57 protein-coding genes and 2 tRNA genes (1 of these 59 only partly in view) are annotated in these 56,931 nt (G+C 58.5%); 35 read left to right on the forward strand and 24 right to left on the reverse strand.

Annotated elements, in window-relative coordinates; all coding sequences use genetic code 11:
* The 4 genes from GSQ80_RS12955 to GSQ80_RS12970 all read left to right on the forward strand — a co-directional run.
* Window positions 1–238, forward strand: a 238-nt coding sequence (locus GSQ80_RS12955) for a hypothetical protein (protein ID WP_216850303.1), incomplete at its 5' end; no start/stop codon positions are given.
* A 107-nt stretch (window positions 239–345) separates the two neighbouring features.
* Entirely contained in the window at window positions 346–765 is a 420-nt protein-coding gene (gene iscU, locus GSQ80_RS12960; protein WP_158788022.1) for a Fe-S cluster assembly scaffold IscU, read from the forward strand.
* 249 nt (window positions 766–1,014) lie between these two features.
* Window positions 1,015–1,512, forward strand: a complete 498-nt coding sequence (locus GSQ80_RS12965) for an iron-sulfur cluster assembly accessory protein (protein WP_158788023.1) — start codon at window positions 1,015–1,017, stop codon at window positions 1,510–1,512.
* A gap of 243 nt (window positions 1,513–1,755) precedes the next feature.
* Window positions 1,756–2,214, forward strand: a complete 459-nt coding sequence (locus GSQ80_RS12970) for a hypothetical protein (protein WP_158788024.1) — start codon at window positions 1,756–1,758, stop codon at window positions 2,212–2,214.
* Between the two features lie 50 nt (window positions 2,215–2,264).
* Here GSQ80_RS12970 and GSQ80_RS12975 read toward each other — a convergent pair whose 3' ends face one another.
* The 4 genes from GSQ80_RS12975 to GSQ80_RS12990 all read right to left on the reverse strand — a co-directional run bounded on the left by GSQ80_RS12975 (window position 2,265) and on the right by GSQ80_RS12990 (window position 7,158).
* A complete protein-coding gene (locus GSQ80_RS12975; protein WP_158788025.1) occupies window positions 2,265–2,537 on the reverse strand; it encodes a DUF4242 domain-containing protein in 273 nt (90 codons plus the stop codon).
* 77 nt (window positions 2,538–2,614) lie between these two features.
* The gene (locus GSQ80_RS12980) at window positions 2,615–3,310 is read right to left on the reverse strand and encodes a DUF6624 domain-containing protein (protein ID WP_216850307.1); all 696 of its coding nucleotides are present in this window, start codon (window positions 3,308–3,310) and stop codon (window positions 2,615–2,617) included.
* A gap of 41 nt (window positions 3,311–3,351) precedes the next feature.
* Window positions 3,352–5,367, reverse strand: a complete 2,016-nt coding sequence (locus GSQ80_RS23765) for a S9 family peptidase (RefSeq protein ID WP_305794646.1) — start codon at window positions 5,365–5,367, stop codon at window positions 3,352–3,354.
* A gap of 171 nt (window positions 5,368–5,538) precedes the next feature.
* Entirely contained in the window at window positions 5,539–7,158 is a 1,620-nt protein-coding gene (locus GSQ80_RS12990; protein ID WP_158788028.1) for a DHA2 family efflux MFS transporter permease subunit, read from the reverse strand.
* Between the two features lie 122 nt (window positions 7,159–7,280).
* Between GSQ80_RS12990 and GSQ80_RS12995 the strand changes: the two genes are divergently transcribed.
* The 4 genes from GSQ80_RS12995 to bla all read left to right on the forward strand — a co-directional run bounded on the left by GSQ80_RS12995 (window position 7,281) and on the right by bla (window position 10,008).
* Window positions 7,281–7,871, forward strand: coding sequence for a TetR/AcrR family transcriptional regulator (locus GSQ80_RS12995; protein ID WP_158788029.1), 591 nt, complete (start codon window positions 7,281–7,283; stop codon window positions 7,869–7,871).
* Window positions 7,872–8,005: 134 nt separating this feature from the next.
* On the forward strand, window positions 8,006–8,623 hold the full coding sequence (hscB, locus tag GSQ80_RS13000; RefSeq protein ID WP_158788030.1) for a Fe-S protein assembly co-chaperone HscB: 618 nt from the start codon (window positions 8,006–8,008) through the stop codon (window positions 8,621–8,623).
* 18 nt (window positions 8,624–8,641) lie between these two features.
* A complete protein-coding gene (locus GSQ80_RS13005) occupies window positions 8,642–9,049 on the forward strand; it encodes a tautomerase family protein (protein ID WP_158788031.1) in 408 nt (135 codons plus the stop codon).
* A 77-nt stretch (window positions 9,050–9,126) separates the two neighbouring features.
* Entirely contained in the window at window positions 9,127–10,008 is an 882-nt protein-coding gene (gene bla, locus GSQ80_RS13010; RefSeq protein WP_158788032.1) for a subclass B3 metallo-beta-lactamase, read from the forward strand.
* Between the two features lie 213 nt (window positions 10,009–10,221).
* Here bla and GSQ80_RS13015 read toward each other — a convergent pair whose 3' ends face one another.
* Window positions 10,222–10,695, reverse strand: a complete 474-nt coding sequence (locus tag GSQ80_RS13015; protein WP_158788033.1) for a DinB family protein — start codon at window positions 10,693–10,695, stop codon at window positions 10,222–10,224.
* A gap of 125 nt (window positions 10,696–10,820) precedes the next feature.
* On the opposite strand from GSQ80_RS13015, the gene GSQ80_RS13020 reads away from it, so the two are divergent.
* Window positions 10,821–11,882: an aldo/keto reductase gene (locus GSQ80_RS13020; protein ID WP_158788034.1), complete on the forward strand. Its 1,062-nt coding sequence runs from the start codon at window positions 10,821–10,823 to the stop codon at window positions 11,880–11,882.
* Window positions 11,883–11,917: 35 nt separating this feature from the next.
* Here the strand turns inward: GSQ80_RS13020 and GSQ80_RS13025 are convergent, their stop codons facing one another.
* From GSQ80_RS13025 to GSQ80_RS13035, 3 genes are read right to left on the reverse strand one after another with little or no spacing between them, the layout of a single operon-like run.
* Entirely contained in the window at window positions 11,918–12,346 is a 429-nt protein-coding gene (locus GSQ80_RS13025) for a VOC family protein (protein ID WP_158788035.1), read from the reverse strand.
* A 56-nt stretch (window positions 12,347–12,402) separates the two neighbouring features.
* The gene (locus GSQ80_RS13030; RefSeq protein ID WP_158788036.1) at window positions 12,403–13,254 is read right to left on the reverse strand and encodes a helix-turn-helix domain-containing protein; all 852 of its coding nucleotides are present in this window, start codon (window positions 13,252–13,254) and stop codon (window positions 12,403–12,405) included.
* A 55-nt stretch (window positions 13,255–13,309) separates the two neighbouring features.
* Window positions 13,310–13,714, reverse strand: coding sequence for a VOC family protein (locus tag GSQ80_RS13035; protein WP_158788037.1), 405 nt, complete (start codon window positions 13,712–13,714; stop codon window positions 13,310–13,312).
* Between the two features lie 220 nt (window positions 13,715–13,934).
* Here GSQ80_RS13035 and GSQ80_RS13040 point away from each other — a divergent pair, with 220 nt between their 5' ends.
* The 5 genes from GSQ80_RS13040 to hscA all read left to right on the forward strand — a co-directional run bounded on the left by GSQ80_RS13040 (window position 13,935) and on the right by hscA (window position 18,814).
* Window positions 13,935–14,462 carry a hypothetical protein gene (locus tag GSQ80_RS13040; protein WP_158788038.1) on the forward strand — a complete coding sequence of 176 codons (528 nt, stop codon included), beginning with the start codon at window positions 13,935–13,937 and terminating at the stop codon, window positions 14,460–14,462.
* Window positions 14,463–14,531: 69 nt separating this feature from the next.
* Complete coding sequence (locus tag GSQ80_RS13045; RefSeq protein ID WP_158788039.1) at window positions 14,532–14,999, forward strand: SRPBCC family protein; 468 nt, start codon at window positions 14,532–14,534, stop codon at window positions 14,997–14,999.
* Window positions 14,980–15,342 carry a helix-turn-helix transcriptional regulator gene (locus GSQ80_RS13050; RefSeq protein ID WP_158788040.1) on the forward strand — a complete coding sequence of 121 codons (363 nt, stop codon included), beginning with the start codon at window positions 14,980–14,982 and terminating at the stop codon, window positions 15,340–15,342. The genes GSQ80_RS13045 and GSQ80_RS13050 overlap by 20 nt, the downstream gene beginning before the upstream one ends.
* A gap of 95 nt (window positions 15,343–15,437) precedes the next feature.
* Window positions 15,438–16,589: an acyltransferase gene (locus tag GSQ80_RS13055; protein ID WP_256369905.1), complete on the forward strand. Its 1,152-nt coding sequence runs from the start codon at window positions 15,438–15,440 to the stop codon at window positions 16,587–16,589.
* Window positions 16,590–16,777: 188 nt separating this feature from the next.
* The gene (hscA, locus tag GSQ80_RS13060) at window positions 16,778–18,814 is read left to right on the forward strand and encodes a Fe-S protein assembly chaperone HscA (RefSeq protein ID WP_158788042.1); all 2,037 of its coding nucleotides are present in this window, start codon (window positions 16,778–16,780) and stop codon (window positions 18,812–18,814) included.
* A 345-nt stretch (window positions 18,815–19,159) separates the two neighbouring features.
* Here the strand turns inward: hscA and GSQ80_RS13065 are convergent, their stop codons facing one another.
* The 3 genes from GSQ80_RS13065 to GSQ80_RS13075 all read right to left on the reverse strand — a co-directional run bounded on the left by GSQ80_RS13065 (window position 19,160) and on the right by GSQ80_RS13075 (window position 21,146).
* Window positions 19,160–19,567: a VOC family protein gene (locus GSQ80_RS13065; protein ID WP_158788043.1), complete on the reverse strand. Its 408-nt coding sequence runs from the start codon at window positions 19,565–19,567 to the stop codon at window positions 19,160–19,162.
* Between the two features lie 218 nt (window positions 19,568–19,785).
* Window positions 19,786–20,202 (reverse strand): cytochrome P460 family protein, encoded by a 417-nt coding sequence (locus GSQ80_RS13070; protein ID WP_216850309.1) that lies wholly within the window; start codon window positions 20,200–20,202, stop codon window positions 19,786–19,788.
* 23 nt (window positions 20,203–20,225) lie between these two features.
* Complete coding sequence (locus GSQ80_RS13075; protein WP_158788045.1) at window positions 20,226–21,146, reverse strand: cytochrome P460 family protein; 921 nt, start codon at window positions 21,144–21,146, stop codon at window positions 20,226–20,228.
* 126 nt (window positions 21,147–21,272) lie between these two features.
* Between GSQ80_RS13075 and GSQ80_RS13080 the strand changes: the two genes are divergently transcribed.
* A complete protein-coding gene (locus GSQ80_RS13080; protein WP_158788046.1) occupies window positions 21,273–23,120 on the forward strand; it encodes a DUF1570 domain-containing protein in 1,848 nt (615 codons plus the stop codon).
* A gap of 16 nt (window positions 23,121–23,136) precedes the next feature.
* Here GSQ80_RS13080 and GSQ80_RS13085 read toward each other — a convergent pair whose 3' ends face one another.
* A complete protein-coding gene (locus GSQ80_RS13085) occupies window positions 23,137–25,488 on the reverse strand; it encodes a PAS domain S-box protein (protein WP_158788047.1) in 2,352 nt (783 codons plus the stop codon).
* Between the two features lie 440 nt (window positions 25,489–25,928).
* Here GSQ80_RS13085 and GSQ80_RS13090 point away from each other — a divergent pair, with 440 nt between their 5' ends.
* Window positions 25,929–27,035, forward strand: a complete 1,107-nt coding sequence (locus GSQ80_RS13090; RefSeq protein ID WP_158788048.1) for a sensor histidine kinase — start codon at window positions 25,929–25,931, stop codon at window positions 27,033–27,035.
* Window positions 27,036–27,041: 6 nt separating this feature from the next.
* On the opposite strand, the gene GSQ80_RS13095 is transcribed toward GSQ80_RS13090, so the two are convergent.
* On the reverse strand, window positions 27,042–27,821 hold the full coding sequence (locus tag GSQ80_RS13095) for a hypothetical protein (RefSeq protein ID WP_158788049.1): 780 nt from the start codon (window positions 27,819–27,821) through the stop codon (window positions 27,042–27,044).
* 323 nt (window positions 27,822–28,144) lie between these two features.
* On the opposite strand from GSQ80_RS13095, the gene GSQ80_RS13100 reads away from it, so the two are divergent.
* From GSQ80_RS13100 to GSQ80_RS13110, 3 genes are all read left to right on the forward strand, one after another.
* The gene (locus tag GSQ80_RS13100; protein WP_158788050.1) at window positions 28,145–29,032 is read left to right on the forward strand and encodes a hypothetical protein; all 888 of its coding nucleotides are present in this window, start codon (window positions 28,145–28,147) and stop codon (window positions 29,030–29,032) included.
* 241 nt (window positions 29,033–29,273) lie between these two features.
* The gene (locus GSQ80_RS13105) at window positions 29,274–30,152 is read left to right on the forward strand and encodes a DUF4436 family protein (protein ID WP_158788051.1); all 879 of its coding nucleotides are present in this window, start codon (window positions 29,274–29,276) and stop codon (window positions 30,150–30,152) included.
* 75 nt (window positions 30,153–30,227) lie between these two features.
* Complete coding sequence (locus GSQ80_RS13110) at window positions 30,228–30,662, forward strand: 2Fe-2S iron-sulfur cluster-binding protein (RefSeq protein ID WP_158788052.1); 435 nt, start codon at window positions 30,228–30,230, stop codon at window positions 30,660–30,662.
* A gap of 504 nt (window positions 30,663–31,166) precedes the next feature.
* On the opposite strand, the gene GSQ80_RS13115 is transcribed toward GSQ80_RS13110, so the two are convergent.
* From GSQ80_RS13115 to GSQ80_RS13125, 3 genes are all read right to left on the reverse strand, one after another.
* Window positions 31,167–32,171 (reverse strand): PDZ domain-containing protein, encoded by a 1,005-nt coding sequence (locus GSQ80_RS13115; protein ID WP_158788053.1) that lies wholly within the window; start codon window positions 32,169–32,171, stop codon window positions 31,167–31,169.
* A gap of 21 nt (window positions 32,172–32,192) precedes the next feature.
* Window positions 32,193–33,158 carry an anti-sigma factor gene (locus tag GSQ80_RS13120; protein WP_158788054.1) on the reverse strand — a complete coding sequence of 322 codons (966 nt, stop codon included), beginning with the start codon at window positions 33,156–33,158 and terminating at the stop codon, window positions 32,193–32,195.
* Window positions 33,159–33,256: 98 nt separating this feature from the next.
* Window positions 33,257–34,021 carry an RNA polymerase sigma factor gene (locus tag GSQ80_RS13125; protein ID WP_158788055.1) on the reverse strand — a complete coding sequence of 255 codons (765 nt, stop codon included), beginning with the start codon at window positions 34,019–34,021 and terminating at the stop codon, window positions 33,257–33,259.
* A gap of 111 nt (window positions 34,022–34,132) precedes the next feature.
* On the opposite strand from GSQ80_RS13125, the gene GSQ80_RS13130 reads away from it, so the two are divergent.
* The 6 genes from GSQ80_RS13130 (at window position 34,133) to GSQ80_RS13155 (ending at window position 39,987) form a co-directional block, all read left to right on the forward strand.
* Window positions 34,133–34,813, forward strand: a complete 681-nt coding sequence (locus tag GSQ80_RS13130) for a ribonuclease HI family protein (protein WP_158788056.1) — start codon at window positions 34,133–34,135, stop codon at window positions 34,811–34,813.
* Window positions 34,814–34,902: 89 nt separating this feature from the next.
* Window positions 34,903–35,757: a hypothetical protein gene (locus GSQ80_RS13135; RefSeq protein WP_158788057.1), complete on the forward strand. Its 855-nt coding sequence runs from the start codon at window positions 34,903–34,905 to the stop codon at window positions 35,755–35,757.
* A gap of 55 nt (window positions 35,758–35,812) precedes the next feature.
* Complete coding sequence (locus GSQ80_RS13140) at window positions 35,813–37,360, forward strand: TolC family protein (RefSeq protein ID WP_158788058.1); 1,548 nt, start codon at window positions 35,813–35,815, stop codon at window positions 37,358–37,360.
* 88 nt (window positions 37,361–37,448) lie between these two features.
* Window positions 37,449–38,135: an ATP-binding protein gene (locus GSQ80_RS13145; protein WP_158788059.1), complete on the forward strand. Its 687-nt coding sequence runs from the start codon at window positions 37,449–37,451 to the stop codon at window positions 38,133–38,135.
* Between the two features lie 22 nt (window positions 38,136–38,157).
* Complete coding sequence (locus tag GSQ80_RS23770; protein ID WP_158788060.1) at window positions 38,158–39,723, forward strand: hypothetical protein; 1,566 nt, start codon at window positions 38,158–38,160, stop codon at window positions 39,721–39,723.
* A 174-nt stretch (window positions 39,724–39,897) separates the two neighbouring features.
* Window positions 39,898–39,987 (forward strand) — tRNA-Ser (locus GSQ80_RS13155).
* Window positions 39,988–40,670: 683 nt separating this feature from the next.
* On the opposite strand, the gene GSQ80_RS13160 is transcribed toward GSQ80_RS13155, so the two are convergent.
* Complete coding sequence (locus GSQ80_RS13160; protein ID WP_371315714.1) at window positions 40,671–40,877, reverse strand: DNA gyrase C-terminal beta-propeller domain-containing protein; 207 nt, start codon at window positions 40,875–40,877, stop codon at window positions 40,671–40,673.
* Between the two features lie 483 nt (window positions 40,878–41,360).
* Between GSQ80_RS13160 and GSQ80_RS13165 the strand changes: the two genes are divergently transcribed.
* Together GSQ80_RS13165 and GSQ80_RS13170 are read left to right on the forward strand one after the other, a co-directional pair.
* Complete coding sequence (locus GSQ80_RS13165; protein ID WP_158788061.1) at window positions 41,361–42,791, forward strand: DNA methyltransferase; 1,431 nt, start codon at window positions 41,361–41,363, stop codon at window positions 42,789–42,791.
* Complete coding sequence (locus tag GSQ80_RS13170; protein WP_158788062.1) at window positions 42,788–43,246, forward strand: DUF5681 domain-containing protein; 459 nt, start codon at window positions 42,788–42,790, stop codon at window positions 43,244–43,246. Before GSQ80_RS13165 ends, GSQ80_RS13170 begins: the two co-directional genes overlap by 4 nt.
* A 117-nt stretch (window positions 43,247–43,363) precedes the next feature.
* Here GSQ80_RS13170 and GSQ80_RS13175 read toward each other — a convergent pair whose 3' ends face one another.
* Entirely contained in the window at window positions 43,364–45,025 is a 1,662-nt protein-coding gene (locus GSQ80_RS13175; protein ID WP_158788063.1) for a recombinase family protein, read from the reverse strand.
* Window positions 45,022–45,429, reverse strand: a complete 408-nt coding sequence (locus tag GSQ80_RS13180; RefSeq protein ID WP_158788064.1) for a DUF2924 domain-containing protein — start codon at window positions 45,427–45,429, stop codon at window positions 45,022–45,024. Before GSQ80_RS13180 ends, GSQ80_RS13175 begins: the two co-directional genes overlap by 4 nt.
* A gap of 234 nt (window positions 45,430–45,663) precedes the next feature.
* On the opposite strand from GSQ80_RS13180, the gene GSQ80_RS13185 reads away from it, so the two are divergent.
* Entirely contained in the window at window positions 45,664–45,843 is a 180-nt protein-coding gene (locus GSQ80_RS13185; RefSeq protein ID WP_254059622.1) for a hypothetical protein, read from the forward strand.
* Between the two features lie 215 nt (window positions 45,844–46,058).
* Here the strand turns inward: GSQ80_RS13185 and GSQ80_RS13190 are convergent, their stop codons facing one another.
* Window positions 46,059–46,970 (reverse strand): hypothetical protein, encoded by a 912-nt coding sequence (locus GSQ80_RS13190; protein ID WP_158788065.1) that lies wholly within the window; start codon window positions 46,968–46,970, stop codon window positions 46,059–46,061.
* A gap of 1,153 nt (window positions 46,971–48,123) precedes the next feature.
* Between GSQ80_RS13190 and GSQ80_RS13195 the strand changes: the two genes are divergently transcribed.
* Window positions 48,124–48,957 carry a TIGR03435 family protein gene (locus GSQ80_RS13195; RefSeq protein ID WP_158788066.1) on the forward strand — a complete coding sequence of 278 codons (834 nt, stop codon included), beginning with the start codon at window positions 48,124–48,126 and terminating at the stop codon, window positions 48,955–48,957.
* A 160-nt stretch (window positions 48,958–49,117) separates the two neighbouring features.
* On the opposite strand, the gene GSQ80_RS13200 is transcribed toward GSQ80_RS13195, so the two are convergent.
* The 4 genes from GSQ80_RS13200 to GSQ80_RS13215 form a co-directional block, all read right to left on the reverse strand.
* Window positions 49,118–49,810: a potassium channel family protein gene (locus GSQ80_RS13200; RefSeq protein ID WP_158788067.1), complete on the reverse strand. Its 693-nt coding sequence runs from the start codon at window positions 49,808–49,810 to the stop codon at window positions 49,118–49,120.
* Window positions 49,811–50,341: 531 nt separating this feature from the next.
* Window positions 50,342–50,418 (reverse strand) — tRNA-Glu (locus GSQ80_RS13205).
* Between the two features lie 109 nt (window positions 50,419–50,527).
* Window positions 50,528–50,848, reverse strand: a complete 321-nt coding sequence (locus tag GSQ80_RS13210; protein WP_254059623.1) for a DUF507 family protein — start codon at window positions 50,846–50,848, stop codon at window positions 50,528–50,530.
* Window positions 50,845–51,123, reverse strand: coding sequence for a DUF507 family protein (locus tag GSQ80_RS13215; RefSeq protein ID WP_158788068.1), 279 nt, complete (start codon window positions 51,121–51,123; stop codon window positions 50,845–50,847). Before GSQ80_RS13215 ends, GSQ80_RS13210 begins: the two co-directional genes overlap by 4 nt.
* Before the next feature lie 48 nt (window positions 51,124–51,171).
* Here GSQ80_RS13215 and GSQ80_RS13220 point away from each other — a divergent pair, with 48 nt between their 5' ends.
* The 6 genes from GSQ80_RS13220 to GSQ80_RS13245 all read left to right on the forward strand — a co-directional run.
* Window positions 51,172–51,534, forward strand: a complete 363-nt coding sequence (locus tag GSQ80_RS13220; protein ID WP_158788069.1) for a hypothetical protein — start codon at window positions 51,172–51,174, stop codon at window positions 51,532–51,534.
* Window positions 51,535–51,574: 40 nt separating this feature from the next.
* Window positions 51,575–52,036: a hypothetical protein gene (locus tag GSQ80_RS13225; RefSeq protein WP_158788070.1), complete on the forward strand. Its 462-nt coding sequence runs from the start codon at window positions 51,575–51,577 to the stop codon at window positions 52,034–52,036.
* A gap of 58 nt (window positions 52,037–52,094) precedes the next feature.
* Window positions 52,095–53,924 carry a single-stranded-DNA-specific exonuclease RecJ gene (gene recJ / locus GSQ80_RS13230; RefSeq protein ID WP_158788071.1) on the forward strand — a complete coding sequence of 610 codons (1,830 nt, stop codon included), beginning with the start codon at window positions 52,095–52,097 and terminating at the stop codon, window positions 53,922–53,924.
* A gap of 157 nt (window positions 53,925–54,081) precedes the next feature.
* Window positions 54,082–55,257 (forward strand): efflux RND transporter periplasmic adaptor subunit, encoded by a 1,176-nt coding sequence (locus tag GSQ80_RS13235; RefSeq protein ID WP_158788072.1) that lies wholly within the window; start codon window positions 54,082–54,084, stop codon window positions 55,255–55,257.
* Between the two features lie 11 nt (window positions 55,258–55,268).
* Window positions 55,269–56,309, forward strand: coding sequence for a lipopolysaccharide assembly protein LapB (locus tag GSQ80_RS13240; RefSeq protein ID WP_254059624.1), 1,041 nt, complete (start codon window positions 55,269–55,271; stop codon window positions 56,307–56,309).
* A gap of 28 nt (window positions 56,310–56,337) precedes the next feature.
* Window positions 56,338–56,931: the beginning of a TolC family protein gene (locus GSQ80_RS13245; RefSeq protein WP_158788073.1), read on the forward strand. Its footprint extends 771 nt past the window's final position; 594 of the gene's 1,365 nt are visible here — the first part of the coding sequence; the start codon lies at window positions 56,338–56,340; its stop codon lies beyond the right edge, outside the window.

Raw genomic sequence — 56,931 nt, forward strand, 5'->3', positions numbered from 1 at the left:
CATCCTCGCCTACTACACCAACCTGGATCTCCCCTTCGCCACCAAAAAGGATCCCGAAGCCTGGGCCGAGCTCCAGAAGAACCTGATCACCCTCAACTCCATGCCCACCAGCACCGACCCCATCCCCTACCCCACCTACGGCGACGGTGACGACGATTTGCCCAAAACCCCTCCCACCAGCCCAGAAACGCCCCCACCCCCGCCCCCGGCACCGCAGGGATCATCCCCCACCCCATAATTTCTTCCCGCACCAAAACAGTCCGAGTTATCATCTAAATAGAACAGATTTGAGCGAGCGCCCCTGCATAGCACCCGCGCCGCCTCATCTGAGAGGGACCAAACACCATGGCATATAGCGAAAAAGTAGTCGATCACTATGAAAATCCCCGCAACGTCGGCACGCTCGATAAGAGCTCGTCCGAAGTAGGCACCGGCCTCGTCGGCGCACCCGAGTGCGGCGACGTCATGCGCCTCCAGATCCGCGTTAACCCCGAGACCCAGGTCATCGAAGACGCCAAGTTCAAGACCTTTGGCTGCGGCTCGGCCATCGCCTCCAGCTCCCTCGCCACCGAGTGGGTCAAGGGCAAGACCGTCGCCGAAGCCCTGACGATCTCCAACACCGACATCGTCAAAGAGCTCGCCCTGCCGCCAGTAAAAATTCACTGCTCCGTACTCGCCGAAGATGCCATCCGCGCCGCCATCGGCGACTGGAAGACCAAGAACGGCGTAGCCGAAGAAGCGACCGCAACCGTAGCCGCGCACTAAGTTTGCGTTTCTCCCAGGGTACCCATCCATGACAATCCATCGTCATGGATGGGATTTAGCAGGTACCCCGAGGCTTTAGTAGTACCCCGCTTTATTGGTACCCCGAGGCTTTTGTAGTACCCCGCTCTATTGGTACCCCGAGGCTTTAGTAGTACCCCGCTTTATTGGTACCCCGAGGCTTTAGCCTCGGGTTTCATGCCTCTGAACAAAATGGGCTTTAGCCCTGAGGTATGCTTTTTCGATTCGACTATGTCCACCGTCTCCATCTCGACCTCCACCTCGCAGTCCATGAGCGTACCCACGCCGGACGTTGCGAAGGATCCGTTCGCGGGCATGACCCTATTAACCGCCGACGGCCAGCAGCCCCGCGCCAAGGCGGCCATCGAGATCACCAAGAACGCCCTCAAGCGCATCCGCGTTGCCATGGCCAAGGAAGGCATCTCTCCCGACGCCGGCGGCCTCCGCGTAGGCATCCAGGGCGGCGGCTGCAGCGGCCTAAGCTACAACATCCGCTTCGACACCCAGCCCCGCGAACGCGACCGCACCTTCACCTTCGGCGAAGGCATCGAAACCCCCAACGACCCCAGCGGCGCCAAACCAGTCCGCCTCTTCGTCGACCCGAAGTCGTTCCTCTATCTAGCCGGCATGGTCCTAGACTTCGAAGAGACCCTCATGCGCCAGGGCTTCAACTTCATCAACCCCAACTCCACCAAAAGCTGCGGCTGCGGATCTTCTTTCTCAGCTTAATCGTCGCTTCCCCACGCCGTCGTCTGCTCTGCTGCTTCTTCTTCGACACGCTGCGCTGGAAGAGCCGCCCCCGCTTTTGAGATAGGCCCGGACTTTAGTCCGGGCATTTTTGCGTGCCACCCGAACGGGCTTTAGCCCCTGGGACTTCCTTCTGCTACAGAGGCTCTATACTCGCCGAGTGAACCCTTCTGGGCTCGCTTACGCAGACCCTCACCATCCGACGAAGATGAGATGCCCTTCTCTATGGTCCTTCTTTTGCGTCGATCTGCGCTCTTCACTGAAGACGAGCTAAACGCCGCCGGCCAGCGAGCCTGGAACGTGCCATTCAGCCATGCCGATAAGTCTATGTACTGCGTTATGCCAGCGACCCCAAACATAACCCTCATCAAGTCCGGAAATTATCTGTTCAACCTCATACAGGAAGATAGCTTCTACTTAGGACCAATCGAAGAAATCGCGCCGCAGCTACCGCGACCTGAACAGCAACTCGCATGGCGGCAACACACGTCGTGGGCAGCATGGGATCTGATGAATAAGGACGTGCCGAAGAAAGAGGCCTATGCGGTAATTGCTCGCTGGGTCATTGAACTCGTCCATGGAAATTGCGCAGGAGTCTACCTGCCCAAAGAGAGCCTTTTCTTCCCGAATAATGGGCCTGCGGAAGACAAACTCCGCAAGTACATAAAGAAGGGGCCAGCGTAGCGCCGCCCAGCCAAGCACATCTCGGTAGCCGCCTAAGCTTTCTCGCCGCCCTACCCCGCAGTAGCCGGACTAATCACCGTCCGCACTTCCTGCACCGACTCCGCCGGAAATCCACCCAGCCGCGCATGCTCCCGAATCATCTCCGCATTCGGAGCCGAGTAAACGCAATAAATCTTGTCATCTGTCACATACGAATGTTCCCACTGGATCGTCGGTCCAAGCGTCTTCAACACGCCGCAAGACGTCTGCGACACCGCCTTCAACTGTTCCGCCATCAAACTGCCTGCACCTGGAATCGTGCGTTCAATTACGAACTGGGGCATGGTCATCCTCCTGAAGAATAGGCCCGCCTTCTTGGAGCCAACATCCTACCAAACGCAACCTACACCCGCAGCAAAAATCACTTCGGAGTCACCACCGTGTCGCTCACCTTCAAGTGATACATCTGCTCCAGCATCCCCTCATACGCCTTAATCGGCATCAGGAACACCATCGCCCTCCGCGCATCCAACCCTTCCGGATCCTCCACCGCATCCATCGCCATCTTCCCATCCACAAACTTGAACTGCGTCCCATAGCGCTGCAGCTTGTGCTCGCTCACCAGCTCCTTGTCCACCAAGATTGCCAGTTCCGACCCATCAATCTTCCCCTCCTTCGCGAGCCTCTCCAGCCGCGGCACCAGCGAACGTTGCCACGCGTGGTCCGGCGAATGCACCAGCAAGTTCATCGCGTCATTCGACGCATCGATCCCCACCATAGCAATCGTCGGCCACCCATGCCGCGCAACAATCTCCTTCAGCTCGCGCGTCAACTGCCCATCCACCTCCGCGGTCTTCGCCGTATACGCCTGCTGCCCCGTCCCCGCCCCGCGAGCCTCCTGGTCACTCGCATACATCGCCACTAACTTCTCGCGCAGCGCCGCATCCGTCCCCGCTCCATTGCGTTTGATCAACTCCGCATGCCGCGCCGCCATATCATTCATCCAAGCTGCGTCCCCACCAGCGTTACCCGCCGCAGCCGCGGTCTCCTGCGCCACAACCCCACCCGTCATCCCCAAACACAACACGAGCGGCGCCCACACTCTCAGCATCTTCATGCCCTCAAGTGTAGACCCCGCTCGCTCGATCAACGCCACAACTACTCCGCTTCCTTCTTCTCCTCCGCCTTCTTCTCCACTGGCTTCGGCGTAATCCCTCTCACATACTTGTCATACCAACCAAACCAGGACTCATACCGCTGCTTGATAAAGCTAGGCCGCGTGAAGCCGTGAAACTGTCCCGGATACACGATCAACTCCGCCGGCGTTCCCACCGCGCGCAGTGCCTGGTACATCTGCTCGCCGCCCTCCACCGGAACATTGAAGTCTTTATCCCCGCCCATAAACAGCGTAGGCGTCTTGATCCGATCGGCATGCAAAAACGGATACGACAGCTTCACATACAAATCCAGATTCTTCCAGGGCGCGCCCAGCTCATCCTGATACTGCAAAATGTATTGGTCGATCCCATAGAACCCAAGCAAATTCCCCATGCCCGCGCCCGAACTCGCTGCCTTGAACCGCGTCGTGCTCGCAATCGTGTAATCCGTCAGGATGCCGCCGTAGCTCCATCCCCCCACGCCCATCTTGTCCTCATCAATCTTCCCTGTAGCCACCGCCGCATCCGTCAGCGCCATCAGGTCGATCACCTCTTTATCGCCCCAGTCCGCACTGATCGCCATGCTGTAGGCCTGGCCGCGCCCCGTGCTCCCGCGATAGTTCACCTGCAACACCGCATATCCATGCCCCGCAAACATCTGCCGCGAGACATCAAACCCATGCTGATCCTGCGCCGTCGGCCCGCCATGAATAAACAAAATCATCGGAGCCTTCGTCCCGGCAACGTACCCCACAGGCATCGTCAACAGCCCATGCACCTCGCTGCCGTCCTTGGTCTTTGCTTCGATATTTTCAGTAGGCGCAACCTCCACCGTCGCCAGCCACGCATCGTTATGCCCCGTCAGCTTGCGCAGCTTGTCACCCTCCAAAGCATAGATCTCCGCAGGCGCCGCATCGGTCGACCACAGCAGCGCCACATGTCCGCCTGCCTGATTGATTCCGCTCGCCGATCCACTCCCCGGGGTTAACCGTGCCACATTCCCGCCACCGTTCAGCGAAATCTCACCCACCCATTCGTCGCGATCCTGCGGCACCGCCGTCAACACCGCACGTCCGCCCGGCGCCAACACCGGAGCCCCCACCCACGCATCCAATTTCGGTGCGAGCAGTTTTGGCTCGCCACCCGCCGCCGGCACCATCGCCATCTGCCGCAGATCATAGATCGAATAATGTGGCGCCGTTCCCTGCCGATAAACAATCACCGTCGAATCCCGCGACCACACCAGCGGCCCCGAATCCGTTCCCGCAAACGTCGTCAGCTGCTTCGGCGCAGCTCCCGCCCTCGCCTCCACCACAAACACATCCGGATTCGCCGACCGGTCCGGATCAGGCTTCGACTGGTTGCTCGTAAACGCCACCTTCGTCCCATCCGGGCTCCACTCCCCGCCCTCCTCACCAAACGATCCAGCCCCATCCACCGGCCCGTTCGTCAATTTGCTCAACTTCTTCGTCGCTATATCGAAGAGATAAAGATGCGGCTGTTTATCTGTCAGGAAGCCTACGCGATCTTCCTTATAGTGATAGCGATCAATCACGATCGGCTTCGGTGTCGCCGGCTTCCCCTTATCTTCCAGCGGCTCGTCGCGCTCCTGCAGCGTCAGCAGCAAAGTCCTGGAGTCCGGAGACCACTTGTATCCCTCCAACTCTTGCTTCACATTCGTCAACTGCTGCGCCTCGCCTCCGCGCCGATCCAGCACCCACACCTGTTCACCCTTGGCCGCATTCGGACCTTCCGCCTCGCGCCCCGTCGTAAACGCCAGCCACCGCCCATCCGGACTCCACTGCGGCTCGCCCACACCATCTTTGCCGAACGTCAGCTGCACATCCTGCTTGCCATCCCAGCTCACCATCCAAAGCTGACTGCCGTTCTTGTCTTCTTTCGCGTCGATGCGGCTCACCGTGTACGCCACCCACTCACCGTCCGGCGACACCACCGGCGCACCTACCCGCACCATCTTCACCAGGTCATCCGGCGTGATCCCATGCTTCGCCGGCATCGTCTGCGCAGATCCGCAGACACTAAAGGAAAGCGCGCAGCCCATCACAGCCGCAGAACAAAAGGAGACTCGTAATCGCATAGGCGGGAGTGTAGCATTCCCGCGCCCCACCTCAAACCCAAATCCTCACTCGCCGACTGAGAACTGACAACTGAGAACTGACAACTTTTTTCAGTGCCCCTCCGGCACCTTCCCGCCAACCTTGAAGTTCTTCGTCAGCCACACCAGCGGAGCCGCCATCAACGTCACCACCCCAATGATGTGGAAGCAATCCATAAACGCCAGCAAGTGCGTCTGCGCTCCTAACTCGTTGTAATACCGCAGCGTCGCCGCCTTCATCGCGTCCGCAGCCGAATACCCATGCGCCTGCAAAAACGCCGCCGTCTGCCGAACCCCCTCCTGCAGCGGCAGATTCGACGCGGTCAGATGGTTCCCCACGCGCGCCTGGTGAAAGTCCTGCCGCCGCTCCGCCATCGTCGTAATAAACGCAATCCCGAAACTCCCACCCCAGTTGCGAAAGAAGTTCGTCAGCGACGAAGCCTTGTTGTTCTGATTCGGTTTCAGCTGCGAGTACGTCAGCACCGACAGCGGCACGAAGAAGAACGCATACCCCAACCCCTGCAGCGCCCGCGCCCACGCATAGTGCGCATAGTCCGTCTGCAGATTCATGTGGCTGTAATGCAGCATCGACAAGCCCACCACAATCACCGCGCCAAACAACAGGATTCGCGGATGCACAATCCCACGCTGCACCAGCTGCGCTCCGACCGGTGCCAACAGCGTAATCACAAACGCCCCCGGCCCCAGCACCAACCCAGCATCAATCGCGCGATACCCATACAGCTGCTGCAGCATCTGCGGAATCATCGTCGTGCTCGCAAACAATCCGAACCCGAAGATGAAATAGAAGATATTCGCCACAGCAAAATTCCGCGTCTTCAGCATCCGGAAATCAATCACCGGATCCGGATGATGCAACTCCCAGAACACCGCCGCCGACAAGCATCCCAACCCAATCACAAACAGCCAGCAGATCAGCGTTGACCCAAACCAATCATCAATCTGCCCGCGATCCAGCAACACCTCCAGCGCCCCCGAACCCACCGCAATCAACGCAATCCCCACGCTATCCACATTCAACTTGCCCGCAGCGTTCCGCACCGTCTTCCGCTCCTCCGCAAACGCCGGCGGATCATGCACAAAGCGATTCGTCAAAAACAGCGACACAATCCCAATCGGAATATTGATCAGAAACACCCACCGCCAGTTGTAGTTATCCGTGATCCATCCACCGAGCACCGGCCCAATCGCCGGCGCCGTCACAATCGCGACGGTATACAGCGCAAACGCGGAAGCCCTCTTCGCCGGCGGAAACGTGTCCACCAAAATCGCCTGCTCCACCGGCGCAAGTCCGCCGCCACCAATCCCCTGCATCACCCGCGCAATCAACATGATCCCCAGCGTCGGAGCCACGCCGCACAGAAACGATGTAGCCGTAAACAGCGCGACGCACGCCATATAGTAGTTCTTCCGTCCAAACACCCGGCTCAGCCATGCCGACATAGGCAGCACCACCGCATTCGCCACCAGGTAGGTCGTAAGGATCCACGTCACCTCGTCATACGAACGCCCCAGCCCACCCGCAATATAAGGCAGCGACACATTCGCAATCGACGTATCCAGCAGCTCCATAAACGTAGCAATCGTAACCGTCAGCGCCACCACCCACGGATTGATCCCGCGCGTAACCGTCTGAATTTGTGTGGGCATAGGTGCTGTCGCAGTCGCCATCGTCGTCCTTTCAGAAGCAGCAGGGATAAATGAGACCAAACGGTCTCTTTCATCATCAGATTCCCCAGAGATGCGACCGATGCGTCTTTTTTTCGATATGCTAGGTTTGCGAGGCAAATGAAATGCGAAAAGGCGAAGCAACACGGCAGCGCATCATCGCGGAAGCCGCCCCCATCTTCAATCAGCGAGGCTTCGACGGCTGTTCCATGCAGGACCTCATGACGGCCACAGGTCTCGAGAAAGGCGGCCTCTACCGCCACTTCGCCAACAAGGAAGACCTGGCCGCCGAAGCCTTCCGCTTTGCCCTCGCCCAAAATGTAAAAGTCCGCACCGAGCACCTCGACGAAATCCCCAACTCCATCAACAAGTTGAAAAAAGTCGTACAGCTCTTCGTCGATCTCCCCTCCGCCATCCCCGGCGGCTGCCCCCTCATGAACACCGCCATCGATGCCGACGACGGCAACCCCGCCCTCCGCGACCTCGCCCGTAAAGGCATTCAGGACTGGCGCACCCGCCTCATCCGCATCATCGATACCGGCATCAAGGCCGGCGAAATCCGCCGCTCCACCGAACCCCGCCGCATCGCCAACACCATCATCGCCACCCTCGAAGGCGCCCTCATGATCAGCCGCCTCGAAAACTCCCGCACCGCCCTCCGCGACGCCCAATCCTCCCTCGACGCCCTCCTTACCAGCCTCGAACGCCACGCCTGAATCGCGTTCTCAGTTCTAAGTTGTTAGTTCTCAGTGAGAAGCTTAGGTGGATCCGCGCACCCAATCCCCGCCGCAGGTACTCTAACAACTGACATCTGAGAACTAAGAACTAAGAACTAAGAACTGACAACCCTATGCCCGACTACTTCACCCTCTTCTCCCTTCCGCAGCATCTTCACGTCGATCTCGCCGCCCTCGAGAAGACCTTCTACGCCCAATCGCGCAAGCTACACCCGGACCGCTTCGCCGCCAAACCTGCAGCCGAACAACAAGCCGCGCTAGCAGCCAGCTCGCAACTCAACGACGCCTACCGCACCCTCCGCGACCCCATCCTCCGCACCGAATACCTCCTCTCCCTCCAGGGCATCCAGCTAGAAGAACAATCCCGCGCCGCCACCGACCTGGCGAAAGCCACCGGCACCGCGAAGAAGCAAGTGGCCCCACCCGACCTCCTCGAAGAAGCCTTCGAACTCAACATGGCCCTCGAAGAAATGCGCGAAGCTGTCGAATCACAAGCCGATCCGGACCCAAACGTCCTGACCGATCTCGAGACCGCCCGCACCAAATTCACCGCGATGCTGGCCGAAACCCAGCAGCAACTAGAGTCCCTCTGGACCCAATGGGACACCGCAGTCGACGCCGACAACGACGCCGCAAAGGAATCCGCCAAGCAGGCCATGGTCGCCCTCCTCAACCGCCGCAGCTACATCCGCAACCTCGTCCGCGACGTCAACACCGCCCTCGACCTCTAGCCCTCCAGGAACTCACCCATGCCGCTAGTCCGCATCTCCGTCTACAACTCCATGACCGCCGCCACCAAACGCCTCGTGGCCGACGCCGTCTACGATTCCATGCGCACCACCCTCGGCATCCCCGAAGGCGATCGCTTCATCATCCTCTCCGCCCACGCACCCAACGAGCTCTTCGTCGACCTCAACTTCATGGGCATGAACCGTACCAACAACTTCGTTCTCGTCCACGCAACCATCCGTCGCGGCCGCTCCACCGAAATCAAGCAAGCCTTCTACAAAGAGACCGCGCGCCTACTCCAGGAACGCGCCGCTATCGAACCCGACAACGTCATGATCGTCGTCTCCGAAAACGATCTCGCCGATTGGTCCTTCGGTCGCGGAGAGGCGCAGTACGTCCTCAATCCGCCACCAGCGAAGCCAGCATAGGCACCCCCATAACCTTTCGTATTCCCACCTGCGATCCACCGCCCTCCGCACCCCGGCAAATGCTATCTACTTCGAATATGCGTCCGCTCCGCCGAGCCCTCTTCGCCGTCGTCCTCGCGACCACCAGCCTCATCGCGACTGCCCAGTCCAATCCCAACTGGACCACGCCCCTTACCCCTTTCCGCATCGCGCCAAACCTCTACTACGTCGGCAGCCGCGACCTCGCCTCCTACCTAATCACCACGCCCGCCGGCGACATCCTCATCAACTCCAACCTAGTCTCTTCACCCCCACAAATCCGTCACAGCGTCGAGCAGCTAGGCTTCCACTTCTCCGACATCAAGATCCTTCTCATCAGCCACGCTCACTCCGACCACGCCGGCGGCAGCGCAGAAATCCTCAAGCAAACCCACGCAAAATACATGGTCATGGACGCCGATGTCTCCTCTATAGAAACCGGCGGCCGCACCGACTTCGCCCACTTCAAACCCTTCCCCGCAGCCCACGTCGACCGTACCCTCCACGACGGCAGTACCGTTCAACTCGGCGGTATAACCCTAACCGCGCACAAGACCGCCGGCCACACTCCCGGCTGCACCACCTGGACCACGCAAGTCGTCGAAGACCACAAGCCCCTCAACGTAGTCATAGTCTGCAGCGTCACCGCGCTCGACGAGTACCACTTAGTCTCCACACCCCACCACCCCGCGTCTTACCCCGGCATCTCGCAAGACTTTGCCCACACCTTCACCGAGCTCGAAGCCCTCCCCTGTGACATCTTCCTAAGCTCCCACGGCGAATACTTCGACCTACTCAACAAGGTAGCCCTCATGAAGACCGAAGGCCCCTCCGTCTGGATCGACCCCGACGGCTACAAGCGAGCCATCGCCCACAGCCGCGCAGCCTTCGAAGCCGACCTGGCCCGCCAGCAAGCCACCGCAACAAAACCTCCTCGGTAGAGCTCCAACCGCCCCGCATTTGCATTTGCTTTTCTGGCTGTCATCCCGCAGGGATCTGCTTCTTCTTTTGCTCTTGTTGTTGCTCCTTACATGCTCTTGCCTTTCTGGCTGTCATTCCGAGCGCAGCCGGGGTCCCCAACGGGCGTTCTTTGCCCGCTGGGGTGGGAGCGAGGAACCTGCTGTCTCCCATTCTTGCCATAGCTAGAAGCCGCTCTACTTCCTCTTCAACCCCGCCAAATGATGCAGATCATGCCCCGCCATAATCTCCACCAGCGTCCACAAAGTCTCATCGCCTCCACGCTCCGGATGCGTATACCCCTTCTTCTTATCAGCCTCAGTAATCGCTCCAACGAACGCAACATTCCAAGCTCGCAGCGCCTTGAACGTAGTCCACGCAAGCTCGAACGAATACGCGTCATACACCTTCGCCCACGCATCCTGCTCAAACGGCTGGATCGTCACATGATCTTCGCCGTACACCTGCCGCAGCCGCCACCCCCACGCAATCTCGCAGTCCGCCAGGTGCGCAACAATCTCCCGCACATTCCACTTTCCCGGAGCCGGCCGCGCCTCAATCTCTGCCGAACTTGACCCATCCAGAATCATCCCCAGCCGCACCGGCGTCTCTGCAATCACCTTCGCAGCATCGCGCCCTTCCAGCAACCCTACATACGGAACTCCACTCATCCTCACACCTCCGTCTTCCGCTATCATCATCTCCCGCGCCCCTGCTGTACAGCCCCATTCTGCTTCCTCTCTTCCACCGCGAGCATCCAATCCCACACCGCCGCACTCGGCATAAAGGATCCCACATGCAATACAAAACTCTCGGCGACACCGGCCTGCTCGTCTCCCAACTCTGCTTCGGCTGCATGACCTTCCACGGCGGCACGGGCATGTTCAAAGCCATCGGCACCGTCGACCAGCCCACCGCCGACTCCCTCGTCCAATCTTCCATCAACGCCGGCATCAACTTCTTCGATACCGCCGACGTCTACTCCGAAGGCGAGAGCGAAAAGACCCTCGGCCAGTCCCTCAAGAATCTCAACATCGCGCGCAAAGATGTCGTCATCGCCACCAAGGTCTACGGTCGCGTCGGCCCCGGCCGCAACGACATCGGCGCCTCCCGCGGCCACATCATGGACTCCATCGACGGCAGTCTCCGCCGCCTCCAGACCGACCACATCGACCTCTACCAGATCCACGGCAACGACTCGATCACACCCCTCGACGAAACCCTCCGAGCACTCGACGACCTCGTCACCTCCGGCAAAGTCCGCTACATCGGAATCTCCAACTGGCAGGCATGGAAGATCGCCAAGGCCCTCACCATCTCCCACTTCCGCAACCTCGCCCGCTTCGACACCCTGCAGGCCTACTACTCCATCGCCGGCCGCGATCTCGAACGGGAAATCGTCCCTCTCCTCGAAGCAGAAAAGACCGGCCTCCTCGTCTGGAGCCCGCTAGCCGGAGGCCTCCTCTCCGGAAAATTCTCCCGCGAAAATCAGAAGCCAGCCGACTCTCGCCGCTCCAACTTCGACTTCCCCCTCGTCGACAAGGAACGCACCTGGCGCATCCTCGACGTCATCGCCCCCATCGCCAAAGCCCACAACTGTTCCGCCGCGCGCATCTCGCTCGCGTGGCTTCTCGCCAAGCCCGTAGTCACCAGCATCATCATCGGAGCCAAGCGCCTCGACCAGCTCGAAGACAACATCGCCGCCACCGAACTCCAATTCACCCCCGACGAGCTCAAGCAGCTGGACGACGTCAGCGCCCTGCCCCCCGAGTACCCCGGCTGGATGCTTCAAACCCAGGGCTCCAACCGCCTCGACCCCAGCGTCCAACGCTTCGCCCCACCCACAGAAAAGAAGTAGCCCATCGCCGGCGGTCCCCTCCGACCGCCGGCGATCTACTCACTGCTCCAAGGGTTATAGCTGCCGACCCACCACACATGACCCTCGAGATCACGACACGCGAAGGCCTTCCCGCCATAGTCAGGCGCGGTCAGCTCCTGCACAATCTCCGCCCCTGCCTTCTTCGCCGCCGCATACACCGCATCGCAATCCTCTACGATCAGCGTCAGCCCCACCGTTTCGCGTCCGCCCGTCTCCGCAAGCGTCGTCATATGCTTCGCGAATTCGCCGGCATTCCCCTCCGACCCAAGCATCAGCATCCCCGCACCGTGCGTCAGTTGCGCATGGGCGACCGTGCCGTCGGGCCCCTCATATACCGCCTGCTTGTTGAAACCAAATACCCGCACCAGCCACTCAATGGCCGCATGAGCATCGCGATACCGCACACTCGGAATCATCGTCGAACCTGCAATCGTTGTTTTCATGAACCAACAATCCCACGAATCCATCCGCTCTGTCTTGGAAAAAACGGCGCCCGTCCTCACGCAACCGGAACATGATTGCTCCACGTCCTGTGCGCCGCAGAATAAGTAGTCGGGCTCACTCCCGAAAACGCATGAAAATCATTCGCGAAATGCGACTGATCATAATAGCCACAATCAATCGCCAACTCCGCCCACGGAATCTCGACACCATTGTGCAAACGCTGCACCACACGTTGAAACCGGCAAACCCGCGCATACAACTTCGGCGTCAGCCCCACCTGCCGGCTGAACACCTCCGTAAACCGTCGCGCGCTATACCCAATCTCGCGTGTCAACGACGCAATCCGTACCACCGAAGGGTCATGTTGAATCGTCGCCACCGCGAACCTCACGACAGCCTCTTGCGCCGTCTCCGTCCGGGTCCGAAGCCGCGCGCACAAAAATCGCTCCAGGCAATTGAACTTCGCCGCGACCTCCGGCTCCTCGAGCAACCTGTCGCGCAACCCACTGGCCTCTGTTCCGAATACATCCGCCAGCGGCGTCTCGCGGTCCCGAAACACATCCGCCGACTCGCCCATAAATTGCAGCAAGGCTCCCGGCCGAAACACCACCCCCATCACCTCATCCAGCTCTACCGTGTCGATCAGCACATACCGCGTCTGCATCCCCACCAGCACCGACGCGGCCAGTGGCGCACCCGCCTTCGGCAACACGTCACCCCGCTGCAGCGCCGCGGCCAGCGGACGCAAATCCGCAATCCGTTCATGCGCAAGGTTCACAATCATCTGCATCGACCCATTCGGCAGCACCCGCTCCATCCGGTGCGCCTGCACGCCCCCGCGCGCGTACCAGATCGAGCTCACATACTGTGCCAGCGCACCACCGGTTTTCCGCTGCAGATAAACCATAGCGTTACCCTGCAGCGATTCTAAGCACCTATTCGGTCGTCGTAAATCTACGCCCTCACGACACCCACGGATCGTACTCGCCCACCGACCACATATACCCTTCCGGATCCTTCACCGTGAACGCCTTCCCGCCGTACTCCATCTCCCTCAACTCCATCACCACCTCTGCCCCCTCAGCCTTCACCCGCTTCCACACCGGCTCGCAATCTTTCACCACCAAATACAGCGGCGACGTCACCTTTCCCCCAATCTCCTCCGGCATCGCATACGCGTGCGACAGCGGGCCCTTATTCGACGCTGATCCCAGCATTAACATCCCCGTCCCACCAAACGTCAGCTGCGCATGCGCCACCGTCTCGTCCGGGCCTTCATACACCGCCTGCCGTTTGCACCCCAGCACGCGCTCCAGCCACTCAATCGCCGCATGCGCATCCTTGTACCGCACGCTCGGAATCAGCATCGATCCACCTCCCCGACCATCATCGCGCCGCAGTTCAAGCCCTGTACAGTTAATTCCAATTGAATCCCCCAGTCCATTCAGTCGGACACGTCATGCTTGCCTGCTCCATGCTTGTCCTCTCTCCCGAAGACAGACCCGCAGCCTGACACCCTCTCGGCGTCCCGAAATTAAGTTCGCCGGTCATCGTCATCGGCGATTATCCTGTTCCCGGAGAAACATCATGGCCGACAACCAAACCAAGTCCGGAGCACTTCTGAGCTGGATCGGTGGAATCGCCGCAACCGTGATCGCCGGCGTCCTCGTCTACCACTTCACGATCCCGCCCACCCCAACGCCCCCGCCGCCTTCCACTCAAGTCGGCCTCAACGGATTCGTCGAAGACGATGTCACCCAGAAACCCGTCGTCGACGCCATCGTTACCGCCGACCTCGGCGCCCAACTAGCCTCCCAGCCCACCGACAGCCAGGGACGCTACGCCTTCATCATGAACAGCACGACACCGCCCGCACAAAGCATCAACATTGACGTCCTCGTCGCCGGCTACGAGCGCTACACCGCCACTGTCCCCATCGCCTCCGGTGACAACTTCGCCGGAATCCAGCTCCAACCCGTCCCCGCACCCGTCGCCCCAACCCCACCAGGGCAACCCGTCGCGCCCGTAAGACTCCCTCCCAAGCCGACACTCATCCTGCACATGCCCAGGAACTACAACATCCGCACCGATACCACCGCCCTCAGACCAAAGTAAAAATTCTCATGCAACCGCAAGGTTGCTCTTTTGCCCTGCTTGCACTAATATGCAACCAAGAGGTTTCCCATGGAATCCAACCGCGCCGAAAACGTTATCGAAAAATCCATCGAACTCAACGCCCCCGTCTCCCGCGTCTGGCAAGCCCTCACCGACCACCGCCAGTTTGGCGAATGGTTCCGCGTCCACCTCGACGCCCCCTTCCAGCCCGGCCAGCCCTCCACCGGCCACATCACCCATCCCGGCTATGAACACGTCCGCTGGGAAGCCGTCATCCAGAAGCTCGAGCCCGAGCACACCTTCTCCTTCACCTGGCATCCCTACGCCATTGACCCCGCCGTCGACTACTCCCACGAAACCCCCACCCTCGTCGAGTTCACCCTCTCCCCAACCAACACCGGCACCCTCCTCCGCGTCACCGAATCCGGCTTCGAAAACATCCCCGCCGCTCGCCGCCCCAAAGCCTTCCTCATGAACGATGGTGGCTGGGCCGCGCAGATGCACAACATCGAGGCCTATGTCGCCCAGCACCCTTAAGCCCCGCCCCCTCAACCACCGCACGCACAGCCACGCCCCGCTCTTCGCCGCCCTCGGCGATGAAACCCGTCTGTCCCTCCTCACCAAACTCAGCGCCGGCCAGCAACGCTCCATCACCGACCTCGCCCACAACTCCCCGCTCACCCGCCAGGCCATCACCAAGCACCTCCGCGTCCTCGAGCGCGCACACATCGTCCGCTGCACCCGCTCCGGCCGCGAGCGCCTCTACGAGCTCGACCCCCTCCCCGTCCAGTCCCTAAAAAACTACCTCGACGCCCTCTCCAACCAATGGGACGCCGCCCTCACCCGCCTCCGCACCTTCGTCGAATCCGAACACAGCTAACATCTTCTGACATCTTCAGCAGGCCGTGCTCTTATACTTGGTTTTGCACTGAGCGGCACCGATGAAGGGCAAACATGTTGTCAGCAGCGCCAGTAATGCGCCCATTGAAGGCCAGGAATACTTCGGCCAGAAACTCCCGGCTGGAATTCTATAGGCCAGAGTTGGACGCGATGCGGTTCTTTGCCTTCCTTCTCGTTTTTCTCCATCACACACTCAGCAGGCCGGCGACAAACCAAGTGGCTGAGCAAATCACACTCCGAAATACCTTCGCTACCAGTGCGAAATTTTCGGTATCTCTCTTCTTCTTGCTGAGCGGGTACCTGATTTCTACACTCCTTGCGATGGAGAAAGAGCTAACCGGAAAAGTCCATCTCTGGGATTTCTACAAACGCCGTATGGCGCGAATCTGGCCGCTTTACTATACGTTCATGGTGCTGGTGTTACTCATCGGTACCGCCGTGCATCGCATTCTGCCTTCTGCAGGCGCCGTCGTCGCCAGCACTTTCTTCAGCGGTAATTGGTTCCTTATCATTGCCGGAGCGAACCTCGTCGGCGGTCTCGGTATTCTCTGGAGCGTTAATGTTGAAGAACAGTTTTATCTGGTATGGCCACTCATTGCGAAGCAATGTGAGCGGCGCAGTCTAATTTGGGTCTCAACAGGTGTCATCCTCGCCGCGTATGTGATTCTGATCGTCCTTGGAGCGCTCGGCATTGTCTCTGATGTCGCATTGCGCTTCAACCCCTTCGTAGAAATGCAATTTTTTGCCGCCGGCGCTCTGCTGGCAATCTGGCTACCAAGAGACGGACTCAAAGTGCCAGCGAGCATCCGGATACTGCTTGGTTCCACCGGAATCTTGCTATGGATGGCGGGAACACATTTCTTCGGGAGTACGGCTCCCGCACCGCCGCCTCGCTGGTGGATGCCAGCGGCACTCTACAGCTGCGTTCTGGCCGGTTGTCTGGCAATATTTCTCAGCTTTTTTGGTATGCCTGGCCGCTTCATTCCAAAGCGTATTCTCTGGTTGGGCAAGATCTCCTACGGGCTCTATGTCTATCATGAGCTGGTGCTGACACTCATGCCGCGATGGCCAACTGCATGGGAGCATAGAGCGATCTTTGCAGGTGCGCGCCTGTGCCTCGAACTCTCGATCGTCATTCTTGTTGCTGGGCTCTCCTACGCTTGGCTTGAGATGCCCTTTCTCCGTTGGAAAGAACGAATTACCTTTGTTCGTAACCGAAGCGTGTAACAAGCGAAGCACACTGTAAGGCGCGGCCACACTCTGAGAAAACGGCATTTTCGGCAACTTCCCTTGTTCCGGACTCGAAGCTGAACCACTATTCAATTCCTCCCGAGGATCACAAATCGCGTCGAACTAAGCGACAATAGTTCTTGGCGCAATCTCCATGCCCCGCGCCCACGAAAGCAGAGGAAGCAGTGCCCGATCAGCCCCATCGCACCACAGCGCCCGTCGTCGGCATCGACCTCGGCACCACCAACTCCCTCATCGCCTTCATGCAGGGCGACACCCCCGCCGTCATCCCCGGCGAGGACGGCAGCGCCATCGTCCCCTCCGTCGTCGCGTTCGACCAGGACACCACGCAAGGCTTCGCAGTCGGCAACGCCGCGCGCAACGTACTCCTCACCAACTCCGCCAACGCCGTCTACTCGGTCAAGCGCCTCATGGGCCGCGACCTCGCCGACGTCGAGCCCGAGCTCAAGCTCTTCCCCTTCCATCTAGCCCCCGACCTCAAGCCCGGCGAAGTCCTCAAGCTCAACGTAGGCGGCCTCACCCTCACGCCCCCCGAGATCTCCGCCTACATCCTTCTGCAGCTAAAAAATAATGCGACCCGCTTCTTCGGCGCCGAAGTCACCAAGGCCGTCATCACCGTCCCTGCCTACTTCAACGACGCGCAGCGCCAGGCCACGAAAGACGCCGGCCGCATCGCCGGCCTCGACGTCCTCCGCCTCGTCAACGAACCCACCGCCGCCGCCCTAGCCTACGGCCTCGACAAGCAAAAGGACGGCATCATCGCCGTCTACGACTTCGGTGGCGGCACCTTCGACATCTCCATCCTCAAACTCCACGACGGCATCTTCGAAGTCATCGCCACCGGCGGCGACACGCATCTCGGCGGCGACGACATCGACCTCCTCCTCACCGCCGTAGCCCTCGACGACATCAAGGGCGACCTCGGCATCGACGTAACCCAAAATCCCGAAGTCATCCAACAACTCCGCAAAGCCGTCATCGACGCGAAGATCGCTCTCAGCGCAGCCGACTCCACCCGCCTCGCGCTAACCCTCCCCGATGGCAAGTTGTATGCGCGCGAAATCACCCGCGCCCAATACGAGCAACTCATCGCGCCCATCATCCAGCGCACCGCCGCCCCAGTCAAACAGGCGATGAAAGACGCCGGATTCACGGCGTCGGATATAGACGAAGTAGTGATGGTAGGCGGCAGCACGCGCATCCCCTCCGTCCGCGCCCTCGTCACGCAACTCTTCGACCTCGAAGCCCGCGGGCGCAAGCTCCACACCTCGCTTAACCCCGACGAAGTCGTAGCCCTCGGCGCCGCCGTTCAAGCGCAAATCCTCTCCGGCACAGAAAACGCCGCCACCAACGACCTACTCCTCCTCGACGTCACCCCGCTCTCCCTCGGCATCGAAGCCCTCGGCGGCGTCGTAGCCAAAATCATCCAGCGCAACTCCACAATCCCAGCCTCCGCCACCGAGCACTTCACCACCGGCGTCGACGGCCAAACCAACGTAGCCATCCACGTCCTGCAAGGCGAGCGTGAGCTAGCCAAGGACTGCCGCTCGTTGGCCCGCTTCGACCTCAAGGGAATTCCCCCAATGGTCGCGGGCCTTCCCCGCATCGAAGTCAAATTCCTCATCGACGCCAACGGCATCCTACATGTCAGCGCGCGCGAGCAGCGCAGCGGTCAGGAGGCGCAGGTTGAAGTCAAACCCACCTACGGCCTCACCGACGAGCAGGTAGAAACCATGATCCTCGAATCCTTCGACCACGCCGAATCCGACATCTCAGCGCGCCAGCTCATCGAAGCCCGCAACGAAGCCCAGACCATCCTTGACGCCCTCGCCAAAGGCGAAAAATCTGGCGCCTGGCAGCAGCTCTCCCTGGGCGAGCACGCCTCCATCGAATCCCACGCCACCGAGCTCCGCCGCATCATGCAAGGCGACGATTACAAAGCCATCCGCGAGGGCATCGAGTACCTCGACAAAGCCACCCGCCGCTTCGCCGAGCTAATGATGGACGCCGCCGTCACTGGTGCCCTGGGCGGCAAGACCATGGCAGCCGCCGGCGAATCCCTCGCAGCCAATCAGCAAGGCGCAACCCCAACCGCCCCCCACGCCTTCGCCAAAGCGCAAGTCGAACACTCCGCCCCCACCAACGATCTAGAGCGAGCCGAAGCCAACCCGGAAACCCCAGGCGAATCCACCGAGGATTAACCGCCGGGCGCAGCCCATCCTCCGGAGTAGCAGCGGGCTTTAGCCCGCGGTGATCGCCCAGCCACACATTTGCGCTTCACCCCCGCCCCAAACACCGTCATCCTGAGCGAAGGGCGAAGCCCGCAGTCGAAGGATCCCTGTATTGGCCGTTGCTGTTGCCTTTGCCTTTTGCTCTTGCTTTTGCACTTGCTGTTGCTCTTGCCTTTGCTTTTCTTTCTGTCATTCCCTCTGGGAATCTGCTTCTCTTGCTCTTGCCTTTCTGGCTGTCATTCCGACCCTGAGCGAAGCCGAAGGGGAGGAATCTGCTATCTCCCGTTCTTGCCATTAGCGAGAAGCCAGCATCTCCTAAAGCTCCACCGAAACCCCGCCCCATCTCTCCGGTTCCACGTCCGCAATCGTCTCCGTAAAATCCCAGACGTGCCCATAGAAATCCTCGGCGTTGTACTGCCGCTCGCCGTAGACATGCTCCACAGGTTCCGTCAGGATCTTCGCTCCCGCCCGTCGCGCACGCTCGCAATGCTCCCGCACATTCTCCACCCGCACCTGCACAACACACGACCGGTTAGGAGTCACATCCCCTTCCGCAATCGTGAAGCAGCCCTCGCCCGCCCACATCTGTACACGATGATTCGCGATCCGTAATCTCACCCTGAATCCAAATGCCGTTACCAGCCACTCCGCCGCAGCGCTCGGATCGGGATACATCAGAACGGGAATCACCGGACACGGAGGAACAGAGCGGTTAAATCGCATGCGCATCTCCCACAGAGGCCTCAGCCTACCAGCTCCGCCTTCATCTCTCAATCCAAAATTCCCGCAACGCCCTCACCCTAAGGCCCGACCGCCGTTCTTGCCGTCGCCGCTGCCTTTCTTTAACAATTTCTGGAAGAAATTGTCATTCCGAGCACAGCGAGGAACCTGCTGTCTCCCGTTCTTGTCGTTGCATTTCGCCAAAAAAGTTAGAAGCTGATTTAAGGCGCCACCGCCGCCTTCATCCCCAAGATCTCTCCCGCCGAACTCCCCGCCACCTCTTTCCAAGGCGTCCCCACAAACTCCCGATCCTTCCCCGACCCCACCTCCACAAACTCCACCGACACCACCGCCCCCGGAATCCGCGCACCAAACCAATGCGGATCCTCCCGCTGCCTCCACGTCACCAACCCCAACACCGCGCCCGCTGGATAAGCCGTCCCCGCCCTCGCCGCGCTCACCGCCGCATCATTCCCAAACAGCGTCCCGGTAGTCCCCGAACCGCGATCGACCACCGTAGTAATCGCCTTCCACTCCATCACCGGATAGGGCAGCCCCGCCCCAACGGCCGCCTCCACGTTATACAAATCCGCATCCGCAACCTTCTTCCCACTACACCCGCAAACTCCTAGCAGCATCAAGGCCACCAACAATCGCACTCTCATTTCGACCCCCGTGGCAGCGGCAGCGTGTACACATAATCGTTGTCCCTCACCGGCTCATGACACCCCAAACACTCATTATCAAAATGCGGCCCATTCCCGTAAGGCTTCAACTCCGCGCCCTTGAACCGCGCATACCCCCACCCCCCGGTACCCGCATACTGCACGCGATGTTTCTCCATAAACTCCACCTGCACAAACTTCCCTGCCACGATATGCCCATGCCCATCGTCCACCGACTGGAACGTAATCTTCGCAAACGCCGCACCCTCCGGCCATGAAGGCAATTGGTGCTTCTCAATCGCGCTCATCGCCAAATCATTCCCCGTAATAATTCGCAGCGTGTGATTATCTCCGCGATCGGTCGTGCTCATCACCTTCCAATCCGCATACCCCGGCAGAAACGGCACCCCATTCGGCGAAGGCGCAGCCGGAGCCGTCAGCGATTTTGGAGCCTCACCCGCAGCCATCCCGCTAGGCCCCGTCGCCGGCTTGAAGGGCGCCAGATAATTCTTCAGCGTAGCCAACTCCTCATCCGTCACACCCGACCCCGGATGCCCCAGCAGATAAAGCCTCAGCGGCATCGCCCCCAACTGCACCTGGTTCACCGCCTCATAGAGCTCGGCCTGTTGCGCCGCCACCGGCTTCGTTCCCAGCTCCGAAAAATTCAGCGCCGCCCGCGCCCGCTGCACATCCGACGACACCACCCAATACACCGGCACCACATGATCCCACCACGAAAGCCTCGGCTCATCCGAATGGCAGGCATAACACCGCCTCACCAAAATATCCTTCACCGGCGCAGGCACGGCCATCTCCACCTGCGGCCCTGCCGGCTTCTCCAGCGACGGCCGAATCGCCTGCACCGCGATCCCCACCGCGACCACCCCCAGCGCCATCCATCCGAAAGTGCGTCGCATAGCAGACAAGTTCACGCCCCCTACGTCCTAATCCTACCGCCGATGCCACGCTGATTGCGCACCCCAAAAAGGGGGTTTCTACGCCTTGCTCTTGACGCGCCCACCACCCCTCCCGACAATGCTCTGATGCACCAACGTTTCGTTTCTCATCGCCGTCTGCTGGCCTGCATGGTCGCCAGCCTCGCGTTGCTGCGTCCCCCACCGGCCACGGCGCAGACCTGGCGCGAGATTCAAAGCCCGCACTTCCGTGTAATTACCGACGGCTCGGAAAAAGATGGCCGCGATGTCGCCAAAGAATTCGAGCAGATGCGCTCAGTCTTTTCCGCTCTCTTCAAGAACCCCGTCCTCGACACAGGCGCACCCTTGCTCATCGTCGCCGTGCACGAACCAGGCCTGCAGGCCCTCGCGCCGATCTTCTGGAAGCAGCGCGACAAAATCGCAGGTCAATTCTTTCGCGGCTGGGAGCGGCAGTTTGCCCTTGTCCGCCTCGACAACTCCAGCGATCTCAACCGGGCCGTAGTCTTCCACGAGTACACCCACAGCATCCTGCACGCGAATCTGCATTGGATGCCCACATGGCTCGATGAGGGCCTCGCCGAGTTCTACGCCTACACACGCTTTGAGGGCAACCGCATCTACATCGGTGCGCCTTCCGTCCGGCTGCGTCACCTCAGGAGTGAATCGCTCATCCCCATACCGCAAATGATGACCGCTAACTCTGGCACCTTCTTCAAGGACAAGGACCAGGACGATCTCTTTTACGGCGAAGCCTGGGCGATGGTCCACTTCATCTCCTATGGGAAACACATGGGCAACGGAGCTAAGCTAACCAACTTCGTCCGGTTGATGGACCAGGGCACACCGCAACTGGAAGCATTTCAGCAAACATTCGGTAATCCCGAAGCATTTCAACAAGAACTTTCCAACTACATTTCGACATTCACCTTGGCCGCAGGCGTGATGCGAGAGATCAAAGGACCAGATCCTAATTCGTTCGCCGCCAGGATCCTGACCCGCGCGGAGGCCGACTACGATCTCGGCTCATTCGATATAGGTGCCCACGATTACCCTTCCGGCAAGACGCTGCTCCAGGCAGCGGAGTCCGCCGACCCCAACCTCGCCGGCCCCCACGAAGAGCTCGGCTTTCTCGCCTGGCGCGCCGGCAATGACGGCGAGGCAAGGCAGGAATGGCAGAAGGCAATCGCGGCCGACCCTTCTTCGTACCGCTCAACCTTCGCTCTCCTCATGTCCGGCCCTCCGCTGAACCAGCAAACTCCACAACAGCTCGAGCAGACCCAGCATGCTCTCGAAGCCATCATCGCCAAGGCGCCGAAATTCGCGCCCGCCTTAGTCGAATTAGCGTTGATCCTATGGCGTCAGGGGCAGATCAACTCCGCCTACAACATCTCGCTCGCCGCCGAAAAACTCGAGCCTTGGCGCGCCGAATACCATCTCCTGACCGCACACATTCTCCTCCAGAATCATCAACCGGCAATGGCCGCAGCCTACGCACGACAAGTAGCAGGCCGCTGGCCCGGCTCCGATCATGATGAAGCCGTAGACCTCTGGAATCAGGTACCCCCAGCGATGCGTGGAGACGGTCCTGCCCTCACTCTCACGCTGCCTCTCGATGCAACCGTCGCCCGCGGCACCATCCTCAGCACGTACTGCAGCAAAGCAACCGGCCTCACCGTCGTCCTGCAGCCGACCGACCCCAGCACCCGCCCCCTAAACCTCTTCGCCACAGGCCCCATCGAAAATGGATTCGCAGACACTCTCTGGGTCGGCGAGGACCACTACACTCCCTGCTACCACCTCGCCGGTCTCCCCGCTGTCGTCGCGTATAAGCCTTCAGCCGATGGAACCGCGAAGCTGCTCGTCTTCGAAGTCCGCGACGACCTTCCAGCACCGAGCCTTTCCGCACCTACACCCAAGGCAGGCGACGTCGCAACCCCGCCTACGCCGCATCCGTAAATCCCAAACACCCCAACTACCGCTTTGCCACTTCCGCATCGGCCGGAATAAAAATCGCGAACGCAGTCCCCGAGACGCGCCCCTCACTCAAACTCCGCACCCGAATCCAGCCCCCATGCTTGCGCACAATCTCATCCGAAACCCAAAGCCCCAACCCAATCCCGGTCGCCTCCTTGGTCGTGACAAACGGTTCGAAGATATGCTCCAGCACCGTCGTCGCGATTCCATACCCGGTATCTGCGACAGCAATCTTCACACCCTCCACCCAACCCTTCGCCCACCCTCGTGACCTCCGCACGCGCACCCGCAGTCTGCCTCCCTCCGGCATCGCGTCCATTGCGTTGCTCACAAGATTCGCCACCACCTGTCGAATCTCGTCCCCGAAACAAGTCGCGAACGCTCCCGGCTCGCACTCTGCATTTACCACAATATTCTTGCTCGCCAGCCGTCCCGCAAACAGCTCCAGGACAGAGCCAACCACATCGCTGACATCCACGCGCGCCGGCAGGTTTGTCTGCTTGTGAAACTGCAGCGTCTGCGTCGTCATGTGTGAGACTCTCCGCAACTCCTGCTCCGCCATCTTCAGATAGCCCTTCGTCTCCACCCCCAGCGACTCATCCTGCAGCGCAAGGTACAGCGCATTCGTCACCCCAGCCAGCGGATTGTTGATCTCATGCGCGATACTCGCAGCCAGCCGCCCCGCCGTCGCCAGCTTCTCTGACTTCCGCAGCGCTGCCTCCGCCAGCTTCTGATCGTGCACATCCGTCGCGCTCCCAATCCAGCGTTCACATTCGCCCGCTTCGTTTCTGATCGGCACAGCGCGCGCCAGGAAGTGCCGATACACCCCATCCTTCCGCCGCAACCGCAACTCATCCACGTAGGGCTCCGCAGTCTCAAAACACCGCGCCCAGATCGCATCCGTCTTCGCGGTGTCCTCTGGATGCAGAAACTTCCTCCAGCCGAATCCCATCATCGCCGCTTCGTCAACGCCGAAATAATCCCGAGCCCGCCGATTGCAGTAAATATTCTCGCCGTCGCCATTCGACATCCAGATCATTGGCGGCATGCTCTCGGCAAGCACCCGAAAACGCTCCTCCCGTTCCCGCAACTCGCGCTCCACTTCCTTCTGGCGACTCAAATCCAGCGCGAACCCAATGAACTCATCGCCAGACTCTTCCAGCAGCGCATACCCGCACAAAATCGGAACCCGCGTCCCGTCCTTGCGAATGAACTCCTTCTCATACGGTGTGCAACTCCCGCGTTCGAGAGCCTCCTTGATATGCGCCGCATCCACCTCCGCATATTCCGTCGGCGTCATCGTATCCCACCGCACCAGACCCGCGTCCTGGTCCGCGCGCGTATACCCCGTCAGCCGCAGCAGCCCCTCATTGCAATCGCGAAACCCTCCAAACCTGTCCGGTATCCCGATCCCCATCAAGTCTGATTCGAACAGCTTGCGAAAACGCGACTCGCTCAACCGCAGCGCCTTCTCCGTCACCTTCTGTTCCGTCACGTTCCGAAAGTAAACCGACAACCCGTGCTCCGTCGGATAGCAATGACACTCCAGCCACACATTCAGCGGCTCCGGATAATACGAATCGAAGTGTCGCGGCTTCCCCGTCTCAACTGCCAGCCGATACTCCCGCCCAAACTCATTCTCCTCCGCCTCCGGAAATAGCTCCCACAGCGAATTCCCAATCAGGTCTGCCGGCCGCAGCCCCACCATCCGCGCCCCTTGCTCATTCATGTACGAATAGCGCCAGTCTTTATCCAGCGTCGCCAGTCCGTCCGTCGTACTCTCCAGCACGTTCTTAAGATTCGCCGCAAGCGCATCGCGCTCGCGTTCCGCCGCCAGCTTCTCCGTCACGTCATGACACACCACCAGCACGCCGCTCACCCTGCCCGCTGTATCACGAACAGGGCTGTAGCTATACGTCCAGTACACATCCTTCAGAACCCCTTGCCTCGTCACCGGCACCAGGTTGTTCTCGAAATAAAATCTCTCTCCGCGCCGCATGACCGCCGCAAACCGAGGCCCAATCAAATGCCACGCTTCCCTCCAGCAATCTGCTGCCGCTCGCCCCAGCCCCGCCGGATGCTTCTCCGCCATCAGCGGCTGATACGCGTCGTTGTACATCACGACCAGCTCCGGCCCCCACAACAACACCGTCGGAAACTGGCTCTCCAACATCAGGTTGACCGCGCAAAGAAAACTCTCCGGCCATCTCGCCATCGGCCCCACCGACGTCCGCTCCCACGCGAACTCCCGAATGCATTCCGCCATCTCCCCCTCTGCATGCACCCGCAGTGCGCTCGGCCGGAGCACACCGTCGTTCGCCGGAACCTCCGCAAATCGTTCTTCAATCATTGCGTTCGTCCTATCGAACCTGCATCGCAGGGGCGTTCCCCAACGCCTTCACTCAAAGCACCAGGAAGATTGGGGGTGCCGCTAAACTACCACTTTTATACGCCGCGCAGTGTCCGCCACCCGACATAGGCCCTCCCATCTTCCGGCCCATCCTCATCGGTCCGCACGGATGTCCATGAGATCAAAGGAAACCCCTAACACCGCTGATACTCCTCCAGGATCACGCTGTCCGACCGCAACGCAACGCCACTACTGAAAAGTCGCAGTGGGACATAAAGCCCCATCCATGGCAAACAATCTTGAGCAACAGAAGATACCTCTCCCGCGTCCAACATCCCTTAAGCGATATAACTCTCATAGACCAGCGAAATTACAGTTAGACAAGCTTCCTCGGGCCCAGGAAAAAGGTTTTTCCCAAACTGATTCGAAGGTTCTCGGCAATGGACGCTGTACCCCTCATGCCTCACGCAGTCTGTTGGGCTTCAGCCCCCAGGCTCATCTGGACCATGGTGATCACCAACATGATCACCTTCCTCAGCTACCTGAGCATCAGTGGCACCCTCGTCTATCTCGCCCGCCGCACCGGCCGCGTCATCGCACGCGACTGGGCCTGGTTCGTCATCGGTTTCGCGCTCTTCATCATCGCCTGCGGCTCCACCCACCTCCTCGAAGTCATCACCACCTGGATCCCCATCTTCTGGGTCGACGCCTCGGTCAACATCATCACCGCGACCCTCTCCGCCTACGTCGCCATCATGCTCATCCGCCGAGCCGCCACCATCGCCTTCAGCATTAACGACTACGCCGACCGCCTCAGCAACACCGAAACCCAGCGCCTCCAAATGCAGGACAGCCTCATCGCCGCCCAGAAAATCGAGGACTGGAGCCGCATGTCCGCCACCGTCAGCCACGAAATCCGCGGCCCCCTCGAGGCCATCCAGAACCTCCAGCACCTCATCCTCTCCACCGACGGCATCCCCAAAGAAGTAGCTCACTTCGCCCGCACCACCGCCGAAGAAGCCAGCCGCGTCCTCGACATCGCGCAGTCCAGCCTCTCCTTCATCCGCCAAACCGACAAGCTCGAGCTAGTAGACATCTGCGAAGCTCTCGACTCCGTCCGCTTCCTCATCAACCCCATCATCCTCGAGAAGCACATCGACTTCCACGTCGAAGTCAACGGCAATTGCATCGTCGAAGGCTTCGCAGGAGAAACTCGCCAGGTCCTCCTCAACGTCATCCGCAACGCCTGCGAATCGATCACCAAACCCGGCGCGAAGGTCACGGTCGCCCTGCACGGAGGCGCCGACATCGTCCAGGTCATCGTCACCGACGAAGGCACCGGCATCGCCCCCGAAGTCCTACCCAAAATCTTCGAGTTCGGCATCACCACCAAAGGCGCTCAAGGCAACGGCATGGGCCTCTGGACGGTCCGCCAGATCCTCGCCCGCCACGGTGGCGACGTCAAAATCGAATCCGCGTGGGGCCAGGGAACCCGCTTCGACATCCGCTGGCCAAGACGCCCCGCCCCCACCCAACGAAGAGCCTGACAACTCTCACGGTTGATGCAGAAGATCCATCATGGGCTGTTGGTTCGCCCGAATAAATCCGGAGCGTGGCCGATCCAGATCGACGATGACAGCAAGAACCATGCTGATGGCCAAAACCAAAACACAAGTGGAGAATAAGTTTCGTCGCCCGTCCAGACCGAAGGCATATCCAACCAGCATGGTTGCCAGCAGCGCCACAAGGCCATTTACGTAGATCACATTCGGTGGCACTTGATTGTGAATCGCAGTCCAGCGTGCAGTCTCCAAATCGAAGGCCTCATTCAACGATTGCAGCATGAAGCCGACCGTCACCTCGTTTGGATCCTTCTGCGCATACGCAGTGGCCCGCGTCCAGACTTCCATCTGCAAGTGTTCCGTCTGCGCGTGCAAATCACTGAGCGAACCAAAGTCGTCGCCCGACGTCCCATACCGCGCTCGAACCTCAATGTATCGACGCAGAAGGCCCGTGATCTCGGACCCTTCCGGAGCGGGCAGAAGTTGCGCACGCAGAAAAGCTGTCCGAATGGCGTTTGCCTCATCCAGCACAAGTTGCTTGCGGGTCTCGAACCGGGACGCTGCCATCGACATCGTGAATCCCAACAGCAGCGCGAGCACGCCAAGCAGCGCTCCTTCCACGATAGCGATCTGCGCCTTGGTCTCAGGGCGCGTGTTCGCTTCGGCCTTGCGTCCCAGACGAAAACCAATCTCGACAGCGATCAGCATCAACGCCAAAAGGACGCATTGAATGACGACCTCATTCGTCCCGTAAAGGAAGCCCTCGTTCAAAACCATCCTCCTGCGAGCACTATACCTTTCGAGCGCTCCCAGTCGCGAGACCCAACCTCTGGGAGAATTTCATTCAGTGGGAGTGCTGCTTCCAGCACCATAGCTGGCCATCCGGGAGTACACTAGGTCAGCAAACAAATTCAGAAAAACCCACGCTTCGTCGGGCATCGCCGCCCAAAACTTGCCGTGGGCAAAGTAAACAGCTCCGGCCTGGATACCCAGGTTAGCGCGTAGTTCTGCCAGCAGCCGTTACTCGCTTTATTCGCAGCATCGATTCTGCTCCACATGGGCCATTTCCAAAAATATGCATTGATTGGATATAAGTGAACTTCAATAGGCTGTATCTTTCCTCGCTCCTCGTTCTCTCTGCGCTTCTAACCACTCCGCTTCTCGCTCAGACCTCCGCTACAACGGACCTCGCAGAGCTCGTCAGCCCCGCCCGTGTTACGGACTCGTCTTCTTCCTCCGAAGCAACGCCGGACCCCTCCTCCACGACCAAGCCAATGGCCGATGCCCCTGGCGCCGCCGCCCCTGCTCGCGAAACCGCGACGAAGGCTTTTTCTGCAGTCGGTGTCGACGTAAAGATCGGCGCGGGTGGTATCGGATTTGATGTCGCCACGCCCCTCGCGCGTAAGTTCAATCTCCGCGGCACCGGATACTTCTTCCGGTACAACACCAGCATCACCGAGAACTACATCACGTACGGCGGGGATATCCAGCTCGCCTCGGGAGGGGCCAGCCTCGACTGGTTCCCGTTCGGCGGTACCTTCCGCCTCAGCGCGGGAGTCATTGCCTACAACGGTAATCAGCTCACCGGCAGCGCCACCATCAATCCCAATGAAAGCTTTACCCTCAACGGCACCACCTATTACAGCAGCGCAACGGATCCAGCTCACGCCTCCGCCACCCTGCATCTGGGCAGCAACGCCGCTCCTGAATTTAGCTTCGGCTGGGGAAACATTGTGCCCAGAAAAGCCAACAAACACTTTAGCGTTCCCGTTGAATTAGGCTTCGCCTACGTCGGTTATCCGAACGTTCACCTCGGCTTCACCGGTTCCACCTGCAATGAGTTTGGCACCGACTGCCAGGCCGTTGGCAGCAACCCTATCTTTCAGGAAGATCTCGCTGCCCAAAGGAACAAGTACCAGAGCGACCTCTCAGCGTTAAGGTTCTATCCCATCGTGTCGATTGGTTTTGGTTACAAGTTCTAAAATCGCGAATGTTAAAAGTAGAATAGCTAAGCCAGCTCGGACATCCGGAAGCGGTATCATTTCGCATTCTGGATTGGCGGGCAGTCGAAGCTTGCATTCGTACCCATTCTTGCTGCTCAGCCTTTGCGACCGCCGCAAATCCAATACATGAGGCTTCGATATGGGCTTGAGGAGCAGAGTGGTGCGGGTATGTGTCGTTCTCGCAGCCATCCTTGTCTACGCAACTGTTCTTTGGCTGGGTATGACCGAAGAGAATCGTCGCTCGCTCGCAATCGCCAACGCTTATAGTTCCAGCGGCGACTATGTCATTGCCAACGTCCGGGTAACATCGATCGAACCCGCGCAGGGCCTGCTTCATGAGCGCATCCGGTTGATTCCGATGGGCCGATTTGCAACCGACAGAGTGACACCTGCGGTTGACCTAAAGCTCCTGGTTAATTCGGTGTCAGGAAAACAGACGGTCGTCTTTCCAAAAGGGCAGCGAATCTTTCCAGTCGACGTCACTACCCTTCTCTCTGGAAATCAGAACCGGTATCCGTTTGATCGATACCTGTCAGACGTTGAACTTGTGGTTACCGCGCAGACTCAAAAAGCCAATTCCCTGCCGGAAATGACCGCCGAGGATGACGAGTCAGATGCGCTTGCAAGCACCCTCGTCATCGGTACGAGCGACCTGAACCAAAACGAAACAATACCAATCAAGGAGAATTTCGTCGCCTCCCTCCCAGGAATTAAATTCGGCGGGAATGTTACTCAGCAAGACCCTTACAAACTCATGCACGCCACAATTTCTATCCGAAGAGCAAACAATGTAATCAGCGTCTCAATCGTCGTGATGACCGTGATGTTCCTCTTGGCGATCAGCATTATGGTGATGGTGCTACGAGTGACGGCATCTCCGGGCGCGATCAACTTAATTCCACTCTCACTCTGCATCGCACTCATCTTCGGACTTCCTGCGCTGCGTAACGTCCAGCCCGGAGTACCAGCGATTGGCGCCCTGAGCGATTACATCTCATTTATTTGGGCAGAATTCATCGTGTCGACCTCCGCAGTTGTACTGGCTTGGACCTGGATTGTTCGGTCTACTCGAGAAGCAGTCGCGAAGCGCGGCCAGTAATCAACCTCCCAACCAAACCCGATTCTTCCGGCACCCACTGCACAACAACCGCGCACGCTCTAAACTAGAGAAGTCATGTCTGATCACGAAAGCACTCCTCTCCCCGAAATCGACCTCTCCAAGCCCCCCGCTGAAAATATGGTCCGCGTCTCCTTCGAACCTGAAAATAAGACCGTCGAATTCCCCTACGGCTCCATGCCCTACGACGGCCACGGCCAGCCCATGAGCTTCCTCGACATCGCCGAAAACTATGGCATCTTTATGGACCACGCCTGCGGTGGCGTCGCCGCCTGCACCACCTGCCACATGTTCCTCAAGAAGGGCGCCGAAGGCGTCTCCGAAGCCGAAGACCTCGAGCTCGATCGCCTCGACATGGCCCCCGGCCTCCAGCTCAACTCCCGCCTCGGCTGCCAGTGCGTCATCGAGAAGCCCGGCACCTACGTAGCCGAGATCCCCTCCTGGAACAAAAACTACGTCCAGGAAGGCAAGCCAGCCACCGTAAAAAAATAGCCCACCCAACCCCCGCCCGCCCAACCGCGCCGCGCCATCCTCGTCCTCTCGGCCGCCTGCCCCAACCGTTCGTCATCTCAACCGCGTCGCGCCCCGGTAACCGTCATCTCGACCACGTCGCGCCCCGGTAACCGTCATCTCGACCGCGTCGCGCCCCCGGTAACCGTCATCTCGACCGGAGCGCGCAGCGCGTAGCGGAGAGACCCCTGCATTGGCACCTGCCTTTGCCGTTGCACCTGAGATAGGTCCGGGCTTCAGCCCGGACAACAGAGCAGACCATCTCGCTGGGCTTTAGCCCCTGGGACTTTCTGATAACTGAGAACTGAAAACTGAGAACTGAGAACTGAGAACTGAGAACCCAACATCGTTCGTTTACCGCCAGCCCTGCGTCATTTGACGCACCCCCTCCAGCAACCCCACCCAAACACGCGATTTTGTGTCCCGAAACAAGGCTAAACACGTCGCTGCGTAACCCGAAACCGGGCTATGTCATACACGTATTCGCTATGCAAACACCGGCAGCGCCACGGCAAATATCGGCCAAATCAACCTCGAATGCTTCTTCAGGTCTGGAATCAACAAGATATGCACCTCCTGTTTGTCCCGAAGCACTACCAGCCCAATCCCCCGCCCCCGCGTCTCATGAAGCTCCCGTACCCAAGCCCCATTCGACTTAACCTCAACAGAATCAGCCTTTAGGATCACATCCCCAGCCCGCAAACCGGCCGCCGCCGCCGGGCTATTCGGCGCCACCGTCTCCACCAACAATCCCACCCCCACCGGAGCCCCAAAGAACCCCGCCAACTGCGGTTCCATAGCCTCCAGCACAAGCCCTGTAAACGGTGTAGTATGAAGCACTTGTGCGAGAAAACTCCGACTACGCGAAGCCGTTCCCGGAGGCGCCGGTGCAGCCGGATCCCCCTCCCCAAAATCGTTCGCCACGGGCGTACTATCGTTCGCCGGCGGATCTGCCTCCACCATCCGCGCCACGGCCTCCTTCTCCACCTCACCGCGGTACGCAAGCTGCGCGTTTACAGTAATTTGCCGCCCTCCCCGAAGCACCGTCAACGACACCGCCGCCCCCACCCCATCATCATGAATCATCTTCCGCAAACAATCCGCCCCCGTAACATTCTGCCCATTTAAACGAAGTATCACATCATGCGGCTGCAACCCCGCCTTCCCCGCAGGCCCGTCATGATCCACCATGACCACTTCCACCCCATCGCCGCCTTTGACATGCATCGACGTAACTTGTTCATCGGTAAGATTTTGGAACAGAATCCCTAAATAGCCGGGCGCATGCGACGGAGACCCCTTGGCAGCGCCTCCCCGAGCGCCCGCTCCCGACACGCTCCCGCTCTGTTTCGTCGGATAAATCCTTAATTCCTCAGAATGAATAACTTGGCACGCCACCGCCAGCAGAACCAACACGCCAGCCCCACAAAACCGCCACAAGCAAATCTCCTGAAGCCGCGCAAGCCCACCGGATTCAATACTTTGCCTCATGGCCACTCGAAGGTTCCGCATCTACTGGATATCAGCCGATCCCTGCAATACCTGGAAAGACGCATTGCGGATTGCCGGGTTAACATCCTGAGAAGAAACGGTCCGCAGCACCTGCCGCACACTCGAATCCGCCTGCACAGGCGTCAGCATCGAGATCGCCTGCGTCCGCACCTCCGCACTCTGGTCATACAACAACGCGTCGAGCACAGCATCCCTAACATGTTCATCCTGCGCGACATACGGCTCGAGCCCGTTCAGCGCCTTCAACCGCACGGATGCATTCTTGTCGGTCCGCAGCGAGGATACCAGGGTTGACCGAATCTGATTGGTGCCATCATCACCAACATCGCAGCTGTGACCCGCGCGGCATTCGCTCGCCAACAGCGCCACCGAATCAGCATGGACAGCATTATTCGTCGCCAGCTTGGTCCCTAACATCAACAATTGACGGATCTGCGGGTCATCGAGCGACCCCTGCACCGTCTCCGGCACAAGCCGGTTGTACTTCACCTGCACCAACTCAGAGTTCGGCGTCTGCACAATACCCGAAACGCTCGCAATCGCACCATTCGCGCTATTCGATAAAATTACCGGCCGGGGCAATTGGGGAGCATGCGCTGCTTGATATCTTGCAATGAAATTCCCGCCCAGAAACCCTACTCCCAGCAGCAATGTTGCCAATGCGGGTGCCCCCTGCAGAAATCCCAACCAGCGAAAGGCATTCCCGAAAAAACGTTGCGAGATCGATCGAGGCGGCAGACTATCCAGTGCCTCATCCAACCGCATGCGCGACGCAGCCAGCAAATTCGGCGACGGCTCCAGCATCGGCGTCGAAGCCAGCTCTTCATTCAGCGCCAGTAGTGCATTCCATTCGCGGCGGCAATCTTCGCAGATACCCAGATGCTGCTCCAACGGAAATTGGAGTTCATCGGGCAGTTCGCCGTACTGTGCCAGGATGATGTTCTGTTGTGCGTTCTCACACTTCATATTGCGTACCTCTACGGCCTCGAAGTCCTGCGATTGTCCATGCCTGGTGCGGGTCTATAGCTTGCTTGCCCACTAACGGCCCGAAAATCCTTCTATCCTTATCGTGCGTCTGCGAGTCTCGCTCGCAACTTTCTCGTGGCGCGAAACAGCGTGTTCTTGGCGGTCTCTTCGGTTGTGGAAAGCATCTCGCCAATCGTCCTCAACTTCAGCCCTTGATAATGCTTGAGCTCAAACACCGTGCGCTCTCGCGGCGTCAGCTCATCCAGGGCTCCCTGGATAGCGCTATTCATCGTCTTGCGCTCCAACTCGCGGGCGGGGTTTGCACTAGCGCGCCCGTCGGTCAAATTTGCCAGCAGATCAATCTCATCCCCGGTTCCATCCAATGCCGTTGACGGATCCTCTCGTCTGCTCTTTCGCCTGCGCAGCTGATCCAGGCAAAGATTCGTTACGATTCGATAGAGCCAGGTGTAGAACGAGCATTCGAATCGAAAATTTGCCAGGTGGCGATAAGCCTTAAGAAACGCCTCCTGATGCACATCCTGCGCGTCCTGCTCATTGCTCAGCATGTGCAGGGCTAGCCGAAGCACACTGCGGTCATACCGTCGTACAAGGGCGTCGAAGGCTTGCCGATCACCCTTTTGCGCTGCGCGAATCAGCTCGTCATCTTCAGCGCGTTGTTGCTGCCGTGCATCCATCTGCTCGGCAGTGAGCTTTGTGCGTGTTCCGGGTTGGGCGGCGACATTCGGTATCATCACGGTCGATTTTACCGCGCCGATAGCCGCTGTCTCCGTCAAGCCGAGACTAAATGGGCTGGGTCGCCGACGGCTTTCGCCGGCGAGAACAATCGCGTCGCTGCTGCTCATGTTGTTTCTGACTCCGGAGTCAGGGTAACTACACCTCGATAGACGAAACGCCTGCTGTAAACGTAAGCACCTCCGCCGGAAAGTTTCTCCGCTGGCAGTAAACTTGTCTCGATGGTCCGTTCCCCCGCAAGTCTATTTCCCGACGAAACAACTCCTGGCAGCCCGACTGGTTGGGTCATTGCTCACTGTGATGGCGGAGCCCGTGGCAATCCCGGGCCAGCCGGCTATGGCGCTCTGCTTCAAGATGAAGCCGGCGCCATACTGGCGGAGTTATCCGAGTTTCTCGGCAATCGCACCAACAACTACGCCGAATATTCCGGCCTACTCGGCTGCCTGCAATGGGCGCTCGACCATGGCCACAGCCGCCTGCGCGTGATCTCAGATTCCGAGCTCATGGTGAAGCAGATCCAGGGCAAATACAAGGTGAATTCGCCCGATTTGCGCCCTCTTTGGGAAGAGGCGCGGCGGCGCATCGCACAACTTGATCGCTTCGAAATCAGCCATGCCCTGCGCCACAAAAACAAGGCAGCCGATCAGCTTGCGAACGACGCCATGGACCGCGGTACCAAGCGCCAAAAACCCGTCGCCGAGAGTGTTCAAACCCCGCCTCCCAGGATCAATTCCGCCACCACGATCCCATCCGGCAGCAGCCGAAATGAAACTCCCAAAGGCGCCGTTCCAGATGTTTCCAGCCAATCCATGCTGCGCGGCTTTACCCGCGACGGAAGCATTCACCTGCTCGGGGGCGCTGTTCTGCCCGACGGCATCTTCGTCAAAATCATTCCGGAATGATTGCCAATCCACCGTTTCGCGGCATCCATTTCGGAAAGCAATACACTGATCGAAGATCCGGGGACCCGAACAACAAATTGAACGCAAACATGCCCCACTCCAATGCATCCAAAGCCCTTATGCGTAACGCATCACGATATTCCGTAATTCTTCTCTCTTTTCTGCTGCTGAACATTCATCCTTATCGTCTTCTCGCGCAGGGCTCCCAGCCCGAGGCCCTTCAGGCATTGCGCGCTGCCGTCCGTGCGGAGATGGAGGCAAATGACACGGACAAAACCATCTGGGCCTATCACGACCACGACAAGACACCGGATGCGGACGGGACCTATCTCACCATCGAGACTCGTCAGGGCACGCTGCGCCGCTTGATTGCGCTCAACGGTCAGCCGCTCTCTCCCGGCGCAGCCGCTGCTGAAAACCAGCGAATCGAAGACTATGTTCATGACCCTGCCGCACAGGCGAAGGCGCGCAAGAACAGCGCGCACGACGGCGCACAGGCTACCGAGTTGCTGAAGATGCTTCCCGACGCGTTCCTCTGGTCGACCGTAAGCGAAACTCCCGAACTCATTACGCTGAGTTTTCGGCCAAATCCTTCCTTTTCTCCACCGGACATGCAGTCTCGGGTCATGGGAGCCATGGTGGGAGAGATGGTCATCGCGCGCAATGGAAATCGAATTCGGACTCTGCGCGGCCAACTAAGTTACAACGTGCTCCTGGGCTTTGGCCTGCTCGCGAAAATGTTCAAGGGAGGGACCTTCGACGTCGAACGCCGGTTGGTGGGAGCGGATCACTGGCAAATCACCGAAACTCATGTGCACATCGGAGGCCATGCCCTCTTGTTCCACAGCATTGGCCAGCAAGAGGATGAGGTGAAAACAGACTGGAAACCATCGGTTGACGATACGCTGGACGAGGCGGCACGGACGCTAAACGCTCAGCACTAGATTCTGCAGCAAGGATTTCGCATCTCCACCCCGTACATGGCAATCTAAGAATGCAGTGACAACCATCTTTTCCAACCTAAAGTCTCTCGACCGTGCAGCATGCATCGTGCTTGCCGCGGCTGGCGCACTGACTACGTTATCTGCCTGCGCGCAGACACAGGAAGCCCTCCCCACCGATCCCGGCGCCATCGTTGCCGCTCAAAACGAAGCACTTAGCAGGCCGACCGGTTCGGGATTTGTCTTCAAGGCGCAGGGCAGCTTCACCGGGCCAGGTGGTCTGGCGGTCGATCGCGCCAACGATGCTGCCCTGCCCCTCTCGCTTGACGACGCCATGTCCATTGGCCTGGCTCGCAATGTACGGCTCAAGTACGATCGCGCCAATATGCGGGCCGTCAAAGGCGACACGCTCGGGGTGTTAAATGCGCTCATTCCAAATCTGAGCGTCAACGCCGAGAGCAGTGCTCAGCAGCTCAATCTCGCTGCCCTGGGCTTCAAGCCTTCGTTATTCGCCAGCTTGCCTCCGGGGCTTCTGCCGCCGGGGTATGTCTTCAATGAGATCGTGAAAGTTCAGACGACCCAGGCTTCGGTCAACGCCAGCCAGGTCCTCTTCAATTTGCCCGATTATGAGCTATATCGTGGAACGACTAATGAAACGCGAGTTGTTGATCTGCAAAGGCTTACGGATGACGGTGATCTCGTTCTAACCATCGGGACGAGCTATCTCCAAGTGCTCGCTGATCAGGCAAATGTGGCGAATACTGAGGCGCAGCAACGCTCCGCCAACACGCTGTTCGATCAGGCCACACAGAAACACCAGGCGGGCGTCGGCACAAACCTCGACGCGCTGCGCGGACAGGTGGAATATCAGCAGCGCGAGCAGGATGTCGTGGCAGCCCAGTCGCAGCTTGAGAAAGATACGATTCAGTTGACGCGGATTCTTGGATTGCCGGCGGGGCAAAAGCTGGAACTCACCGACGCTGCGCCGTTTGCGGAACTCGCTGCAATGGATCTGGATGCGGCGAAGATTACCGCTTACAAACACCGCAAGGATTACCTCAGCGTGCTGGAGCAAATCGCCCTTACGCAGCGCGAACTGAAGGCGGTTAAGTATCAACGTTTGCCTACACTTGCATTCAACGGATTCTATGGAGTCATTGGACTGACAACTTCCGATTCGTATCACGGAATCTTCACGGCAGAGGGGTCCTTGAGCGTGCCTATCTTCCGAGAGGCGGCGCAGCGGGGGGAGCAGGACGTGGTGGATGCGCAGTTGACTGCTTTGCATCAGCGGGAGGCGGATTTGCGGGTTACGATTGACGCGCAGATCCGTACGTCGATGCTGGATGTGAACGCAGCAAAGGAGTTAGTCCGGGTTGCGCAGAGCAATGTGGAGCTGGCGCAGCAGGAATTGGCGGATGAGCGGGATCGTTTTGCGGCGGGGGTGGATGACAACCTGCCGTTGGTGGATGCGCAGGGGTCGGTGGCTAGCGCACAGGCGCAGCTGGTTAACTCCTTGTATCAGTACAACGTAGCGAAGCTGCAGCTGGCTCGGAATACGGGTGTGGTGGAGACCCGGTACCGCGCATACCTCGGCAAACCGTGAATTTCGCGTAGGACTTAGCCCTGTTTCGGGTTACGCAGCGACTGCTTTAGCCCGGTTTCGGGACGCGCAGGTGCGGCTAGGATGGGGTGTGGAGAAGAAGCGCATTCTGCTGAGCTGGTCGGGAGGCAAGGACAGCGCCTGGGCGCTGCACCTGCTGCGGGATCATCCCGAGTATGAGGTGGTGGGTCTGCTGACGACCGTCAACCAGCACTTCGGTCGTGTGGCCATGCATGGGTTTCGGGAAGAGCTACTGGACCTGCAGGGGAAGGCGGCGGGGCTGCCTCTGTGGAAGGTGCCGCTACCGTGGCCGTGCTCCAACGAGATCTACGAGGGCCTCATGGCCGAGGTGTGCCAGCGGGCGGTGGCCGAGGGGCTGCATGGGATTGCGTTCGGTGATTTGTTTCTCGAGGACATACGAACGTACCGGGTGGAGAAGATGGCGGCTACAGGGCTGGAGCCAATCTTTCCCTGCTGGTTGATTCCGACTGACGAGCTGGCGCACTCGATGATTGCCGCGGGAATACGGGCGCACCTGGTGTGCGTTGATCCGCGCAAGATGGACAGGAAGTTTGCGGGTCGGGTGTTCGACGCCGAACTATTGGCTGAGCTGCCGGAGACGGTTGACCCTTGTGGGGAGCGTGGCGAGTTTCATACGTTCGTGAGCGGCGGGCCGATGTTCTCCGGTAGCATTGACGTGTCGCCCGGCGAGGTGGTCGAGCGCGACAGTTTTATCTATGCGGATCTCAACCCCATCACCAGCACGACACATTCTTAGGGCTGCTTTGATTTGCCTCGGCGTGGGCATTGGGTGCCTGCCTGCGGTCTCTCGCGCGCAGGTGCTGGCGCAGAAGAACTGGGCGGGGTCGGGTGTGTCGGTTGAGCTGTGGTGGAAGCGGGCGGTGTTCTACCGGATCGATCCAACGAAATTTCAGGACTCGACGGGTAGTGGCAAGGGCGACCTGGCGGGGATTGCTGAGCGACTGGACTACCTGCAAGCGCTGGGCGTGGATGCGGTGATCGTAGAGACAGCGCCTGCAGGCGGCAAGGCGACGCTGCTGCCGACGGCCGAGGTGAGCATGGCGTTCGATGCGCTGGTGCGCGAGGCCGTGGGGCGGCATGTGCGGGTGCTGGTGGACCTGGGAGCTCCAACGTCGCAGCAGGCGGACGCGCAGTATGTGCAGATGGCGCGGGCGTGGCTGAACCAGGGAGCCGCGGGAATTTTTGTTCCAACGCCGGTGCTGGAAAAGATCGATGGCGGAACGCACATTGCGCTGTTGCTGCAACAACTGCGCGCGCTGACCAACAGCTTTCCCGGAGAGCGAGTGTTGGTGGCCGACGGTGCGGCGCAACCGCAGGACGCGATGCTGCAGAATGGGCTGGCGAAGTATGCGCAACTGACGGCGAGTGCGCCGCTGGGGGCTGCGGGGACGGGCGGAGCTGTGCCGACGGTGGGGGTGCTGCGTCAAGAGTGGATGGCCGCTCTTGGCAATACTTCAGAGAACGCGGAGCCTGCGGCGGCAGCATCGGCTTCCGAATCTGCTGCGGCGGCGAACCCTGCGCGGGGACGGCATTCGCAACGGCACGAGACCATGTCGCGGTCGCAGATGGCGAACAATCCGATGCTGGTGGCAGTGCGGGCGCCGGCTATTGCGGACCCTGCGCGGCGGCAGGCGATGGAACGGGCGCTGGCGGTGATGCTGCTGGCGTCGCGGTCGGCAGTGCTGCTGGACTATGGGCAGGAGCTGGGGTTGGAGATGGCGGGGATAAACCGGCCGCTGATGCAGTGGACGCCTACGAATGTGACGCGAAAGCCTGCGTCGCCGACGGACGCGCAAGCTGCGGCGGCCGGTGCCGGATATAAGTCCTTCCAGCCATATATACGACCGCTGCCAAAGAACCTTTTTCCGGCACCTGTGATGCCGGTCGTCGAGGAGGCGGATCTGCCGACTCCGGAGAAAATCGCAGTCATGCCGGGATTTACAGCGGGGGAGGTTGATGCCGCGATGGTGGCTCCGAACGGTGCGTCCGCAAGTGTGGTGACGGAGACGTATGAGCCGCTGTCGCTACTGAATTTGTATAAGCAACTGATCCGCCTGCATCACGACAATGCGACCGTGCGGAGTGGAGCGCAGACGGTGTTGAATCGCGATGACGTGGGCGCACTCGTGTGGGTGCGGCACGCGCCGGCCAACTCGCGCACCTCGACGACGGTGGTGGCGGCCTGTAATTTGTCGGACAGGCCGGTGGTGTTGACGGATCTTGGGGGAGTGGCGCTGAACTCGATGCGGTCGCTGCTGCAGCCGGCGCCGGGGTATTTGATGAAGGTGGAGCCGGGGTCCGTGGTGGTGGGGGAGACGCGTTAAGTTGTCAGTTCTCAGTTGTCAGTTCTCAGTTTTAGGTTCTAGTTCTTGCTTCTGGAGGTGTGAATCGGAGCGGAAAGCTGCTCGAGAACCTGCCTTGGACGTCATAACGCACACGGGACGACTTCGCCGGAGGTCCTTCTGCTGCTACCCTGAAGTTACTGCGCAACCCGGCGTGGAGGGATGTGTGAGTGGTTGAAACAGGCGGTCTTGAAAACCGCTTAGCCCTAACGGGCTACGGGGGTTCGAATCCCTCTCCCTCCGCCATTCAGTTTTAAGATGTGGACTCAGTGCCGGCCATAGTGAGATAAAGTGCAGAATACGCGCGCATACGTGCAAATTCGAGCCAAGAATGTGTGGTAGAGAAGCATCAGGAGCTTCTGGGCTTCGGCATTGGGCCTGAATTCTCCAAATATCGGAGAATTCGGGCTTTAACAAATCGACCGGAGAAATTTGTTCCTCCACCTCACATCTCAGAGAGTCGAGCGACTCAACCCTTAGAAATTTGGCTAACGTGGTATTGACAGCTTGTCGGCGGAAGCGACCAGACTGTTTAGAAGCGGCGGTTCGATTCCGACTCTCGCCACCGCCAAACCTTTAGAAACAGTAACTTATGGCTCTATTTTACCGGCATTGCTACAGGAAATCTAAGTTCATAATCGTGACACTCCAGTTCGGACGGGTAATGGCTCCTCAAGAAGAGGCTAACGCGATCGCCCGTGCATCTTTATATTTGAATCCGTCTAGTGGACAGATCTTCCCCCACCTCAAAGCAGTTATCCAGCCGAACGGCCGTGAGCGCCCCGGTTGAGCAGTTGCTTTGGCTGATGTCTCCTGTCGACGCTGAACCACCTTAACTAGGATTCCCGCAAGCGAGATTGCCACCGGAAATGCTATTCCAAACCGACCAGCTTTGAAAGGTGCTTTTTGCCGTCTTGTTCCTCTTGAAATCAGTCGCGGTGGCGAAGATAGCTATTGCAGGAGGGTGCCGTCGTGGCCGTTGACTTTGGGGTCTTCGGGGGGATGACCGTCGGGCTGGCTACCTTGTCGTCGGTGTCGAGGTCGAGGAGCTTGACGCCGGAGGTGCTGCGGCCGGCGGCGCGGACGCGCTTGGTGTCGATGCGGATGATCTTGCCGAATTGGCTGATGACCATCATCTCGGTAGTGTCGTCGACGAGGTTGATGCTAGTGACCTTGCCGATTTTGGAAGGAGGTCTTCATGTCGATGACGCCCTTGCCTAAAGAGGCAATTGCAATTGGAACAATCCTCAAAGAGTAACCATTCACTGCGTTGTCTAAGCAAAGGCTCTCCATCTTGTCGGCACGCTCCACCTGCCAGAGCCGTCGCGGCGATGCGCGACGCCGTCCAGTTTATTCAAAGCTCCGATCCGAGCCAACAAATTATGTTTTCCTATCGAGCTACGGAATCCGAAGGGCTAGATCCTCTGTTGAGCAAAACGGCCCATTATGTGAGCGCGGGACCCGTTCGGGGGCAGCTAGAAAAAGAATAGGAACTTGATTTTCACAGGAAAATGCGCACGGAGTGATCCTCAACTCCAAATCTCGTGGCACAATTAATTTCACAATCTACGTGTCACCAGCATTGCCTCGCCCCCCTGAACTTGGCACTCAAGGGGGGCATGTCATTTCAGTTATGGGGCGTGTTTGTGGCAGCCAATGCTTCAACTCTTTCGATCAGTCAGGGACTGCTTACTTCACTTAAGCTGAACCCTAAGAACCCCCGCGTTCATAGCAACAAACAAATCCGTCAAATTGCGCAAAGCATTGAAGCTTTTGGGTTCAATGTGCCGATTTTAGTGGACAAGAATCTCAACGTAATCGCTGGCCATGGGCGTGTGCTGGCTGCACGCTCGCTTGAGTTGAATCACGTCCCGATAATTCACCTTGAGCATTTGAACGAACATCAACAACGAGCGTTCCTGCTTGCAGATAATAGGCTGTGCGAGAACGCCAGGTGGGACGACCGACTGCTAGGGGAACAGTTGCAGATTCTTGCCGAGGCAGAACTCGACTTCAGTCTGGATGTAATCGGATTCGAGACATCAGAAATCGATCTTCTGATCGACGGCCTATCGTCAGCGAGCGCGAACGATTCCGATCCAGCGGACGATATTCCCGAGCCCCAAGGGCCAACCGTCACTCACCCTGGAGACGTATGGCAACTCGGTCGGCACCGAATAGCTTGCGCGGATAGCCTCCGAATAGAAAGCTACCAGCTCATGGAAGGAAAACTGGCTCGGGCGGTCATCGCTGATCCTCCCTATAATGTCCAAATTGATGGTCATGCGAGTGGCCTGGGCAAGGTCCGCCATCGAGACTTTGCGATGGCTTCGGGAGAGATGTCATCCGCGGAGTTTACCGATTTCCTAAGCAAAGCGATGAAAGCGGCTGTGGCAAACAGTATCAGTGGCGCTATCAACTTCTACTTCATGGACTGGCGCCACATCAGCGAGATTCTTGCCGCGGGCAAAGAGGCGTACCCATGTCTATTGAATTTATGTGTCTGGACCAAAGACAACGCAGGTATGGGTAGCTTTTACAGGAGCGGACACGAATTGATCTTCGTGTTCAAAAACGGAAATGGAAAGCATCAAAATAACGTTCAACTGGGCCAGTTTGGAAGGAACCGCACGAACGTCTGGAGTTATGCAGGCGCGAATTCGTTCTCTCGATCGAATTCCGAAGGCAACCTTCTTGCCCTACATCCTACAGTGAAGCCCGTCGCGCTCGTGTCTGATGCCATTATGGACTGCACGTCTCGTGGAGACATTATTCTCGACCCATTCCTCGGTAGCGGGACGACCATTATTGCGGCAGAACGGACTCGACGAATTTGCTGCGGGATCGAACTCGATCCGCGATATGTCGATACTGCCATTCGACGGTGGCAAAGATTTACAGGCCAGTCTGCAGTCTGCGCGGGTAGTGGCGAGTTTTTCGATGCCCGGCAGGAGAACAGGATGGTTTGCAGCGGCAATGAACCGGACGATCTAAATGTCGAACAAGTGAGATCGACCAATAAAAGCCTGACTCCAGGAGGGCAACAATGAAATCCGGGGACACACGGAACTACAAAGTTGGCTATGGTAAGCCGCCAACGGCGTCTCAATTCCAAAAAGGTGTATCGGGCAATCCCAAGGGGAGGCCTAAGAACCAATCGACGTTTGACTCGATCCTAAAAAAAGAGGTTAATTCGCAGATCTTAGTTACCGAAAACGGCAAGCGCAAACGCATCTCGAAAATGCAGGCGGTTGCCAAGGTGCTAGTCAACAATGCCGTGAAGGGCGGTCGATCGGACCTAAAAATGCTCATCGCGAGACTCTCGCTATGGGAGAATGAAATCCCGACTGAAACTAGCGGTTCAACTTTTCGTGACGGATTGGAGGCGAATGTGAAGGAGTTCGAGATCCCTAAAACGCGAGAAGAGGTAGAGCGCCGGATCGCAGAGCTTCTCTCTAAACCGAGTTCGAAGATCGTAAAGATCGATTCAGAGGAAACGGAATAAAAGAATTGCTTGGCGAAATGTGACGAGTGCTTTTCCGTAGTCAGTAAAAGGGAGCGAGGAGCCTTCTCTTCAGGCGTTCGAGCGCTAGCACAAAGCTTAGAAGCTGACGCACGTCGCTTAATGGAGAAGGCGCTGCTTCTCCCATTCCATCGAGAGATTGGTCGTTAGCTGCGCGACCGTAAGCAACGGGGAATGGTCCCCTCTGAGGACTGCCTCCGCCCATTGAGGAGATAACGTCACAAGCCGCAGGAGCCGCGCAGTATAGTGTCGTTCCATGCCGGCACGCCGGGCCAGCTCGCGCATAGTCCTGATTTCACCATTGACGATCCACTTGTACCACGTTCTGGCCAGGGTTACGGCCTTGACCAGCGAAGGCAGTGCATCTTGATTAGGCTGCTCGTCGCTGGTAAGAATCAACCGAACCTCGCTGCCTCTCCGGGCGAATTGGAACGGTTCTCGAATCTCGACCAGCCCCGAGACCTCGGAGTTGGCCTCCCGACCAAGAAACTCTCGACCAATGGCGCCCCGGTCTATTTCGATGAGCAACTCGGAGGGCATCACCACAATCCGGGCTCGCGTCAACCCGACGACCTCGTCCTTCTGCCTTACCGTGCCATCAATCAACAAGGCCGCGCGGTGACGAGCCGCGGAGATCAACAGCTTCATATCTCGTACGTCGAGCCCAGGAAACTGATCTGCAACCCGTATGGGGTCGGCCAGGAAAGAGCTGATTGAAAACAACACTCGGGTCTCGATTTCGACCGCCGGGAGGCATCTGATGGGGGCCGAGTACCCTTTGTCCCTCAGCATGTAGTAAAAGTAGCGTCGCCCATTCTTATTTGCATGGGTCGGCGTGTAGATCTTTCCATCCGCCGTCGTAAGCCTGCCCTGCAGCATGCGACCCGATGCAAGATTATGTTTTGTTTTGCGAGACACCCGATTCTCTTTCAGGAGATTCGCAGATCGATCCCACGTCTTAACATCAACGATCGGTTCGTGCTTGCCCGGGTACAGCACCCCTTTATGGATTGTCTTGCCGATGTACACCGTATTGTTGAGCAGGTGATAGAGGGTTCCTCGAGAGAGTACGGAGCCACCAAACTGTCGTCCAGTCGAGCTGGTCCTCCGTTTGCTTCGGATCTCGGATCCCTTCAAGTTCTCCTGCAACGCAGTCACACTTCGCAGTTCGAGATACAAAGCGAAGATCTTTCGCACCACCTCCGCTTCTTTTGGATTGACGACCAACTGATGATTGGCCAAGTCATAGCCCAGCGGAACGAGCCCTCCCATCCACATGCCTTTCTTCTTGGAGGCAGCCACCTTATCCCGGATCCGCTCCCCAGTGACCTCCCTCTCGAACTGAGCAAACGAGAGCAGAACGTTGAGGGTGAGCCGCCCCATCGAGGAGGTGGTATTGAACTGCTGGGTAACGGAAACGAAGCTGACGCCCTTGCTGTCGAAGGACTCCACAATCCGAGCGAAGTCGGAGAGCGACCGCGTCAAGCGATCTACCTTATAGACAACAACTGTATCGACCTTTCCCGCAGAGATATCGGTCAAGAGTTTCTTTAGCCCGGGCCGTTCCATGTTCCCACCAGAAAAACCGCCATCATCATAGTGGGCGGAGATCATCTGCCAACCCTCATGCTTCTGGCTCAGGACAAAGGCCTCACAGGCCTCCCGCTGCGCATGCAAAGAGTTGAAGGACTGGTCAAGACCCTCTTCTGAAGACTTGCGGGTATAGATGGCGCAGCGGGTGGGCTTACCGGATGGGATCACTTCCTTCTCCGAGTTGATTTCGTTCCGAAAAAGGCTGGACCGGACCACTTTGTTCCCGTGATATGAGTTGCAATTGAGGAAAGGCTTTTGTAGGCCATTCTGTCGTACTCATAGCCATCCTTGGTTACCGCCACCTCGTGGAGCTTGCCCCTCCATTCCCGCACGATGCGGGTGCCTGCTTTCAGCCGTTTGGAATCATTGGCCCGGGCTTGAGGCAGGTTTCTGGAAGATAGGTCATGGGCCTTCTCTTGGATACGGAAGGCCAGCACCGGCCGCATCAGTTCCCTTCGAAGCCCAGGAATCGGAGAATTTCCGAATTGCTCCTCCCAAAGTTCCGCTAACTGTGAGCGCGTCATTCCGGATAGTTGTTCAATAAGATTGCTGATCGTGATTTGATCGCCCATGCTGCCGGACCTCTCTCCGACATAGATAGTGACGCTCTGCGCGCGCGCACAGTCAAGTCAAAACGTAGTTTCACCTGTCGGAGCAGGCCTCCGGGCGGAATACTGGATACATGCAATTTCTGGCTCACGTAGCGCTTGTAGCCCCACAAACGGCCGTCCGCAAACCCGAAGTTGCCGAAAACGCGGGCGGTCTCAACGGGTCGATGCAACACTATCTGATTTGGAGGTGGTGTTGTGAGACAAGGGAGACGGTATGGGCTTTCTGCGGAGCAGAAGGCTGAGATATGGCAGCGTTGGAAGGTGGGCGAGTCATTGCATGAGATTGGTCGCGCGTTCGGCAAGGAGCATGGCTCGATCCACTTTCTGTTATCGCAGCACGGCGGGATCGCTCCGGCAGTCCTCCGCGCCATCTAAGCTCGGACAACGTCAGGTCACTATCGGGCCGGCTGTTGAGTGCTGGCCTTGACCTTCGCACGGTACAGGCGAGGATGAGGCACAGTGACATAAACCTCACCTATGAGGTACCTGCGGTCGCAAGAGGAAGCAGATACACAGGCAAGATCGATGCTATCCAGTGGACAGCATTAATCTGACACTTGACACCTATCTAGAGTTCAAACGGTCACCTGCTACAGAGGGGGATTTCTGAAACGGTCGAGAAATGAATGAGGGGGAACGTCGCTGGTCCACGAATCGCACGGCTTTTTGGAAATCCAGTGATAGACGTTCTTGTGGGTTTTTGTTCTTGTCACATGCAAGATGACATATGGCGGCCCAATACCTAACGAGTCTTCATGGTGGCCAATGTTTAGAATTTCGAGTATCGCTTGTTGCGGATGGCCGATCACCCATGAGTTCTCTCTGTCGTATTGCACTGGATACGAAAAAATTTGGACCGAGTCCGGGAAGGTCTTCCACTTGCCATCCATCAGAACTTTATGTGGCAGAGTTTGGACAGGAACCCAATTCACCGGTGTGAAAGCCTCATATCGAAACTTGCCATAGTAGGGAGCTGGCAGCGGCTCACTGAAGGGGTCCACAGTCAGAGTGTCAGCGGGAATGGCAATATCATCGTTGGGAACTAAGAGTATCAGCCGATCCATCGCAGGAATAAGGTCGATTGGAACGGGCGTAGGAAATACTGTTCGCTCGACGGTCTGAGCCGTCACATTGGGATCGTTCAATATGTATGCTAGTTCCGTATCAATGTCTCTGACATATTGGGACCTTAGTTTCTGCTCCAAGTCCTCTATGCTGACAGAATCATCGATGAGTTGTTTTAGCTGCGCATCGGTTGAATAGCTCTCACCTGACGCACTTGTGCCAGCTGCCACACCAGCTTTCAATACAAGACCCCATTTGGTGCTATGGACTTTACAAACCGTAGCGACGCGCTTGCCATCAAAGGTTCTCGCGCTGTCTGCGCCGATCCAGTAACCATCTGGTGTGTAGATGATGATGAGCATCGTGGCTCTGGCAGGAACAATCGCGCCCGCGACAACCAGGAGAGTTCTATATACAAAGGCTTTTGAGAATCTCACCGTGCTGGATCTCCTTGCACAACCTTTTCGCCTATGGGTGGCGAGTGCCAATCTACGCCATCACGTGGACGCATCAGAACTCCTGCCGCCCTTCCGATTACTGGTTAGGCGGATGTACGCTCACTACTCCTACAACCTTCGGAACTTCAGAGTTGAAAGAAGTCACCAGTAGGACGAGTCCTTGTCTAGGAGAAAGCGGGTTAGATAAGAGAACTGTGTAATACCTCGAATCCTTTGATACCCAAGCGCCTGCTAGGTCTGCATTTTCGGTCGCGATGAATTGCCCTCTCGGAATCGAGATCCTTGCAGGACCCAATCGGCACGGTTCCGCGCACTCGAACGAGAATGCTGGTAGTTGAAAGACTTTATCGACGCCAATGACGAGTGTTATTGCAGCGATGTCGGGGCCACCTTGCGATAGATGGTACCCATAGGATGTCTCAAGTTCCTGCCTGGATAAGGTGTGCTCTATGTGGTTGGCGCTGGGAAGTGGGGGACCGATTTCTACGTGGGTGCTTTGGTCGCAGTTCACGACACCAGGCGCGCAGTTGTTTTGAATGCCTTGGTTCGGAGCATTGTTGATGATGCCCTGATTCGGTGGGCCAACGGGCATTGACGGAGCTGGTGCGGCTGGTTGAGAGGCGGACGGTGTGACGACACTTCCGTTCTGACGTGGAGTGCCAGTCATTGAGGACCGCAACACAATCTCTTCAGGACCAGTTCGGCGCGGGTTCGCTTCTATCGTGCTGCTTGCAAACCTTTGCCGCAGTTTCACCTCTAAGCAGCCCTCGCACGATCAGGACAAGGAAAGCCACCCCCTCCAACGATAAAAACGTATGGCTCGATTGCGCGCCAGAGCGCATGCCAAATGTTGAGCATGGCACCACGTTAGCAGATCGCTCTCGATGCCACGCATCGCGTTATGCGCTTTCTAAATTCTCGAAAACGGGTTTCGGGAAACTACGGCGAAGTTGCTCAAAATGCGACTTTCGAGGAGCTACTTGACCGCAGACGCGGCCGATTTTGTCGCATTCGACCTTGGACCGCGCTGTTCCTCAGACCTTATCGCCGCCAATCAAGGGTACCTGCTTCCATTCCTGTGTTCTGTGCGTCTTCCAGGAGAAGCAAAAATCCTGACCAAGAAGGTATCTAAATGACGATCACGCGCAAGTCGATGTTGCCCCTGCTAATCACGTGCACGTGCGTCGTCGCTCAAAACGTGGCTGCAAGGAGTCAGGCAAATAGTACCGCATCGACAGCTTCTGACGCTCACTTTGAAGTCGCAACAATAAAGCCAAGCAGCCCCAACAGTAGCAACAGCAGCCCGGGCGCAATGGGTCACCGTGTCACTATGTACGGCACGACGGTATTGTTTCTGATCGGCTTTGCTTACGATCTGCATGATGATCAAATTATCGGATCTCCTTCATGGTCCAGTTCCGAGAAGTTCGACATTGACGCAGTATCAGGCATCCCGGGTGATCCGAGCTTGGACCAAATCAAGATGATGCTTCGTGGCCTACTCGCAGAGCGATTTCAGCTCACGGCACAATCCGAAAATCGGCCTCACGCAGCGTATGCCCTCTCGCTTGCGAAAAATGGTCCGAAGCTAGCCGAGTCCTCGGAGCCCGTAGACTCAAAACCGGGATTGTTTATGCAACCAGGGTTTCCAAAAGTCGCGGCAATGAAAGGAGTAAATCTCTCGATGTCCGATTTTGCGCGGCTTTTACAATCAGGGATCCTGGACAGGCCGGTGGTTGACCATACCGGTTTAGCGGGCAAGTATGACTTTCTACTCAGGTGGACGCCCGATGATTCCCAATTCAGGCAAGTTGGTCTGAGACTTCCACCCCCAAGCGAAAGCTCTGATGCGCCTTCCCTATATACCGCCATACAAGATCAGCTCGGACTGAAGCTCACCGCAGAGAAAGACGCTCTAGTCCCAGTTCTTCTAATTCAGCATCTCTCCAGACCATCACCCAACTAGAGAGTGCTGCCTCTTCGTAGCGGTTCCACTGTACAGCTGGCTTGTTCCTTGAAAACGGTGTTTTCGGAAACTTGGTGATAGCCCGCACTAGCCGAGATAGCCGAACGTGCAGATAATCCGGCATGGTGGGCTCTCACGATCGGAAGGCGGTCATCAGCCATCAGGTATCCACTTTGCCTTCGACACGATAACCCGCAACCAGACGAGAGATCACGACGGCAATGTAAAAGATTCCGATGACGGCTTCAGAAGCGGCAATGTACCGAACGTAATGGTTGACGGGCTCGATGTCCCCATACCCGACGGTGGTAATGGTGGAGAGTGAAAAGTAGAGGTACTCGCTCTGCTGGTTTGCTGGAACGGGGGAGTTGAAGCAATGGGCGATGTGGCGATCGAGTATCCAATAGAGCTGCGAGAACGCCACGGCGATGATGAAGTAGCTGATGATGGCTTCGGAGATGGAGCCGGCAGAGATGCGGGCCTTGCTGTTAAAGCGTGACAAGATTCCCCATACGATCGAGCAGGAGAGCGCCAGACCGATGTAGGGCGAAATGTGCCAGCCTTCCCCCATTCGCATTTGTGCGACATGCGCGAGCACCCAAAGAACAGCAAGAGGATAGATTACCAAGCGAAGAATCCGTCCGCTCGCCATGTAGCTGCAACCTACAAGCAGTGCAGTTTCCAACAGGATGGTTAACGCAAATCCGATATAGGGATGCGAGTCAGCCACAGGTGAGGCGACCAAGAGCGCAAAGAAGAGACACATCAACATCTGTGAGCGGAATTTCAGAAGGAAAGCTCGTGTGCGATTCAAACCACTGCTCCACTGCCCGGCGAGGATTTCGACGGGCATTCCTTTCCTGCTAACCGATTCATCGTGATCGAATCTAAGTATGCCATTGTGCGCTTCGACCGTTCAAATGACATCACAGAGGGTAGATTATGGTCATGGTCTACCACTACGTAAAACCCCGAACGGCAAATCGGGGCGATTTCACAAAATTGCTGGGGAGGTTCCCGCAAAACGGGGTTTTGGGAAACTACGGATCGTTGTGACCTTGGCCGCAGTCAACTACCGATTAATCGCCAATGTTTCCCATAGCCACCAACCCACAGGTCAGAAGGTTGTCTTTCGATGGCCGTCTTCAAATAACTGAAGTTATGGCGTTATGGCTCCGGAGATACGACTCTAACCTACAACTCTGCGGTAAGAAGTTTGAAGTTCTTGGAGGATGCTTTGCGCTCACGCAGAGCGCGGTCCCCACAATGAATTCACGCCGCTCATTGCTAAGACAAAAGTGCCACCAAAGTGCCACCAGAACCAAAAGGGCAAACGAAGGACTCCGCGCGCTTCGAGTCAACTTATTGATTTATAAGAGGATTTTGGTAGCGTTACCGGGGCTCGAACCCGGACTCTTCGCCTTGAGAGGGCGACGTGTTAACCAGTTACACCATAACGCCATGAACGGATGGAGAATCCGCTGCGACTTCGTAAGTATAGCAAAGTTCGGACCCGCAAAGAAGCGGATTTCGGTGCGGTGGTGTGGCGTGACCGACGACAAAAACCGGCCTAGATGCCTAGCTTCTTGACTTCGTCGTTGTAGTACTTGCGGTAGAGGATGTCCCATTCCTGGGAGCCTTCGGGGATGATGCGGCGCTGGGAGGCAATCTTCTGGCGAGCGGCGGCGTCGATCTTCACCTCTTCGAGGAGAAGCTTGGTGAGGGCTTTACGGGCTTCCTGACGGATGGTGTTGCGGTCTTCGAGGAAGTCGACTTCGTCAATCTCGGCGAGGGTGTCGGCGACGGTGTGGGCTAGCTTATTGAGCTTGTCGTCGGAGATGCGGGTGGTGTTGGAAGACTTGATGTCAGGTGCTCCGCGCATGGCACTCATAGGACCGCCTTGTATTTGCGAGCGAGCTCCTGCTTCACTTTTTTGAACATCTCGGGGTAGCTGGCTCCTGTTTTGAGCATGTCGTCCTGGAAGGCTTCGAGGATGACGCGGACTTCGTCGTTGATGCGATCTTCGAGGGCGAGTTCCTCTATGAGGGCGGCAGAGAGTCGTTGATCGACCACGGCCGGCTTATCGGTCTTGATCATCTTTGTCGCCACCAGGTGTTTGCTGGTCTGGCGGGCAAGGTAGCTAACGTAATCTTTCGAGAAAATCATGGGCAAAGATAGGGTAGCACGCAGGTTTCACTTCTTGCGGTGCGGGCAGTGGTCGGTGTTGATGCAGGCGTCGGGAAGGCGAAGGCGCTCGACGGGGCGGCCGTGGAGAAGGTGCTCCTGGACGATCTCTTCGGCGTCGTCAGGATCGGCGAAACCGTACCAGACGGCTTCGGGATAGACGACGAGGACGGGGCCGTGCTCGCACTGATCGAGGCAACCGGCTTCGTTGACGCGGACACGGTGCTTGAGGCCCGCGGCTTTGACGGCATCCTTGAGGGCGCCGCGGAGTCTCTTGCTGTGTTTGTTGCCGCAGCTGGGACGGGAGGCGGAATCGTCGCGCTCGTTGAGGCAGACAAAAACGTGATGTTCGAAGACTGGCATAGGGATTGGATGCACAGGATGGGGGGCTGAGATGCGGCAGGGGTGGGGCTAGCGTGCGAGAATATAGGGTATGGGATTTGATGATTTGACAGCAGTAAAAGATGACATGATTGCGTTCATCGCCGGGCACGGGATGCGGCGGATGAAGAGCTTTGTGCCGGAAGATGTGCCGACGGTTTTGTTCGAGGAAGACGACGTGGACGGGTGGAAGGACTTCGTGGAACATGCGAAGGCCGCCAATGCTCCGTTCATTACGATGAGCGATGTGATTTTGGAGCCGGAGGATGTGTCAACGCTGATCGCGCAGGTGCGGGACCAGGCGTATCCGGATGGGGATTCGGGCGAGCTGGAAGAGGCGCAGAGCCTGATGGGACATGTGGGCAAGACGGGATATCTGCAGCTGGGATTCGCGCAGGGTGGGGTGATCTTTCTGTATGAGACGGCTACGGAGTGGTATGACCTGTTCCAGGAGCTGATGGAGTCGGTGTCGGAGCTGGGACACATTATTGTGGATGACCGGGACGAAGAATAGAGCAGAGTGTAGGGGATAGAGGGTAGAGCGTAGAGAAGACAGAGCAGGCGGCGCTGCGGTGGACGTGAAGCAAGAACGGGTGGACGGTTGGTTGGTGGCGGCGCGGGAGAGTGAGGCGTCGGTGGGGCTGGCGCGGGCCTTGGGGGTTCCAGAGGCGATTGGGCGGCTGCTGATTTGCCGGGGGTTTGACACGGTGGAGGCGGCTGAGGGGTTTCTGCGGCCGGGGCTGGGGCAACTGCATGATCCTTACCTGATGCTGGGGATGACGGCGGCGGTGGCGCGACTACGAGGGGCGCTCGAGAAGCAGGAGCCGGTGCTGATCTATGGGGATTATGACGTGGATGGGACCGTTGCTACGGTTCTGCTGAAGACAGCGATAGAGCGGGCCGGGGTTGCGCTTGGAGTGGTGGCTGATGTGCGATACCACATTCCTCACCGGCTTCGCGAAGGGTACGGGATGCAGGATGCCCGGATTGAGGAGGCGGCGAAAGAGGGGGTGCGGCTGGTCGTGAGCGTCGACACGGGGATACGCGCATTTGCCGAGGCGGAGGCGGCCAAGCGGGTGGGACTGGACTTGATTGTGACTGACCATCATCTGCCGGATGGGGTGCAGGGAGTGCCTGAGGCGCTGGCCGTGCTGAATCCGAATCAGCCGGGAGATGAGTATCCGTATAAGGAGCTGTGCGGGGCGGGCGTGGCGTTCAAGCTGGCGCAGGCGTTGCTGGAGAGTACGGCAGCGGATGAAGAAGGGCGGGCTCGGTTGCGGGAGAAGACGCTTCCCTCTTTTCTGAAGCTGCTGGCGATTGCGACGATTGCGGATGCGGTGCCGCTGACGGGCGAGAATCGGGCGATTGCGTCGCTGGGGCTGGTGGAGTTGCGGAAGCCGTCGCAGGCGGGGCTACGGGCGTTGATGGAGCTGGCGCAGATTGATACGGCTCGGCCGATCTCGGCGACCGATGTGGGATTTCGGCTGGCGCCGCGGATTAATGCGGCGGGGCGGATGGATATTGCTTCGGATGTGGTGGAGATGTTTTTGACGCGGGATGGGGCGGAGGCGCGCGGGCTGGCGGAGAAGCTGCATCGGCTGAATGACGAGCGGAGGGCTAGCGAAGCAGAGGCGCTGAGGGCCATTGAGGCGCAGATTGAGGCTATGGCTGAGGGTGCGCCGGCTTGTTTTGTACTGGACGACGCAGAGATGGGGTCGGCTTGGCATCGCGGGGTGATCGGGATCCTAGCATCACGGGTGGTGGATAAGACGGGGAGACCGGCGCTGGTGATCACGCACGAGGATGGCCTGGCGTATGGGTCGGGACGGTCGGTGAGCGGGTTCCATCTGCTGGATGCGCTGACAGCGGTGGACCGAGAGGGTGAGGAGAGATTGTTTGCGCGGTTTGGGGGGCATGCGCATGCAGTGGGATTCTCGCTGGTTTCAGGACGGGTCGACGAGCTGCGAAAGCGGATTGTGCGGTACGCGACGGAGCGCCAGGATGCGGACGAGGTCGTGGAGGAGCTGGCTTGCGATGCGGCGGTGCGGCTGGGGGATTTGACGGAGGAGTTTCTGGCGGCGGTGGAACAGATGGGGCCATTTGGGATTGGAAATGCGGAGCCGGTGTTCGTTAGTCGCGGGGTAAGGCTTTCGGCAGCGCTGAAGGTGATTAAGGAGCGGCATCTGCGTGTTGCGGTGGAGGACGTCACGGATGGAAAGAGTTTTGGTGGGATGGCCTGGAGCCGGAGGACGGATTGGGCGGCGATGGCGCAGGACGGTGGATGGTCGCGCGGAGACCTAGTGGATCTTGCCTATCGACTGCGCAGGAACTGGCACCCGGCGTATGGGGGATGGGAGCTGGAGATTGTGGGAATCCGACCATCGGTGCCCGGCAGCGTATGACGTAGATGTCATTTGCGTCTGATATTCGAGGCGAGCAAAAGTTTTGATGCGTCGAGAGCATGTGGTGCGTCTTATATACTGACTTTTGCTTATGGCTCAACAAGTTTCGCAACGATCGCGCGGGTGGATATGGCTTCTTGTCGCGTGGGCGGCAGGGATGGCGTTGGTTTTTTATATACGCAGCCAGCATTCCCTGGTGGAGGTAACGGCTGCGCGGGCGGAACCGCAGACGCTTACCCAGACGAAGTCGACGAACGGTCGAGTGGAGCCCCTGGAGAACTTCGACGGTCATGCTCCCCTGCCGGGCGTGGTGGCTAAGGTATACGTCCACCTCGGTCAGGAAGTGCCGATCGGTGGGGCGCTGGTGCGGATGGATGACACGGACGCCCGCAAAGAGCTTGCGACGGCGGAGGCTAGCCTAGCTAGCAGTCGGCTGGCGTTGCAAACAGCAGAACAGGGCGGGACGGCAGCGGAGCGGGTGGCTTCGACGGCAGATATCGACGCGGCCAAGGCGCAGGTGCAGCAGGATACTCGGTCGTTTGCGGCGCTGGAGAAGCTGCAGGCGCAGGGAGCAGCTTCGGCGAACGAGGTGGCGCAGGCGCAGCACCAATTGACGGCTGCGCAGGCGAAGGTGAATGAGTTGCAGGCCGCGAAGGGTGCGCGGTACTCGGCCGACGACCTGCGCGCGCAGAAGGCGATGGTTGCACAGGCGCAAGCGGGAATGGACGCAGCGCAGTCGGCCTATGCGGGGGTAGATATTCATGCGCCATTTGCGGGAACAGTCTATGCCATACCGGTGACGCCGTATCAGTTTGTCCAAGGCGGTGAAACGCTGGTTCAGGTGGCAAACCTGAAGAAGTTGCAGATCAGGGCTTACTTCGACGAGCCGGAGATTGGTCAGTTGAAGGTTGGCCAGCCAGTGTCGATCGCGTGGCAGGCGAAGCCGACTGAGTTTTGGCACGGACATATTGTGGAGGTTCCGACCACGATCATCACTTACGGTGGAACGCGCAACGTGGGAGAGTGCCTGATCAGCGTGGATGATGCTGACGGGGTGTTGTTGCCGAACACGAACGTGACGGTGTCGGTGATGGAGGTGCAGCACGAAAACGTGCTTAGCCTGCCACGCGAGGCGTTGCAGACCAAGGGGTTGAGCAATTCGGTATTCCGCATCGTCGGCGACCGACTGGTCAAGACGCCGGTGACGGTGGGTCTATCGAACAATGAGCGTTTTGAGATCACAGGCGGACTGAACAAGGGCGACCTGGTGGCTCTTGGTGCAGTGACCGAAGAGGAATTGACCGATGGTCTTCGGGTGAAGGTGCATCGCTAAGTGAGATGTCCGTGACGAGATCCATCATCGAGCCTCCGGTCCGCGAGACGATACGGCCAGCCTTGGGTTTGAACCTACTGCTCATAACTTTGCTGCTTGGCGGCGGGGCGACAGATTTGCACGCAGGATCGCGGGTGATGACCGACCGATCGGCGAGTGAACGGGCGGCGGCTGAGCGGGCGTTGATGCAGGGCCAGATCGATGAAGCGGTGGCGAGAGCTCAGCGCCTTGCAGCGGCGGATCCAAAGGATGGACAGGCGTATCTACTGCTTTGCCGCAGCTTCTATGCCGAGGCGCATGCGGAGGAGGCTATCGACGCATGCACAAGAGCGACAGAAATACTTCCCCGCAGTAGCGATGCGCAGGACTGGCTGGGGAGAGCGTATGGGATGAAGGCGGAGCGTGCGGGGCCGATTGCCGGCCTTAGTCTTGCACTGAAGGTAAGGGCGGCGTTTGAGTCGGCGGTGGCGCTAGATCCAGGAAATGGTGATGCGATCAATGATCTGGGAGAGTTCTATATCGATGCGCCGATGATTATCGGTGGTGGCCTGGATAAGTCCGCTGCGTTGGCGAACCAGGCGATGGCGCTACGGCCGCAGCCAGCGCATCGAATTCTTGCCATGACGGCGGAGAAGAAGAAGGACTATGGCACGGCCGAGCGCGAGTTTCGGGCAGCCGTTGCGGTGGCCAACCGAGCGGACGCGTGGAATGATTTGGGTGCGTTCTATCGCCGTCGTGGGGAGTATGACAAGGCGGTGGAAGCGCTGAAGCAAGGGCTTGCAGTCGATCGAGCCAAGGATGCGAGCCTAGTGGATACGGCCAGCCTTCTGGATAGGATGCATCGCGAACCGGAGCTGGCGGAGAAGGCATTGCGGGACTACCTCGGAAGTGGTGTGAAGAGCGACGATGCTCCGGCGATCAAGGTGCATGTGATGCTTGGCAAGCTGCTGCAGAACGAGGGAGATAAGGCGGGCGCTAAGATCGAGTTTGAGACGGCGCTGCAGATGGCGTCGCGCTACGCGCCAGCGAAGCAGGCATTGCAACAACTTTGAGCTGCAGGATTGCGGTTGAGACGCAGGGTTGAGGACCGACGAAATGCGGGTGCGGATGAGATGGGCGATGGGGTGGCTGATACTGACGGCGTTTGCCGCAGGCGCCTCGGCGCAGATATCGCTGGGCACGGCGGTCGATCTCGCACTCAAGAACGATCCGAAGGTAAGGATGTCGGAAGCTGCGGTGGAGAAGGCGGAGGCGGCGCTGGAAGAGACGAAGGATGTTTATGTACCGACGCTGAGCGCGAATGCCGGATATGGACAGGGGTTTGGTGTTCCGACAAGCTTGCCTATAGTGTTCAGCTTGACAAGCCAATCGCTCGTTTTCAGCTTCTCGCAACACGACAACATTCGGGCGGCGGCGGCGGGGCTCGCTGCAGCAAGATTTGCCTTGAAAGACGTGCGGGAGCAGGTAGAAGAGGACGTCGCGGTCACGTATCTGAACCTGGACAGTGACCGGCGAGCACTGGCAGTGATGGCGCAGGAGCATGGCGACGCGTCACGTCTTGTTACGATTGTCGAGGACCGTTTGAATGCCGGCCACGATGACCGGATGGACCTGCTCCAGGCGCAACGCAAAGCGACGCAGATTGAGTTGAACGAACTGAATCTACAGGATGAG

The organism is Granulicella sp. L46 (assembly GCF_009765785.1).
GTDB lineage: Bacteria > Acidobacteriota > Terriglobia > Terriglobales > Acidobacteriaceae > Granulicella.

Coding starts and splice junctions, on each gene's coding strand:
- iscU (WP_158788022.1), top strand. CDS start 346: ATGGCATATAGCGAAAAAGTAGTCGATCACTATGAAAATCCCCGCAAC.
- GSQ80_RS12965 (WP_158788023.1), top strand. CDS start 1,015: ATGTCCACCGTCTCCATCTCGACCTCCACCTCGCAGTCCATGAGCGTA.
- GSQ80_RS12970 (WP_158788024.1), top strand. CDS start 1,756: ATGGTCCTTCTTTTGCGTCGATCTGCGCTCTTCACTGAAGACGAGCTA.
- GSQ80_RS12975 (WP_158788025.1), bottom strand. CDS start 2,537: ATGCCCCAGTTCGTAATTGAACGCACGATTCCAGGTGCAGGCAGTTTG.
- GSQ80_RS12980 (WP_216850307.1), bottom strand. CDS start 3,310: ATGAAGATGCTGAGAGTGTGGGCGCCGCTCGTGTTGTGTTTGGGGATG.
- GSQ80_RS23765 (WP_305794646.1), bottom strand. CDS start 5,367: ATGCCGGCGAAGCATGGGATCACGCCGGATGACCTGGTGAAGATGGTG.
- GSQ80_RS12990 (WP_158788028.1), bottom strand. CDS start 7,158: ATGGCGACTGCGACAGCACCTATGCCCACACAAATTCAGACGGTTACG.
- GSQ80_RS12995 (WP_158788029.1), top strand. CDS start 7,281: ATGCGAAAAGGCGAAGCAACACGGCAGCGCATCATCGCGGAAGCCGCC.
- hscB (WP_158788030.1), top strand. CDS start 8,006: ATGCCCGACTACTTCACCCTCTTCTCCCTTCCGCAGCATCTTCACGTC.
- GSQ80_RS13005 (WP_158788031.1), top strand. CDS start 8,642: ATGCCGCTAGTCCGCATCTCCGTCTACAACTCCATGACCGCCGCCACC.
- bla (WP_158788032.1), top strand. CDS start 9,127: ATGCGTCCGCTCCGCCGAGCCCTCTTCGCCGTCGTCCTCGCGACCACC.
- GSQ80_RS13015 (WP_158788033.1), bottom strand. CDS start 10,695: ATGAGTGGAGTTCCGTATGTAGGGTTGCTGGAAGGGCGCGATGCTGCG.
- GSQ80_RS13020 (WP_158788034.1), top strand. CDS start 10,821: ATGCAATACAAAACTCTCGGCGACACCGGCCTGCTCGTCTCCCAACTC.
- GSQ80_RS13025 (WP_158788035.1), bottom strand. CDS start 12,346: ATGAAAACAACGATTGCAGGTTCGACGATGATTCCGAGTGTGCGGTAT.
- GSQ80_RS13030 (WP_158788036.1), bottom strand. CDS start 13,254: ATGGTTTATCTGCAGCGGAAAACCGGTGGTGCGCTGGCACAGTATGTG.
- GSQ80_RS13035 (WP_158788037.1), bottom strand. CDS start 13,714: ATGCTGATTCCGAGCGTGCGGTACAAGGATGCGCATGCGGCGATTGAG.
- GSQ80_RS13040 (WP_158788038.1), top strand. CDS start 13,935: ATGGCCGACAACCAAACCAAGTCCGGAGCACTTCTGAGCTGGATCGGT.
- GSQ80_RS13045 (WP_158788039.1), top strand. CDS start 14,532: ATGGAATCCAACCGCGCCGAAAACGTTATCGAAAAATCCATCGAACTC.
- GSQ80_RS13050 (WP_158788040.1), top strand. CDS start 14,980: ATGTCGCCCAGCACCCTTAAGCCCCGCCCCCTCAACCACCGCACGCAC.
- GSQ80_RS13055 (WP_256369905.1), top strand. CDS start 15,438: ATGCGCCCATTGAAGGCCAGGAATACTTCGGCCAGAAACTCCCGGCTG.
- GSQ80_RS13065 (WP_158788043.1), bottom strand. CDS start 19,567: ATGCGATTTAACCGCTCTGTTCCTCCGTGTCCGGTGATTCCCGTTCTG.
- GSQ80_RS13070 (WP_216850309.1), bottom strand. CDS start 20,202: ATGCTGCTAGGAGTTTGCGGGTGTAGTGGGAAGAAGGTTGCGGATGCG.
- GSQ80_RS13075 (WP_158788045.1), bottom strand. CDS start 21,146: ATGCGACGCACTTTCGGATGGATGGCGCTGGGGGTGGTCGCGGTGGGG.
- GSQ80_RS13080 (WP_158788046.1), top strand. CDS start 21,273: ATGCACCAACGTTTCGTTTCTCATCGCCGTCTGCTGGCCTGCATGGTC.
- GSQ80_RS13085 (WP_158788047.1), bottom strand. CDS start 25,488: ATGATTGAAGAACGATTTGCGGAGGTTCCGGCGAACGACGGTGTGCTC.
- GSQ80_RS13090 (WP_158788048.1), top strand. CDS start 25,929: ATGGACGCTGTACCCCTCATGCCTCACGCAGTCTGTTGGGCTTCAGCC.
- GSQ80_RS13105 (WP_158788051.1), top strand. CDS start 29,274: ATGACCGAAGAGAATCGTCGCTCGCTCGCAATCGCCAACGCTTATAGT.
- GSQ80_RS13110 (WP_158788052.1), top strand. CDS start 30,228: ATGTCTGATCACGAAAGCACTCCTCTCCCCGAAATCGACCTCTCCAAG.
- GSQ80_RS13115 (WP_158788053.1), bottom strand. CDS start 32,171: ATGAGGCAAAGTATTGAATCCGGTGGGCTTGCGCGGCTTCAGGAGATT.
- GSQ80_RS13120 (WP_158788054.1), bottom strand. CDS start 33,158: ATGAAGTGTGAGAACGCACAACAGAACATCATCCTGGCACAGTACGGC.
- GSQ80_RS13125 (WP_158788055.1), bottom strand. CDS start 34,021: ATGAGCAGCAGCGACGCGATTGTTCTCGCCGGCGAAAGCCGTCGGCGA.
- GSQ80_RS13130 (WP_158788056.1), top strand. CDS start 34,133: ATGGTCCGTTCCCCCGCAAGTCTATTTCCCGACGAAACAACTCCTGGC.
- GSQ80_RS13135 (WP_158788057.1), top strand. CDS start 34,903: ATGCCCCACTCCAATGCATCCAAAGCCCTTATGCGTAACGCATCACGA.
- GSQ80_RS13160 (WP_371315714.1), bottom strand. CDS start 40,877: ATGATGGTCATCAGCCAATTCGGCAAGATCATCCGCATCGACACCAAG.
- GSQ80_RS13165 (WP_158788061.1), top strand. CDS start 41,361: ATGTCATTTCAGTTATGGGGCGTGTTTGTGGCAGCCAATGCTTCAACT.
- GSQ80_RS13170 (WP_158788062.1), top strand. CDS start 42,788: ATGAAATCCGGGGACACACGGAACTACAAAGTTGGCTATGGTAAGCCG.
- GSQ80_RS13180 (WP_158788064.1), bottom strand. CDS start 45,429: ATGGGCGATCAAATCACGATCAGCAATCTTATTGAACAACTATCCGGA.
- GSQ80_RS13195 (WP_158788066.1), top strand. CDS start 48,124: ATGACGATCACGCGCAAGTCGATGTTGCCCCTGCTAATCACGTGCACG.
- GSQ80_RS13200 (WP_158788067.1), bottom strand. CDS start 49,810: ATGCCCGTCGAAATCCTCGCCGGGCAGTGGAGCAGTGGTTTGAATCGC.
- GSQ80_RS13210 (WP_254059623.1), bottom strand. CDS start 50,848: ATGAGTGCCATGCGCGGAGCACCTGACATCAAGTCTTCCAACACCACC.
- GSQ80_RS13215 (WP_158788068.1), bottom strand. CDS start 51,123: ATGATTTTCTCGAAAGATTACGTTAGCTACCTTGCCCGCCAGACCAGC.
- GSQ80_RS13225 (WP_158788070.1), top strand. CDS start 51,575: ATGGGATTTGATGATTTGACAGCAGTAAAAGATGACATGATTGCGTTC.
- GSQ80_RS13235 (WP_158788072.1), top strand. CDS start 54,082: ATGGCGTTGGTTTTTTATATACGCAGCCAGCATTCCCTGGTGGAGGTA.